General features: G+C 72.2%; 38 protein-coding genes, 1 pseudogene and 1 riboswitch (1 of these 40 only partly in view). Of the genes and pseudogenes, 12 read left to right on the top strand and 27 right to left on the bottom strand.

From position 1 onward, the window contains the following. Nucleotides 1–76 precede the first annotated feature (76 nt). The 3 genes from ACGFNH_RS22590 to ACGFNH_RS22580 all read left to right on the top strand — a co-directional run bounded on the left by ACGFNH_RS22590 (nucleotide 77) and on the right by ACGFNH_RS22580 (nucleotide 2,892). On the top strand, nucleotides 77–685 hold the full coding sequence (locus tag ACGFNH_RS22590) for a dihydrofolate reductase family protein (protein ID WP_393656418.1): 609 nt from the start codon (nucleotides 77–79) through the stop codon (nucleotides 683–685). Nucleotides 686–865: 180 nt separating this feature from the next. After that, nucleotides 866–2,158, top strand: coding sequence for a PspC domain-containing protein (locus tag ACGFNH_RS22585; protein WP_393656416.1), 1,293 nt, complete (start codon nucleotides 866–868; stop codon nucleotides 2,156–2,158). Further along, complete coding sequence (locus ACGFNH_RS22580) at nucleotides 2,158–2,892, top strand: LuxR C-terminal-related transcriptional regulator (RefSeq protein WP_393656414.1); 735 nt, start codon at nucleotides 2,158–2,160, stop codon at nucleotides 2,890–2,892. The genes ACGFNH_RS22585 and ACGFNH_RS22580 overlap by 1 nt, the downstream gene beginning before the upstream one ends. Before the next feature lie 5 nt (nucleotides 2,893–2,897). On the opposite strand, the gene ACGFNH_RS22575 is transcribed toward ACGFNH_RS22580, so the two are convergent. Further along, nucleotides 2,898–3,329 (bottom strand): ATP-binding protein, encoded by a 432-nt coding sequence (locus tag ACGFNH_RS22575; RefSeq protein ID WP_393656413.1) that lies wholly within the window; start codon nucleotides 3,327–3,329, stop codon nucleotides 2,898–2,900. 126 nt (nucleotides 3,330–3,455) lie between these two features. Between ACGFNH_RS22575 and ACGFNH_RS22570 the strand changes: the two genes are divergently transcribed. Both ACGFNH_RS22570 and ACGFNH_RS22565 read left to right on the top strand, forming a co-directional pair. Beyond that, nucleotides 3,456–4,241 (top strand): Scr1 family TA system antitoxin-like transcriptional regulator, encoded by a 786-nt coding sequence (locus tag ACGFNH_RS22570; protein ID WP_393656411.1) that lies wholly within the window; start codon nucleotides 3,456–3,458, stop codon nucleotides 4,239–4,241. Beyond that, nucleotides 4,238–4,489, top strand: a complete 252-nt coding sequence (locus ACGFNH_RS22565; RefSeq protein WP_393656409.1) for a DUF397 domain-containing protein — start codon at nucleotides 4,238–4,240, stop codon at nucleotides 4,487–4,489. Before ACGFNH_RS22570 ends, ACGFNH_RS22565 begins: the two co-directional genes overlap by 4 nt. A gap of 87 nt (nucleotides 4,490–4,576) precedes the next feature. On the opposite strand, the gene ACGFNH_RS22560 is transcribed toward ACGFNH_RS22565, so the two are convergent. After that, nucleotides 4,577–5,431, bottom strand: coding sequence for an IPT/TIG domain-containing protein (locus tag ACGFNH_RS22560; protein WP_393656407.1), 855 nt, complete (start codon nucleotides 5,429–5,431; stop codon nucleotides 4,577–4,579). 425 nt (nucleotides 5,432–5,856) lie between these two features. Further along, the gene (locus ACGFNH_RS22555; protein ID WP_393656406.1) at nucleotides 5,857–6,933 is read right to left on the bottom strand and encodes an NlpC/P60 family protein; all 1,077 of its coding nucleotides are present in this window, start codon (nucleotides 6,931–6,933) and stop codon (nucleotides 5,857–5,859) included. Between the two features lie 273 nt (nucleotides 6,934–7,206). On the opposite strand from ACGFNH_RS22555, the gene ACGFNH_RS22550 reads away from it, so the two are divergent. Further along, a complete protein-coding gene (locus ACGFNH_RS22550) occupies nucleotides 7,207–7,560 on the top strand; it encodes a hypothetical protein (RefSeq protein ID WP_393656404.1) in 354 nt (117 codons plus the stop codon). A 163-nt stretch (nucleotides 7,561–7,723) separates the two neighbouring features. Here the strand turns inward: ACGFNH_RS22550 and ACGFNH_RS22545 are convergent, their stop codons facing one another. Beyond that, a complete protein-coding gene (locus ACGFNH_RS22545) occupies nucleotides 7,724–8,842 on the bottom strand; it encodes an NlpC/P60 family protein (RefSeq protein WP_393656402.1) in 1,119 nt (372 codons plus the stop codon). An 8-nt stretch (nucleotides 8,843–8,850) separates the two neighbouring features. Next, a riboswitch (cyclic di-AMP (ydaO/yuaA leader) is annotated at nucleotides 8,851–9,010 on the bottom strand. 257 nt (nucleotides 9,011–9,267) lie between these two features. Between ACGFNH_RS22545 and pcrA the strand changes: the two genes are divergently transcribed. Both pcrA and ACGFNH_RS22535 read left to right on the top strand, forming a co-directional pair. After that, on the top strand, nucleotides 9,268–11,760 hold the full coding sequence (gene pcrA, locus ACGFNH_RS22540; protein ID WP_393656400.1) for a DNA helicase PcrA: 2,493 nt from the start codon (nucleotides 9,268–9,270) through the stop codon (nucleotides 11,758–11,760). A 483-nt stretch (nucleotides 11,761–12,243) separates the two neighbouring features. Then, on the top strand, nucleotides 12,244–13,110 hold the full coding sequence (locus ACGFNH_RS22535) for a GyrI-like domain-containing protein (RefSeq protein ID WP_393656398.1): 867 nt from the start codon (nucleotides 12,244–12,246) through the stop codon (nucleotides 13,108–13,110). 136 nt (nucleotides 13,111–13,246) lie between these two features. Here ACGFNH_RS22535 and ACGFNH_RS22530 read toward each other — a convergent pair whose 3' ends face one another. The 3 genes from ACGFNH_RS22530 to ACGFNH_RS22520 form a co-directional block, all read right to left on the bottom strand. Next, nucleotides 13,247–14,572, bottom strand: coding sequence for a hypothetical protein (locus tag ACGFNH_RS22530; protein WP_393656397.1), 1,326 nt, complete (start codon nucleotides 14,570–14,572; stop codon nucleotides 13,247–13,249). Nucleotides 14,573–14,924: 352 nt separating this feature from the next. Beyond that, a complete protein-coding gene (locus ACGFNH_RS22525; protein ID WP_393656395.1) occupies nucleotides 14,925–16,706 on the bottom strand; it encodes a peptidoglycan DD-metalloendopeptidase family protein in 1,782 nt (593 codons plus the stop codon). Nucleotides 16,707–17,190: 484 nt separating this feature from the next. Further along, entirely contained in the window at nucleotides 17,191–18,111 is a 921-nt protein-coding gene (locus ACGFNH_RS22520) for an esterase/lipase family protein (protein ID WP_393656393.1), read from the bottom strand. Between the two features lie 247 nt (nucleotides 18,112–18,358). On the opposite strand from ACGFNH_RS22520, the gene ACGFNH_RS22515 reads away from it, so the two are divergent. Beyond that, nucleotides 18,359–18,769 carry a cobalamin B12-binding domain-containing protein gene (locus ACGFNH_RS22515; protein WP_393656391.1) on the top strand — a complete coding sequence of 137 codons (411 nt, stop codon included), beginning with the start codon at nucleotides 18,359–18,361 and terminating at the stop codon, nucleotides 18,767–18,769. Between the two features lie 524 nt (nucleotides 18,770–19,293). Here the strand turns inward: ACGFNH_RS22515 and ACGFNH_RS22510 are convergent. Together ACGFNH_RS22510 and ACGFNH_RS22505 are read right to left on the bottom strand one after the other, a co-directional pair. After that, nucleotides 19,294–21,093: a DUF5691 domain-containing protein gene (locus ACGFNH_RS22510; RefSeq protein WP_393656389.1), complete on the bottom strand. Its 1,800-nt coding sequence runs from the start codon at nucleotides 21,091–21,093 to the stop codon at nucleotides 19,294–19,296. A gap of 222 nt (nucleotides 21,094–21,315) precedes the next feature. Next, on the bottom strand, nucleotides 21,316–22,740 hold the full coding sequence (locus ACGFNH_RS22505; protein WP_393656387.1) for an SWIM zinc finger family protein: 1,425 nt from the start codon (nucleotides 22,738–22,740) through the stop codon (nucleotides 21,316–21,318). 159 nt (nucleotides 22,741–22,899) lie between these two features. Here ACGFNH_RS22505 and ACGFNH_RS22500 point away from each other — a divergent pair, with 159 nt between their 5' ends. The 3 genes from ACGFNH_RS22500 to ACGFNH_RS22490 all read left to right on the top strand — a co-directional run bounded on the left by ACGFNH_RS22500 (nucleotide 22,900) and on the right by ACGFNH_RS22490 (nucleotide 28,294). Further along, a complete protein-coding gene (locus ACGFNH_RS22500) occupies nucleotides 22,900–24,075 on the top strand; it encodes an AAA family ATPase (RefSeq protein ID WP_393656385.1) in 1,176 nt (391 codons plus the stop codon). Nucleotides 24,076–24,467: 392 nt separating this feature from the next. Next, entirely contained in the window at nucleotides 24,468–27,008 is a 2,541-nt protein-coding gene (locus ACGFNH_RS22495; RefSeq protein WP_393656875.1) for a DUF5682 family protein, read from the top strand. Continuing rightward, a complete protein-coding gene (locus ACGFNH_RS22490; protein WP_393656383.1) occupies nucleotides 27,005–28,294 on the top strand; it encodes a VWA domain-containing protein in 1,290 nt (429 codons plus the stop codon). The genes ACGFNH_RS22495 and ACGFNH_RS22490 overlap by 4 nt, the downstream gene beginning before the upstream one ends. 1,530 nt (nucleotides 28,295–29,824) lie before the next feature. On the opposite strand, the gene ACGFNH_RS22485 is transcribed toward ACGFNH_RS22490, so the two are convergent. The 18 genes and pseudogenes from ACGFNH_RS22485 to ACGFNH_RS22400 all read right to left on the bottom strand — a co-directional run. After that, nucleotides 29,825–30,700, bottom strand: a complete 876-nt coding sequence (locus tag ACGFNH_RS22485) for a peptidoglycan-binding protein (RefSeq protein ID WP_393656381.1) — start codon at nucleotides 30,698–30,700, stop codon at nucleotides 29,825–29,827. Between the two features lie 35 nt (nucleotides 30,701–30,735). Beyond that, entirely contained in the window at nucleotides 30,736–32,295 is a 1,560-nt protein-coding gene (locus ACGFNH_RS22480) for a DUF6519 domain-containing protein (protein ID WP_393656379.1), read from the bottom strand. Nucleotides 32,296–32,348: 53 nt separating this feature from the next. Further along, entirely contained in the window at nucleotides 32,349–34,538 is a 2,190-nt protein-coding gene (locus ACGFNH_RS22475; protein ID WP_393656377.1) for a hypothetical protein, read from the bottom strand. Then, nucleotides 34,535–38,329 carry a putative baseplate assembly protein gene (locus tag ACGFNH_RS22470; RefSeq protein ID WP_393656375.1) on the bottom strand — a complete coding sequence of 1,265 codons (3,795 nt, stop codon included), beginning with the start codon at nucleotides 38,327–38,329 and terminating at the stop codon, nucleotides 34,535–34,537. The genes ACGFNH_RS22475 and ACGFNH_RS22470 overlap by 4 nt, the downstream gene beginning before the upstream one ends. Next, a complete protein-coding gene (locus ACGFNH_RS22465) occupies nucleotides 38,326–41,601 on the bottom strand; it encodes a putative baseplate assembly protein (RefSeq protein ID WP_393656373.1) in 3,276 nt (1,091 codons plus the stop codon). The genes ACGFNH_RS22470 and ACGFNH_RS22465 overlap by 4 nt, the downstream gene beginning before the upstream one ends. Beyond that, the gene (locus ACGFNH_RS22460) at nucleotides 41,598–41,981 is read right to left on the bottom strand and encodes a GPW/gp25 family protein (protein ID WP_393656371.1); all 384 of its coding nucleotides are present in this window, start codon (nucleotides 41,979–41,981) and stop codon (nucleotides 41,598–41,600) included. The genes ACGFNH_RS22465 and ACGFNH_RS22460 overlap by 4 nt, the downstream gene beginning before the upstream one ends. Continuing rightward, nucleotides 41,978–42,322 carry a hypothetical protein gene (locus ACGFNH_RS22455; RefSeq protein ID WP_393656369.1) on the bottom strand — a complete coding sequence of 115 codons (345 nt, stop codon included), beginning with the start codon at nucleotides 42,320–42,322 and terminating at the stop codon, nucleotides 41,978–41,980. Before ACGFNH_RS22455 ends, ACGFNH_RS22460 begins: the two co-directional genes overlap by 4 nt. Nucleotides 42,323–42,344: 22 nt before the next feature. Continuing rightward, entirely contained in the window at nucleotides 42,345–42,869 is a 525-nt protein-coding gene (locus ACGFNH_RS22450) for a phage baseplate assembly protein V (RefSeq protein ID WP_393656367.1), read from the bottom strand. Between the two features lie 38 nt (nucleotides 42,870–42,907). Continuing rightward, nucleotides 42,908–44,047, bottom strand: coding sequence for a hypothetical protein (locus ACGFNH_RS22445; protein ID WP_393656365.1), 1,140 nt, complete (start codon nucleotides 44,045–44,047; stop codon nucleotides 42,908–42,910). Further along, nucleotides 44,040–44,396, bottom strand: coding sequence for a hypothetical protein (locus ACGFNH_RS22440; protein ID WP_393656363.1), 357 nt, complete (start codon nucleotides 44,394–44,396; stop codon nucleotides 44,040–44,042). Before ACGFNH_RS22440 ends, ACGFNH_RS22445 begins: the two co-directional genes overlap by 8 nt. A gap of 7 nt (nucleotides 44,397–44,403) precedes the next feature. After that, nucleotides 44,404–45,090 (bottom strand): hypothetical protein, encoded by a 687-nt coding sequence (locus ACGFNH_RS22435; RefSeq protein WP_393656361.1) that lies wholly within the window; start codon nucleotides 45,088–45,090, stop codon nucleotides 44,404–44,406. Continuing rightward, on the bottom strand, nucleotides 45,087–45,872 hold the full coding sequence (locus ACGFNH_RS22430; RefSeq protein WP_393656359.1) for a hypothetical protein: 786 nt from the start codon (nucleotides 45,870–45,872) through the stop codon (nucleotides 45,087–45,089). The genes ACGFNH_RS22435 and ACGFNH_RS22430 overlap by 4 nt, the downstream gene beginning before the upstream one ends. Next, complete coding sequence (locus ACGFNH_RS22425) at nucleotides 45,869–52,588, bottom strand: DUF4157 domain-containing protein (protein WP_393656357.1); 6,720 nt, start codon at nucleotides 52,586–52,588, stop codon at nucleotides 45,869–45,871. The genes ACGFNH_RS22430 and ACGFNH_RS22425 overlap by 4 nt, the downstream gene beginning before the upstream one ends. Beyond that, a complete protein-coding gene (locus ACGFNH_RS22420) occupies nucleotides 52,585–52,920 on the bottom strand; it encodes a hypothetical protein (RefSeq protein WP_393656355.1) in 336 nt (111 codons plus the stop codon). Before ACGFNH_RS22420 ends, ACGFNH_RS22425 begins: the two co-directional genes overlap by 4 nt. Then, nucleotides 52,911–55,019: pseudogene (locus ACGFNH_RS22415) on the bottom strand (ATP-binding protein); the annotation flags it as partial. The gene ACGFNH_RS22420 and the pseudogene ACGFNH_RS22415, both read right to left, overlap by 10 nt. Beyond that, nucleotides 54,980–56,116, bottom strand: a complete 1,137-nt coding sequence (locus ACGFNH_RS22410) for a DUF4255 domain-containing protein (RefSeq protein WP_393656353.1) — start codon at nucleotides 56,114–56,116, stop codon at nucleotides 54,980–54,982. The pseudogene ACGFNH_RS22415 and the gene ACGFNH_RS22410, both read right to left, overlap by 40 nt. Nucleotides 56,117–56,354: 238 nt before the next feature. Next, nucleotides 56,355–57,086, bottom strand: a complete 732-nt coding sequence (locus ACGFNH_RS22405) for a hypothetical protein (protein WP_393656351.1) — start codon at nucleotides 57,084–57,086, stop codon at nucleotides 56,355–56,357. Next, nucleotides 57,079–57,671 carry the 3' portion of a hypothetical protein gene (locus ACGFNH_RS22400; protein WP_393656349.1) on the bottom strand. 163 nt of this gene lie beyond the right edge of the window, so 593 of the gene's 756 nt are visible here — the last part of the coding sequence; its start codon lies off the right edge, out of view — the gene reads right to left on this strand; its stop codon occupies nucleotides 57,079–57,081. The genes ACGFNH_RS22405 and ACGFNH_RS22400 overlap by 8 nt, the downstream gene beginning before the upstream one ends.

Raw genomic sequence — 57,671 nt, 5'->3', positions numbered from 1 at the left:
AGACCGATGAATGTCCGGCCGTCGCGGAGTCTGAACTGGTACGAGGGGGACCGGTTCATTCGAGAGGCAGGACGTCATGACCCGCATCACGCTGACCACTTTTCTGTCCCTGGACGGGGTCATGCAGGGCCCCGGCGGTCCCGAGGAGGACACCAGCGGCGGCTTCGACCAGGGCGGCTGGCTGGTCCCGTACTACGACGAGGACATGGGCGGGTACGTCGACACCTGGTTCCGCCAGGCCGACGGCTTCCTCCTCGGCCGCAGGACGTACGAGATCTTCTCGGGCTACTGGCCGCAGGTGACCGACCCGGACAATGTCGTCGCGACGCAGCTCAACAGTCTTCCCAAGTACGTGGCCTCCACGACTCTGGAGAAAGCGGACTGGAACAACGCGACGGTGATCGGCGACGACGTCCCCGGGAAGATCGCCGAGCTGAAGAAGGAGCCCGGCCGGGAATTGCAGATCCACGGCAGCGGCGCCCTGGCCCGGTCCCTGATGGCACACGACCTGATCGACGAGTACCGGCTCTGGATCTTCCCCGTCGTCCTCGGCGAGGGGCTGCGCCTCTTCGCCGACGGCGCGCGCCCGAGCGCCATGAAGCTCAAGGAGGCGAGGACGACGAGCACCGGCGTGATGGTCCATGTCTACGAACCGGCGGGCAGGCCGACGTACGCCACGTTCTGACCGTACGGCCCGTTCCCAGCAGCACGGCACGGCACGGCACGGCACGGCACCGCACGGCACGGCACCGCACGGCTCGCAGCGCGTGAGCCGGGCCCGTACGACCCGTCCACGGGCGGCCTGGGGGACCGATCAGGGTCGACCCTGATGCCCGCCGTGGTCCGCCCGTGTGACGATCGGGGCATGACCGCCGCTGCCCGCGCCGGAGGCCCCTTCGCCCCGGCGCCCGACGCCCCCGAGGAACCGGCCCCGCGCAAGCTCTACCGCAGCGCGGACGGCCGGATGGTGGGCGGCGTGGCGCGCGGTCTGGCGGGCCACCTCGGCCTGCCGGTCTCGTGGGTCCGGATCGTCTTCCTGGCGCTGCTGCTGCTCGACGGGCTGGGGGCGCTGCTGTACGCGGGGTTCTGGTTCGCCGTACCGCTGGGCGTCGGCGGCGTCCAGGCCCGGCCCGCCGAGACGGCGGGCCCCGACGGCCGCCGACGGATCTTCGCCAGGAAGCCGGACAAGGGGCAGATCTTCGCCCTGCTGGCCCTCCTCGCCGGTATGGCGATCTTCGTCGACAGCATCCAGCTCGGCCGGGCGGCCAACGCCTACATCTGGCCGGTCCTGCTGATCGCCGCCGGTGTCGCGCTCGTCTGGCGCCAGGCCGACAACGCCCGCCGCGGGCGCTGGATGGCGGTCGGCCGCAGCAAGCGGGTCCAGGCCGTGGCCCGCAGCGCGGCCGGGGTGGTGCTGGTCTGCCTCGGCGTCACCGGGTTCATCGTGCTCCGCGGCTCGGCTCACCAGCTCGGCACCGTGCTGACCGCCGCGCTCGCCGTGCTGGTCGGCGTCATCCTCCTCGCGGGCCCCTACCTGGTACGGATGACGCAGGACCTCTCCGAGGAGCGGCTGATGCGCATCCGGGCCCAGGAGCGTGCCGAGGTCGCCGCCCACGTCCACGACTCCGTCCTGCACACGCTCACCCTGATCCAGCGCAACGCCGAGGACCCGAAGGAGGTCGCGCGGCTGGCCCGCGCCCAGGAGCGCGAGCTGCGCGCCTGGCTCTACAAGCCGGAGGGCACGGGCAAGGACGAGGACGCCGAACCGGAGACGTTGGCGGAAGCCGTGCGGCGGACGGCCGCCGAGGTCGAGGACCACCACGGCGTACCGGTCGAGGTCGTCTGCGTCGGTGACTGCCCGCTCGACGAGAAGCTGACGGCCCAGCTCCAGGCGGCGCGCGAGGCGACGGTCAACGCCGCGAAGTACGGTGGCGAGGGCGGGACCGTACAGGTCTACGCCGAGGTCGAAGGGCGTACGGTCTTCGTGTCCGTACGGGACCGGGGCCCCGGCTTCGACCTGGACGCCGTCCCGGAGGACCGGATGGGCGTCCGCGAATCGATCATCGGCAGAATGCAGCGCAACGGCGGGACCGCGCGCCTGCGTTCGGCGCCGGACGGGGGCACGGTAGTGGAGCTGGAAATGGAGAGGGCTTCGTGATGACGGAAGAGGCAGAGAGCCGGAACCGGAGCGAGGCCGAGGCCGAGGCCGGAGCCACTGGCGACGCGACCGGCCGCCGCGTACGGGTCGTGCTGGTCGACGACCACCGGATGTTCCGGACGGGCGTCCAGGCCGAGATCGGCCGCACGGACGAAACGGGTGTGGAGGTCGTCGGCGAGGCCGCGGACGTCGATCAGGCCGTCACCGTCATCACCGCGACCCGGCCGGAAGTCGTCCTCCTGGACGTCCACCTGCCGGGCGGCGGAGGCGTGGAGGTCCTGCGCCGCAGCGCCGCGATGATGGGCGACCCGGAGCAGCCGGTGCGCTTCCTCGCGCTCTCGGTCTCCGACGCCGCCGAGGACGTCATCGGCGTCATCCGCGGCGGCGCACGCGGCTACGTCACCAAGACCATCACCGGCACCGACCTGGTGAACGCGATCTTCCGCGTCGCGGACGGCGACGCGGTCTTCTCGCCGCGCCTGGCGGGCTTCGTCCTCGACGCCTTCGCCTCGACGGACGCCCCGCCGGTCGACGAGGACCTGGACCGCCTCACCCAGCGCGAGCGCGAGGTGCTCCGCCTGATCGCGCGGGGCTACGCGTACAAGGAGATCGCCAAGCAGCTCTTCATCTCGGTGAAGACGGTCGAGTCGCATGTCTCGGCGGTCCTGCGCAAGCTCCAGCTCAGCAACCGCCACGAGCTGACGCGCTGGGCGACGGCCCGCCGGCTGGTCTGACGCCCTCATCCCACCGGCCCGGCCGGGAGCTTGAGGGCGAACCACACGGTCTTGCCGATGCCGCACGCCCGCGGATGAGCACCCCACTCGTCCGCGAGCGCGGCGACGAGCGCCAGACCGCGCCCGCCCTCGTCCTCGGGCGACGCGGTACGGGGCTTGGGCAGCTCGCCGCTCGCGTCGGAGACCTCGACGCGCAGGACGCCGTCCCGCAGGATGCAGCGCGCCCGCATCTCCCGGCCGGGTGAAACACGGGCGTGCGCACGGGCGTTGGTCATCAGCTCGCTCAGCAGCAGCACGGCCGTCTCGGCCGTGTCGTCCGGGACCTTCCACGAGCGCGCCTGCTCCCGCAACAGCTCCCGGGAGCGGCCCACACTGCGGGAGTGGCGGGGGAGCCGCCATTCAATGTCCTTCGGTGATGGGGGAGTTCCGTCGACCATGGCTCAAACAGTGCTGGTCACCGCGTAGCCTCGGGAGTAACGGCGCGGGTACGGACGGTGGTGTACCCCGCGTGCACCGGGGAGAGGCGGGGTGCGATGACGACTGGGAACTCGTCCCAGCCGCCCATGGCTTGGCGCTACTGCGGCAACCAGCTGAAGCTGTGGCGCACACGAGCGGGCGTGACTCGCGAGGAGTTGGGCCGCGAGGCGGGCTATACGTACGAGGCCGTCAAGTCGATGGAGCAGGGGCGCAGAAAGCCGACGTTGCGCGTGCTTGAGGTTGCGGATCAGATGTGTGCCGCGCAGGGGTTGTTGATTGCTGCGCAGGACTATCTGAAGCCGGACAGATTCCCTTCCTACTCGCAGGACTACATGCGGTACGAGGCCGATGCGATTGCTCTCAGCTGGTACGAGTCTCAGCTCATTCCTGGGCTGCTTCAGACTCCGGTGTACGCACGGGCCCTGATGAATGGCCACTGCCCGCCGCTCGATGACGAGACGATCGAGGAAAGGGTGGCGGCACGACTGGAACGCCAGAGCATGCTGGAGAAACAGACCAAGGGTTTCAACTTCGTCATCGAAGAAACCGCTCTGCGCCGCAGGATCACGGGTGCCGATGCTCACGTGCAGCAAATGAGGTACTTGGTATCCATTGGGGAGCAACGCAATGTGACTCTCCAAGTCATGTCCACTGATCAGGGCTACCACCCAGGGCTCATGGGCCCGTTCGTCGTGCTGGAGACGCCAGAGCACGACCATCTTGCCTATGAAGAGGGACAGTCGATGGGTGCGCTTTATGCCGACCCGGAGAAGGTGAGCGTCATCCGGCGGCGCCATGACATGATCCTGCGGCGGGCCCTCAGCCCTGAGGAGTCGGTGCGATTCATCGGGAACTTGGCGGAGGGGACATGAGATACGGGCTGGCATGGTTCAAGTCCAGCTACAGCAACTCCGAGGGTGGCGCCTGCATTGAGGTTGCCGTCTCCTGGCGGAAGTCCAGTCACAGTGACGCCGAAGGCGGCGCCTGCGTCGAGATGGCAACCTGCCCCGGAACCGTGCACGTTCGGGACTCCAAGGACACCTCCGGCCCCCAGTTGGCCTTCACGCCCGCCGCCTGGGCCGAGTTCGTCGGGTTCGCGGCGCGGCAGCCCGTCCCGTAGACGGGCCCGAATGCACCGGTGCCCCGGCGCGGGCACGGCACGTGGAAGGTGCCGTGACCGGCCGGGGCACTGGCCCGGGTGGGGCTGTCACACGTAGGTGTAGCCGCCGGGGACGGTGGCGCTGCCACCGGGGGTGGTGACCACGACAGCCGCGTTTCCGGCCACACCAGCCGGCGTGATGCCGATCAGCGTCGTTCCTGACGGGTGGACGAAGAGGACGGTGGCCGCGTTGCCGCCGACCGTGACGCTCGCACCGGTCAGGTTGGAGCCGCTGATGACGAAGGTCGTGCCGCCCGCGGTGCTCCCGGTGGCCGGGGTGATGGAGGCGGCGACGGGCGCGACCGGCGCGGTGTAGGTGAAGCCGCCGGGCACCGAGGTCGTACCGCCCGGACCCGTGACGACGACGGGCTGGTTGCCCGCCGTGCCGGCCGGGGAGATGCCGGTCAGCACCGTGCCGGAGCCGTTGACGACCACACCGGTGGCCGGGTTGCCGCCGATGGTGACGGACGCCCCGGTCAGGTTGGTACCCAGAATGGTGAACGGGGTGCCACCCGCGGCGGGCCCGGAGGCCGGGAGGATGGCCGCCGCGACCGGAGGCAGCGGGGTGATCGTCGTGTAGACGAACGGGAACGGGTTGCTGCTGCCGCTCGGGGTGACGACCACAACGGGGGCCAGTCCCGGAGTCACGCCCGCGGGCACGACCGCAGTGAGCAGGAAGCCGGGGATGATCGAGGTGACCCCGGTCGCCGGGACACCGCCGACGGTGACCGAAGTGGGGCTGTTCAGATTGAAGCCGACGAGGAAGATGATCTCCCCCGCGCCACCCTGGGCCGGTGCGACGGCCAGGAGGGTGGGCCCGAGGACGGGGAACCCCGGAAACGGCGGAAGCGGCGGAAGGGGCGGGAAGGGGAATGCGAGTTGGTTCTGTGCCGATGACTGCATGGCGAATTGCCTCCAACTGGCGGGGCTCAAACGGCAATTGGCCGCGCGCCCCGCATCCGAGAGTGGGTCGTGCTTTTCACGCTAAGCAGGACCCCGCGTCAATGGGAGGCGTGAATTCACTCCGACGAGGCATTCGGTAAACAGTGCGACTATACGAAGACGAGCTGCTGAGGAAAGGCGTCCCACCCGCGTACGCCGTGCCGCTCCCCAAGTCCGGTGCAGGTATCCCTGATACCAACCGGGCCTTATCGCCGGAAAGTTGAGGCCAAGGGCTGAATTGCGGGTCAATTGTGTCGGCCGATTCCCGTCAGCTTCCCGTCGGCGCGACTGCCGGAGCCGCCGCACCAGGATGTGGGACCGCCTGTCCCCGGAGGCGGTCGCCGCATCACGAGCCTGCGGGCCCCTGCGCCGAGCCGGTCGACCGCCTACGCCGGGCGCGTGGCGCCCGAGAACGGCATCTGGTCGATCGGGGCGATGCGCACCGGGGCGCCCGGGCGGGGGGCGTGGATCATCTGGCCGCCACCGATGTAGAGGCCGACGTGGCTGACGCCCGAGTAGAAGAACACCAGGTCGCCGGGCGCGAGTTGGTTGCGTGTGACGCGCTGTCCGGAGTTGATCTGGGTGTAGGTGGTGCGGGGGAGGGAGACCCCGGCGGCTCTCCAGGCGGCCTGGGTGAGTCCCGAGCAGTCGAAGCCGCCGGGACCTGTGGCGCCCCAGACATAGGGCTTGCCGAGCGCGCTCTGCGCGAAGGCGACCGCCTGGGCGGCGCGGGCGTTCGGCGCGCGGACCGGGCCGCGGGAGACGGCGCGGCCGGCGCGGCCGGCCGTGGCGGCGCCGGCCGCGGAGTGCCCGTCCTGGTCGAGGATCTCCGCGCGCTGCGCTGCCGTCAGCCGGTCCAGCAGCCGCTCCGCCGCGCGGAGTTTGCCGTGTGCGGTCCGCTTGTGGCCGAGCAACGTGGCCTGCTGGTCCTTCAGTTCGCCCAGTTTTCCGGCGGCCTCGCTCCGTACCTGCTCGATGGCGCGGATCTGGTGCCGGATGCCGGAGACGGCCGTCGCCTGGCGGCTGCCGGCCCGCTCGACGGCGGCGGCGCGGTCCAGGTAGTCGCCGGGGGAGGAGGAGAGGGCGAGCTGGAGTGCCGGGTCGATGCCGCCGGAACGGTACTGGGAGGTGGCGATCGAGCCGAGTGCGTTGCGCGAAGCACTCAGCTTCTCGGTGCGGCGGGCCGCCTCGTCGCGGAGGCGCTCCAGGGACCGCTGCGCGGCGAGGGTCTGCTCCTTCGCGCCGTTGTACTTCTCGGTGGCGACCTCGGCTTCGTGGTGCAGCCGGTCGACCTTCTCCTTCACCTGGGCCGGGGTGGGGGCCGGGTCCGCGTGGGCGGCTCCTTCGAGGGCGGTGGCGCCCGCCGCGCCCGCGAGGGCGAACGTCGCGGCCGTACGGACGGCGGTGCTGCCCGTGAGCGAGCCGATGAACGATCGCTGCCTGGGCTTCCTGTGCGAGGCCACGGCGGCCGTCACTTCCTTCCCCTGGTCTCCGGTGGCCTTGCGGAGGGGCCCGTTCCGGGGTGCCGTACGGGCACCTAGGGGGAGGACGGTAATCCGCTTCGTCCCCGCCATGAGCCGGGATGACCGGGACTGAAACGTTTCGGTACGGCACTGATCGTACGGACCGGGTGATTTCCGCACGCTCTGGCCGTTCGCGCTACTCGCATGACCGAAGCGGCAATTGAGGCCCACCTGAGTGGAAGCGGCTGCTATGGGCCCGGCTAGGCTCCGCGCATGGACATAGCCATCAATGTCTTTGTCGGCCTGCACATCATCGGTATCGCCGCCCTGCTCGGCGGCTTCCTGAACCAGATGAAGGCGATGGGCGAAGGGACCGCGCGCTTCACCCCGGGCATGCTGCACGGCGCGCTGACCATGCTCGTCACCGGCGTCGCGCTCGTGGGGCTGAATCAGGCCGACGACCAGACGGTCAACAACGTCAAGATCGGCGTGAAGCTCGCCGTCCTCGTCGTCATCCTCGGCCTGGTCTATGTGAAGCGGGACGAGGAGAAGGTCGAGAAGGGAGCCTTCGGCGCCGTCGGCCTGCTCACCCTGGCCAACATCTTCATCGCCGTTCTCTGGACCTGACGGCTTCCGGGCGGGCGCGCTCATCTCTCGCGGACACCGCGCAGCCCCCCGGCCGCGCGGTGCCTGACGTACGGGCACGGACCGCCCCCACCGAAGGGGGGCGGTCCGTGCCCGGCCCCGACCGGCGCCCGGCGAGGGGCGCCCGTCAGGGAGAACACTGCGGCTACGCGGGCCGGACGCTGCCGTAGATCGGCATGTACGTGATGGCCTCGGTGCGGACGTTCGCACCCGGCTTCGGCGCGTGGATCATCTTCCCGCCGCCGATGTAGATGCCCACGTGGCTGATGTCGTCGTAGAAGAAGACGAGGTCGCCCGGCTTGAGGTCCTCGGTGGCCACGCGCTTGCCGACCTTCACCTGGTCCCAGGTGGTGCGCGGCAGCGAGACCCCGGCGGCCTTCCAGGCACCCAGGGTCAGCCCCGAGCAGTCGAAGGAGTTCGGGCCCGTCGCCCCCCACACGTACGGCTTGCCGATCTGGGCACGCGCGAAGGCGAGCGCCTTCTCGGCCTTGGCCGCGTAGGAGCCGGAGCCCTCGGTCCGGCCGGAGCCCTGGTCGGCCTCCTCCTGGCGCTGCTTCTCGGCCTGCTGCCGGGCCAGTTCCTCCGCCTCGCGCTCGGCCTCGGCCTTCTTCCTGCGCTCGATCGCCGCCAGCCGGGCCTTCTCCTCGGCCGTCAGCTTCGACAGCAGCTCACGCGCGCCCGACAGCTTGCGCTGTACCGACTCCTTGGTCGTACGGAGCTGCTGCTGCGACTCGGACAGGCCCGCCAGGCTCTCGGTGGCCTCGGCGCGCTTCTTCGACGCGGCCCGCTGCTGGGTCTCGAAGTCCTCGACCGCCTGCTTCTGCCGCCCGGTCATCCGGGACATCAGATGGTCCTGGTCGAAGTAGCTCTGCGGGTCGTCGGCGAGCATCATCGTGGCGGTGGAGGCCATGCCGCCGTTGCGGTACTGGGTGGCGGCATAGCTTCCGAGCAGCCGCCGCGCCTCGTTCAGCTTCTCCGTGCGCTTGGCGACGTCGTCGAGCAGCCGGTCCACTTTGGAACGCTCCTCATCGGTGCGCTCCTTGGCCTGGTTGTACTTCTGCGTGGCGCTGCCGGCCTGCCGGTAGAGCTCGTCCACCTTCTTCTGGACTTCTTCGATGCCCTGCTTCGGCTCGCCCGGAGCGGCCTGCGCACTCTGCGACAGCAGGCTGACCGATGCGAGGGCCGCGGTCGTCAGCCCGACGGTCGCCCGGCCCGAGCCGGGTGACGTGAGGCCACGTGTCCGCGGTTTGCGGTGCGACGCCAAGGCGCGCGTCTCCTTCCGTGGACCGCTTACCGGGTTAGCTGTCGGGTTCGGGCGATCGGAAGGCTGCCCTACGGCTCCGCACGGACGGGCTGCATATGCACGTGCGGGGGCCGATTCACCCCGGTGGGACGTGTGGGTCCCCGGTTCCGGATGCCGTCGGGACGTCGTTCGGACACCCGCCGGGCAGAGCCGGATTCAGCGGAGGCTGCCCGTGCCGACGCGGTCGTCGACGGGGGGTGCGAGCCGCCTGAGCGAGCACGGTAGCCAACGTGTGGGGTACCTGTGAAGGCTGATGTTCGATATGCCCGAAACCTTTTCGTGACCAATCCGGGGCGCGATCGTTCGGAACCGGATCGGGGGCTCGTCCGTCCGAGGACCGGGAACCGGCGTGGGCTGTCAGTCGGGCGGCCTAGACTCGGGGAGCGATGAGCAGCCTCTTTGACGACAACTTTCTGGCGGGCTTCCAGCACCCGGGCCCGGGTCCCTCCGCCCATGCGGGGCGCACCGGTGAGGAGCACCCGCCTCCGCCGCCCGAGGAGGGCGGTGGCGAGGACATCCCTGCCGGTCTCTTCGGCGGGAACTTCGACGCCTCCGCGGACGAGGACGCCCGCGACCGGTACTACCGCAACGGCGCGCACCGCCCCGCCGTGGACACCGCCGCGCTGCTCCAGGGGCTGAACGAGGAGCAGCGCTCCGCCGTCGTCCACAGCGGCTCCCCGCTGCTCATCGTCGCCGGGGCCGGCTCGGGCAAGACCCGGGTGCTCACCCACCGCATCGCCTATCTGCTGGGCGCCCGGCAGGTGCACCCCGGCCAGATCCTCGCGATCACCTTCACCAACAAGGCCGCGGGCGAGATGAAGGAGCGCGTCGAGGAACTCGTCGGCCCGCGCGCCAAGGCGATGTGGGTGTCCACCTTCCACAGCGCCTGCGTCCGCATCCTGCGCCGCGAGAGCAAGAAGCTCGGCTTCACCTCCAGCTTCTCGATCTACGACGCGGCCGACTCCAAGCGCCTGATGTCCCTGGTCTGCCGCGACCTCGACCTCGACCCGAAGCGCTATCCGCCGAAGTCCTTCAGCGCGAAGATCTCCAACCTCAAGAACGAGCTGATCGACGAGGAGGACTTCGCGGGCCAGGCGTCCGACGCATTTGAGAAGACCCTCGCCGAGGCGTACACGCTCTACCAGTCGCGGCTGCGCGAGGCCAACGCGCTGGACTTCGACGACATCATCATGACCACCGTCCATCTGCTCCAGGCGTTCCCGGACGTCGCCGAGCACTACCGGCGGCGCTTCCGCCATGTGCTGGTGGACGAGTACCAGGACACCAACCACGCGCAGTACATGCTGGTGCGCGAACTCGTGGGCACCGAGGACACCGCGCCCGAGGACGGCGTGGGAGAACTGTGCGTCGTCGGTGACGCCGACCAGTCGATCTACGCCTTCCGCGGCGCCACGATCCGCAACATCCTCCAGTTCGAGGAGGACTACCCCGACGCGACGACGATCCTGCTGGAGCAGAACTACCGCTCCACGCAGACGATCCTGTCCGCCGCGAACGCGGTCATCGAGCGCAACGCCGACCGCCGCCCCAAGAACCTGTGGACCGAGGCCGGAGCCGGCTCGGCGATCACCGGCTACGTCGCCGACACCGAGCATGACGAGGCGCAGTTCGTCGCCGACGAGATAGACCGTCTGACGGACGAGGGCAAGGCCAGGGCGGGCGACGTCGCCGTCTTCTACCGCACCAACGCGCAGTCCCGTGTCTTCGAGGAGATCTTCATCCGGGTCGGCCTGCCGTACAAGGTCGTCGGCGGCGTCCGCTTCTACGAGCGCCGGGAGGTCCGCGACGTCCTCGCCTATCTGCGGGTGCTCGCCAACCCCGAGGACACCGTGCCGCTGCGCCGGATCCTCAACGTCCCCAAGCGCGGCATCGGCGACCGCGCGGAGGCGATGATCGAGGCGCTCGCGCTGCGCGAGAAGGTCTCCTTCGCCCAGGCGCTGCGCCGGGTGGACGAGGCCTACGGCATGGCCGCGCGCTCGGCCAACGCCGTCAAGCGGTTCAACACCCTGATGGAAGAGCTGCGGACGATCACCGAGTCCGGCGCCGGCCCGGCGACGATCCTCGAGGCCGTTCTGGAGCGCACGGGCTATCTGGCGGAACTCCAGGCGTCCACCGACCCGCAGGACGAGACGCGGATCGAGAACCTCCAGGAACTCGCCGCCGTGGCGCTGGAGTTCGAGCAGGACCGCACCGAGGAGACCCCGGGCACCCTCGCCGAGTTCCTCGAACGGGTCGCCCTGGTCGCCGACTCCGACCAGATCCCCGACGAGGACGAGGGCGAGGAGGGCACCGGCGTCATCACGCTGATGACCCTGCACACCGCCAAGGGCCTGGAATTCCCGGTCGTCTTCCTGACGGGCATGGAGGACGGCGTCTTCCCGCACATGCGCGCGCTCGGCGACACCAAGGAGCTGGAGGAGGAGCGGCGCCTCGCGTACGTCGGCATCACACGCGCCCGCGAGCGGCTGTATCTGACGCGCTCGACGCTGCGCAGCGCATGGGGCCAGCCGTCGTTCAACCCGCCTTCCCGCTTCCTGGAGGAGATCCCCCCGACGTATGTGGAGTGGCGTCGTACGGGCGGCTCGACACCGTCGGCCTCGGCGGCGGCCGGGGTGGGCGGCGCGCTGTCGAGCTCCTCGCGCTCCCGGCCCGGGCCGAGCGGCTTCGCCACGCGCAGGGCGACGGACCGGCCGGTGATCGCGCTGTCGGTCGGCGACCGCGTCACGCACGACCAGTTCGGACTGGGGACGGTGATGTCGGTGGTGGGCAGCGGACATGACGCCAAGGCGACGATCGACTTCGGGGACGAGAAGCCGAAGGTTCTGCTGCTGCGGTATGCGCCGGTGGAGAAGCTCTGAGAAGGCGTGATCCGGCCGCCGGCGTGGTGGGCCGCCCGGTCCGTACACGGTGCGGACCGGGCGGCGGCACCCCGTCGCCGGGCCGGCCTCGCGTTGTCAACAGCCGCCCGGTAGGTGCTGCGACTTCGGGGGCGGGGGATGTGGGGCGCGGGCTGCGGGCTGCGGGCTGCGGGCTGTGGGCTGTGGGTCGGCTCGCGGCAGCCGGGCATTCTCGTCACGCACGGCACCCTCGACACACGAGAGCGGGATCCGGTGCAACTCCCGCCCTGAACGGTGCGGTTGGGGTCCCGGGCCCTGCCACGGTGAACCGTCCCGGCGTTCCGCAACGCGCCTCGACCCGGTTCCCCCGGGATGCGTCGGAGGGGAGTGCGGCACGACTCGCCACCGGTGATCAGCCCTACCCGACCGCAACGGGCACAGGATGTCGGGCCCGGCACCGTGGTCCCTTCCTAATGTGATGGATCGGAAGGGAAGGAGGCAGGAGTGCTGGAGCGGCTGAATCAGGCCATGGACCACATCGAGTCGCATCTCGATCAGCGGATCGCGGTGTCCGAGCTGGCGCGGATCGCGGTGACGTCGGAGTACCACTTCCGGCGGATGTTCTCCGCGCTGGCGGGGATCCCGCTGTCGGAGTACATCCGTCGCCGGCGGCTGACCGTCGCGGGTGCCGAAGTGCTCGCCGGGGAGCGGACGTTGCTGGAGATCGCGGTGCGCTACGGCTACACCTCCGGTGAGGGGTTCGCGCGCGCGTTCCGCGCGGTGCACGGACTGGGTCCCGGCGAGGCCAGACGGACCGGCGCGGCTCTGCATTCCCAGCCACGGATGTCCTTCCGCCTCATCGTCGAAGGGAGCAGCAGCATGCGGTACCGGGTCGTGGACAAGGAGCAGTTCCGCGTGGTCGGCAAGAAGGCTCGTGTCCCGCTCGTCCACGAGGGGATGAACCCGGCGATCGCCGACTTCATCCGGAGCATCGATCAGGAGACGACAGGGCGTATCGCCGCACTGTCCGACCAGGAGCCGGAGGGGATCGTCTCCGTGAGCGACGATCTCGACCCGAGCCGGGCGGAGGGAACCGAACTCGACTACTACCACGGTGTGGTGACACGGTCCGCCGTGCCCGAGGATCTGGACGCGCTCACGGTGCCGGCGGGCACCTGGGCCGTCTTCGAGAGCTCCGGACCGTTCCCGCAGGCGTTGCAGTACCTGTGGCGGGATGTGTTCACACAGTGGTTCCCGTCGAATCCGTACCAGAGCCGGCCGGGGCCCGAGATCCTGCGCACCCGGCTGTCGGCGGACGGAGCCCAGGCGGATGCGGAGCTCTGGATCCCTGTGGAGCGCACAGCGGTCTGAGCGGGTGGAGTGGCGGTGTCCCGTACCCAGGACACCGCCACGCCGAAGCTGCCGGTCAGGACAGCGGAAGCGCCTGCGCCCGCGCTGACGTGCCACTCGCCAACGATCTGTGGGAGCGCACCCGTTGTCCCGTGGGTCAGGAGGCGGGCTTCAGATCGCCGATGACGCCGATCCTGAAGCCGAGCCAGGGATACGTGGCGTTGTAGAAGAAGTTGTCCTGAGGCTGCAGGCCGACCGCCGAGAGCCACATCTGATAGGCGGGCGCGTTGGCGGTCCCGCCGTGCAGCCGCCGCCAGACCCGCGCGGAGTTTCCGCCGGTCGGAGGCGGCGTGACGGTATCCGTCCACTCGACCGCGTTACCGCCCTGGTCGAGCGTGCCCCACGGCGAGACGGTCCTGGCCTGCCCGACCGTGCTCACGTTGCCCTGGTAGAGCTTGGCGTAGGCGACGGGGTCCACGCCGATCGGATTGACGGTCGTGCAGGCGACGGGCCCCGCCTGTGCCGGGCACCAGCTCGGTGCCGGCTGCCCGTCCGCGAGGTAGGTGGCCAGGGGCTGGGTCGCCGCGTTGGTGACATCGCCGGTGGTGGGGTTCAGCACCGACGGGCTGGGGGCGGTGGCGTCGCCGTCGCCGAAGACGCCCGCGTTGGTCGGGTACTTCCAATAGGAGTACGTGCCACCGCCGTTGGGGTCGAAGTAGGCGGACTTGATCCATTCGTTCTGGCTCGGCAGGACGAAACCGGAGTTCCGGGTCCGCGAGGGCGCCCGCCGCGCCATGTCGTACATCCCGCGCTCCGTCCGCGGGGACAGTTCCACCTCGTAGCGGACGTAGTCGAACTGGCCGTCGGAGTCCGCCCGTTCGGAGATCAGTCGGCCGTTGACCAGGGAGTTGACGAACCGCGCCGACCTGAGGAAGTTGGCGAACGCATACGGCTTGTCCGCCCACTCCGGATACCCCACGGCGTAGTGGCTTCCTGCGGCGGCGGAGGAGGAGAAGGTGATCTGGCCGTACTTGGGCCATGCCGAGGAGCTCTCCTCCTCGTCGTAGAGGTCGTGGGGGTCACTGCCGGTGGGATCGGCGGTGTTCAGGAATGCCACCCATTGCTCGACGGTGACTTCGAGCTGTCCGATCTCGTACGGATAGCTGACACCGCCGACCATCAGACACCCTTCCGAGTCCGAAGGAGCGTCCGCACACGACCGGTAGACGGCGTCCGTGAACGGGACGACGGCCACCGCCGGATTTCCGGGCGAGCCCACCTTGGCCGTCGTCACCGTGATGACCGACCCCTTGCCGGATGATGACGGATTGCCGGACCCGGGGAGCGACGGCTCGGCCGCGGCGGAACCGGCGACCGCGGACGGGGCCAGCAATGCGGCCGCCGCACAGACCGTCAGGGTCGCCCCGCTGATACGGCGTCGGCTGCTGCCGCGCCTGCGGCCGGACACGATGTGGGTGCGCATTGCCGGGCATCCCTTCCGCCATGACCACTCGCCCAGTGGCCGACAGGCAGCCGAGCGGCCCGACGATCACGGGCGCCGGGTGAGAACACGCTAGCCGTGCTGTTTACGCTCCGCATCCGCTGGACCGCGGAACGTGCTGACGCGGAGGAAGGGGAGGGGGAGGGTGCGCGCCTCGATGGGGCGAGCCCGGACGGACTGCGTCGGCGGGGTGGACTGTGCCGGACTGTGTCGGGCGGGGCCGGACGGTGCCGATGGGCCGGACTGTGTCGGCGGGGCCGGAAGGTGCCTTCGGGGCCGAAGGCCGGGAGGGCGGAGGGGCTGACGGCCCGTGGAGCCAGGGGCCCCGGGTGAATCAGGAGGGATCGAGGCCGTGGCTGCGGAGCCAGGGCAGCGGGTCGACGGCCGAGCCGCCGCCGGGGTGCACCTCGAAGTGCAGGTGTGGGCCCGTGGAGTTGCCCGAGTTGCCGGAGTAGGCGATCACGGTGCCCGCCTTCACCGTGCCGGACCGGATCTTGGTGCTGCTGAGGTGGCAGTACCAGGTCTCGGTGCCGTCGGGGGCGGTGACTATGGCCATGTTGCCGTAGGACATGTCCCACTGGGTGCGCACGGTGCCGTCGGTGGCGGCCATGACAGGGGTGCCGTAACTGACCGGGAAGTCGATGCCGGTGTGCACGGACATCCAGTTGATGCCCGCCTGGCCGTAGAACGCGCTGAGGCCGTCCTGCTCGACGGGGAGCGCGAACTTCGGCCGGAGCGCCTCCTTGCGCGCCGCCTCCGCCTCCTTGCGCTTCTTCTCCTCCAGCTGGCGCTGCTTGAGGTCGAGACGCTCCTGGGTGCGGCTGGCACGGTCGGCGAAGTCGTCGGCGTCCGCGGTGAGCGTCGCGAGCTGGCTGTCGAGCTTGCTGTTCGCCGCCGCCGGCTTCACGGACGACGGGTCCGGTGCGGCCTGCGTGCTCTTCGCCTCGTCGCTGCCGCCGCTGACGGAGGCCGCGGCGATCCCGGCGACACCCATCACGGCCACGGACGGTACGGCGACGGTGAGCATCGCGGAACGGCGGGCGGGCGTGCGGCGGCGGCCACGGGCGGCGGCGCTGCGGCGCTGGACCGGAACGGTGGCGACACCGTGCCCGCCCTGGATGCCGGCGGAACCGTGCCCGGCGTCGGGTGCGTCCCCGGAGTCGGCCGCGGAGCCGGTGTCCGCCGACGCGTCGCCGAAGTCGGCGTCCGCGTGGCCGGTTTCGGGTGACTCGTAGCCCTGCTCGTCCAACGCCTCGAAGACTGCGGTCCGTTCGGCCTCGGTGTCCTGCGGAGCGTCGTACGCCTCCTGGCCGACGTAGCCGGACTGGGCGTAGGGATCCTCGACGGCCGGGGCGAAGGCGGAGGTGTCCCAGGTGCCGGTGTGGGCGGTGGTGTCCCACTGGGTCGCGTCGTACTGGCCGGTGTCCTGCGGGCCTGTGTCCTGCGGGAAGTCCGGCTGGGTGAACTCCTGCGCACCGAAGTCCTGGCCGCTGAAGTCCTGCCCGCTGAAGTCCTGGCCGGGATTCTGCCCGCCGAAGTCGTACGAGCCCGTCGCCCAAGCGGTGGCGTCCTGACCCTGACCGGCGGTGTGGGCCTGACCGGCCGGACCCTGCTCGGCGGCGTGGAAGGCGTCGGCGTTCGCGTCGAGGGACTCGACGGGCGCGGGGCCGCTCTGGTGCGGAATGGCGCCGCCCCATGCGGAAGTGTCGTAACTGCCGGTCTCGTGCGAGGTGCCCGGATAGGTTCCGTACGCGTCGTAACCGTCGTAACTGCCCATCGGTACGCCCCATTGCGAGGTGTCGTACTGGCCCGAGTCGTAGGAACTCGTGTCGTACGTGCCCGTGGTGGAGTACGTGCCGGTGCCGGTGCCGGTGCCGGTGCCGGTGCCGGTGCCGGTGCCTGTGCCTGTGCCGTATGAGCCGGGCAGCGCGCCGAAGAGCGGATCGCTGTCGTCGTAGGCGGCGGTCAGGCTGTCGAAGGTGCCGGTGGAATAGCCGTCGTACCCGGCATAGCCGTTGAGGGCTCCTTGCTGGTCGTACGGGGCGTAATGCCCGTACGAGGCGTCGGGAGCATGAGCGGTCCGGGCGGAGCTGCCCGACGGGTGACGGTCGTTCACCACCAACTTCTCTTTCGCCTCGACAGCAGGAGCTGGGGGTCTGGGGACTCCCCCAGGGCGGTGCAAGTGCGGCGACTGTACCCGGCGGTATGCGGCGCCGACAATCTTCGGCAGGTTTCCGGCCCTCAAGGAACGGGCATTTGGCCGCCTTTCGGCGTCTGCGTACCGGAGCTTGGCCGGGCGTTCGAATATCGTTCGACGTCGATTCCCGGGGCGCGAGGTCTCGGCGCGGTGGAACCGGAGGCGCGGTGACGGTCGCGGAGCAACCGTCTTGTCCGGCCTGTCCGTTGCGTACCTCGCCGCTGTTCCATCCGGCTGCTGTGCGCCATGGGCGGGGAGCGGGGTTCACGGCGGGCGGAGAGCGGTGGGCCGGGCCCGCGGCGGCGGTGCGCGGTGTTCCACGGGCCGGGTCTGCGACGGCAGTACGTGGTGTGCGGCGGGCGCCGGGTCCGCGGCGGGCGGTGCGCGGTGTGCGGCAGGGTGGTCAGGCGACGGAGGCCGCCTCCGAGGCGCCGCCGGCCGAACCCGCCGCGTCCAGGGCCTCGCGGATGCCCGCCGCGACAGCGCCGTGCACCGGCAGCGCGAGATGTCCGATGCCACTGACTTGTACGTTCTGCGCGATGAGGTCCGGGTGGTGGACCTGTGCCGTCTCCAGCGGGGCCATCAGCTGGTCCAGATCGCTCCAGAAGCTGACGAAGTGCGTGGTGCATCCCTCGGCGGGCTCGGCCAGTTCCTGGATCACATCGGAGTCCGGGCGCATCTGGCGGACGATGGGGTGCGCGGACAGCAGCGGCACGGCCCGCGTGCCGGAGTGCGGCGTACCGAGTGTGACCAGGGAGCGGACGCGGACGTCCCCACCGAGGCGCTGGACGTAGTAGCGCGCGATCAGCCCGCCGAGGCTGTGTCCGACCACATCCACCTTGGAGTGGCCGGTCCGCTCGCAGACCTCCTCGATGTGCTTGCCGAGCAGGGAGGCCGCTGCGCGGATGTCGCAACTCAACGGCGAATAGTTGAGCGCTTCAACATGATCCCAGCCGTGCTGGCGCAGGGAGCGGCGCAGCAGGACGAAGACGGAGCGGTTGTCGATGAAGCCGTGCAGGAGCAGCACGGGCACGCGGGAGGCGCGCGGGGTGCCGTCGGTGGGCAGACGGGGCGTTTCGGCCGCCTCGGTCGCGGTTGCCGCACCGGGTGCAGCGGCCGCACCGGCCTCTGAGGGCCCCGTCCCGGGCGAGCCGGTGAGCTCGGCCGGCTGCGTGGGTGCGGGCACAGTGGGCGGGCTCTCCTGGATCACGCCCGTGGGGTAGAGCACCGCGTGCCCGGCGAGGATCGCCAGGTCAAGAGCCGTGGCCTTGATGAACGCGACCGAAGGGCGGAGAAGACTCGGAAGAAAGGGCAAGGCCCTCATGACCGACCTCCCGACCGGCACGTGAGGAGGACGGTGGCTCCGTCCCCCGTGTGCCCTCACGGAGAGCCCGATTGTGTGGGAGAGGCCGGTGCGGCTCGCCCCCGGCCTTTGGGCGGCTCTCCTGTAAAACGTGTCCCTGGTGTGATTTCCCCCTCGGCCGCCTCCGCAAAACTGCCCCGTGAGGGATGCTGGGGATAACGTTCGTTCACGCATGCGTGTGGTGACCCTGAGGTACATGGAGGCTGGGATGGGTGTGTCGGGTCCGATCCGCGTGGTTGTGGCCAAGCCGGGGCTCGACGGTCACGACCGTGGCGCCAAGGTCATCGCGCGGGCCCTGCGCGACGCGGGCATGGAAGTGATCTACACCGGTCTGCACCAGACCCCCGAGCAGATCGTCGACACGGCGATCCAGGAGGACGCGGACGCGATCGGCCTGTCCATCCTGTCCGGGGCGCACAACACGCTCTTCGCGAAGGTCCTGGAGCTGCTGAAGGAGCGCGAGGCGGACGACATCAAGGTCTTCGGCGGCGGCATCATCCCCGAGGACGACATCGCTCCGCTCAAGACACTCGGGGTCGCGGAGATCTTCACCCCCGGCACCACCACCACCGATGTCGTGGCCTGGGTCCGTGCCAACGTGCGAGAGCTCGCCGTGTAGCGCATCCTGGAATGCCGAGCCGTTCCCGGCGCTGCCGGAGCACGGCGGCCATGGCGCTTTCAGCGTGCTGGGTGCGTGCAAGCGCCGACCCGTCCGACTGTGCGGGCCTCGCGAAGCGCACATGATGCGTGAGCGTGGTGAGCGTGCCGGTGACGGCTCGCGGGCCACAGTGGTGGCCGTGGGTCGCGGTCATGGCTGGTGGCCGGTGGCGGGCCCGAGGGCCGCGGGGGACCGAGGGATCTCGGAGCCCGCCTCCCCAGCGGAGCGAGCCTCCTCGACGGAGAGCCAGCCTCCTCCCCGGCGGAGCGAGCCTCCTCGACGGAGAGCCAGCCTCCTCGACGGAGACCAGCCTCGCCGGTGGGGCCCGTTTCCTAGGCCGAGCCCCGTCTCTCCGGTAGAGCCCCGTCTCTTCGGTGGGCCCCGTCTCCTCGACGGAGCCCACTCTCCGGTGGAGCCCGGCGGCCCGATGGAATCGACGGGCTTCCCGTGGAGGGAGCCGACGCCTTCCCGTACGGCTTTCCCGATCACTCCTCGTCCGCGGAGCCGTCCGCTTGCCCGGGCCGTTCCGTGTTCTGGGAGCTCTCCGCTTTCCCGGAGCCTTCCGCGTTTCCGAAGTCCTCGGTGTTCGTCCGGGACGTTCCTGCGTCCCCGGAGCTTTCCGCGCCCGCCGCGGCATCGCCCTCGAGCTCCCGGTGCATGGCGGCGCGGAGCCGCAGGGTGCCGACGAGCCGCTGGAACGCCTCGGACCAGTAGCCGCCCGCACCAGGGGAGGCGCCCTCCGTCTCGTCCGGTGTCGCCGTCAGCAACTCCAGGCGGTCGGCCTGATCCGGGTCCAGGCAGCGCTCGGCGAGGCCCATCACGCCGCTGAAACTCCAGGGGTAACTGCCCGCGTCCCGGGCGATGTCGAGCGCGTCCACCACCGCCCCGCCGAGCGGCGCGGCCCACGGCACCGCGCACACGCCGAGGAGCTGGAAGGCCTCCGAGAGGCCGTGCGCCGCGATGAACTCGGCGACCCAGGCGGCCCGTTCGCCCCGGTCGAGTGCGGCGAGCAACTTGGCCCGTTCGCCGAGGGAGGCAGCGGCGGCGGTCGGCCCGGTGGTCGCGCCGGGCGCGCCCAGCAGCGCCCGCGACCACCCCCGGTCGCGCTGTCGCACCGCCGCGCGGCACCACGCGGCGTGCAGGTCGGCCTGCCAGTCCTCGGTGACTGGCAGCGCCACGATCTCCGCGGGGGTGAGGCCGCCGAGTCTCTCCTGCCAGCAGGACAGCGGTGCGGCCTCCAGGAGCTGACCGAGCCACCAGGCACGCTCGCCGCACCCCGTCGGTGGCTTCGGCGTGACACCGTCCCGCTGCATCCCGGCGTCGCAGGCGCGCGGTGGGTCGACCGCGACCCGAGCGGTGCGACCGCCACGGTCCAGGGCGACGCAGGCGGCGGCCCGTTCGGCCATGCGCACGGAGAGGGCGGACCCCGGCAGCGCCGAGAGCAGCTCGGCGGCTGTCGCCCGTACGTTGCGACTGCGGTCCGCCAGGGCCTGTTCGAGGAACGGCTCGTCGTCGGCGGAGAGCCCGGTGCGCAGCGAGTCGACGAACATCAGCCGGTCCTCGGCCCGTTCGCGCGCCCAGGTCGAGCCGAGGAGCGCGAGAGCGGCGGCAGGGTCGCGGCGGCGTAGCGCCGTCAGAAGGGCCACCCGTTCGGCGAACAGGCCCTCGTCCCAGATCTGTTGGATGTGCGGCACGCTGCCGTCGGATCCTTGGTCGTCGGACCCGGACCCGGACCCGGACCCTGGTCCCGGTACCGAGCCCGTCGTGGTCCCGCGGAGCGCGAACTTCCAGTCCGGGTTGAGCCGCGCCAGCCACAGGGCGCGGGGCCCGCCGAGGACGAGCGCCTCCTGACGCAGATCGGTACGGGACCTGGCGGCGTCGAGGAGCGCGGGCAGAAGCGCGTCCGGGGATCGATAGCCGCGCCGGTTCGCGGCGTTGAGCCACTGGGGGAGCAGCTCGGTGAGGTCGGGTGCGGTGCCGCGACGGCCTCCGCCGCTGCGGGATCCGGCGGTGCGGTCGGCCAGGAGCGAGGCGAGACGGCGACGGGCCGCGGCCGGCAGCGGCGGCCTCACGTCCTCCGGTGCCGGTGCGGGCCGTGTGCCCGCGGCGGCGGGCCGGAGGCCTGCCCGCCGCCGCACGGTGCTGAGCGCGGCACTGTCGAGCAACGCGGCCGCGGGCTCCCGCCCGGGCCGCGCCACGGCCGGGCTGCGTCGCTCCGTCCCCAGCAGCGCGGCACTGACGAGCGCCTCCCAGGAGGGGGCGGGGTGTTCGGTAAGCGTGGTCATGGGTCCCCCCGGGTTCGGTCTGTGTTCCGTCTGTCACGGGTGTCCGGTGCAGGCGCGGATGGCGAGGCTTCGTCCGTCCTTCCTGCGGGCCGCCACCCCGGCGCCGTCAGGGCGGGCGTCAGGGCGGGCGTCAGGGCGGCGTCACCCCTGCCGTCAGGTGTCGGTCGTGCACAGGAACCGTCTCCTCAAGCGGCAGTTCGGCCCCGGTGGCCCGCGAGGCCGTCACAGCGGGACCGCTTCCGGCACGTCGGCGGGCCACGCCGTCAGAGGCGTGAATCCGCGGTGTCCGCATTCGCCGAAGACGGTCAGCGGGGCGCCGCCCGAGAGGGCGGCGAGTTTCCACAGGCCCGTACGGTTCAGACAGCGGGCGTCGACCGGGAGGGCCTCGTCACCGGCCGCGTCGGCGAGCTGCCAGCCATGGGCCGCGGGTATCGGTACGACGTCCGACAGCAGCACCGGCCACGCGTCCAGCCAGGGGTCGTCCCGGACCGCGTCCCCGTAGGCCGTGAGGGCCGCGCCGACCGTGGCGCCCGGGGGCGGGCCGCCCGGCGCCGGTTGCGCCGGAGGGGCGAACTGTGCGCCCACGGCGGCGCGCAGAGGCCGGGCGCCCGGATAGAAGGCGAGGTCGGCGTCCAGCGCGAGCCCGGTGGGCAGGGCGAGTTCGGGGGCGCGTCCGGCCGCGCCGTACGAGAGCAGCAGGGCCGCTCGTCCCGACTCCTGTCCGCGGAGCCAGATCCGGCGCGTGGTCAGCGGGCCGTCCTCGCTGTCCCGCATCCCCAGCACCAGCCACCGGTCCCGCAGCACTCCGCCCCCGGCGGCCGGCAGGTCGGCCTTGTCCGTCGTCAGACCGACGCGCGAGCGGACGGTCGCCGCGAGAGGCTCGGGCAGCCGGGAGATCCCGAGGTAGCCCTCGTTCAGCAGGTGCAGCAGGGCGCACTCCTCCAGCAGCCGCCCGGGCCAGCCGTCGCCCGAGGCGGGGACGGCCCCCAACTCCCGTACGCGCGTCGCGAGTCCCGGTGCCTGGGCGTCCACCATGCGGGCCGATGTCTCGTCCCAGGCCGCATAGCCGGTGCGGTCGGCCCCCGCCAGTCCGCCGCGCAGCAGATCCGCCAGCCGCTGCTCCAGCTCGGACGCGCCCGCCGCGATCCGCTGCGCTCGGCGCTCCGCCCGCCGCGCCGCCGCTTCGGGGTCGGAACTCCGGCTGCTGTCGGCCCCCTTGGGCGCGGAATCGGCCTGGCGGGCGGCGCGCTCCCTCCGGCCTTCGAGCCATGTGGCCGCCCACTCCGGCGGCTGCTCGCCGTCCGGCACGGCCGAAGGGCCTTCGGACCACAGCAGCAGAAGCCCCAGCGCGTGCTTGCACGGGAACTTGCGGCTCGGGCAACTGCACTTGTACGCGGGCAGGGTCGCGGAGGACGGAGCGGCCTCCGCCTCATCGCCGCTCCCGCCGCGGACGGTGTGGATCGCCACCACCGTCCGGTACGGCTTCTTCCCGCTGCCCTTGCACAGCCCCCACACGGAGCCGTCCCCCGCCCCCGCGTCGGACCACGGCCCGAGCACGCCGAGCTTGCTTCCCGCGCTGCGTGAGGCGGAGTCAGGAGCCAGTGCCAGCACCTGGTCCGCCGTCCAGCGCTCCCCCATTCCAGTCATGGCCCGAAGCTACGACCCACCACTGACAAACACCCCTGACCTGCGGATCGTTGGGCCGGACCGGCCTGCTCCACCGCGGCGGTGACGCGTTGTCAGTGGCGTGGTGCACGGTTGATGGAACGTCATGCGCCAAGCGCAGCCATGCGAAGAGGGGGAGCCGTGACCGCGACTGTCACCGCCACGGAAACGAGCACCGGACCGACCGCCGGGACGAGCACCGGACCGAGCGCCGGCACGACCGGATCCACCACCGGCGGCCCGGCGCTCCGGCCGCACGCCGAGGACGCCTTCGCCGACGAGCTGAGGGCGCTCGCCGCCGCCGACGACCGCCCGCGCCCGGCCCGTTGGCTGCTGTCGCCGTGGGCCGTCTCGACCTATCTCCTCGGCGGCACGCTGCCGGACGGCACCGTGATCACACCCAAGTACGTCGGCCCGCGCCGCATCGTCGAGGTCGCCGTGACCACCCTGGCCACCGACCGCGCACTGCTCCTGCTCGGCGTCCCCGGCACGGCCAAGACCTGGGTGTCCGAGCATCTGGCCGCGGCCGTGAGCGGCGACTCGACGCTCCTCGTCCAAGGGACGGCGGGGACACCGGAAGAGGCCCTCCGCTACGGCTGGAACTACGCCGAGTTGCTGGCCAACGGCCCCAGCCGGGACGCACTCGTGCCCAGCCCCCTCATGCGGGCGATGGCGGAGGGTATGACCGCCCGCGTCGAGGAGCTGACCCGTATCCCGGCGGACGTTCAGGACTCGCTCATCACGGTGCTGTCGGAGAAGACCCTGCCGATCCCGGAGCTGGGCCAGGAGGTCCAGGCGGTGCGCGGGTTCAACGTCATCGCCACCGCCAACGACCGCGACCGCGGCGTCAACGAGCTGTCCAGCGCGCTGCGCCGCCGGTTCAACACGGTGGTGCTCCCGCTGCCCGCCACGCCCGAGGCGGAGCTGGAGATCGTCTCCCGCCGCGTCGACCAGATCGGCCGGTCCCTGGACCTTCCGGCCGCACCGGACGGAGCCGACGAGATCCGGCGCGTCGTCACGGTGTTCCGCGAGCTCCGCGACGGGGTGACCGCCGACGGCCGTACGAAGCTCAAGTCGCCCTCCGGCACGCTCTCGACCGCCGAGGCGATCTCCGTCGTCACGGGCGGCCTCGCACTGGCGGCACACTTCGGCGACGGCGTGCTCCGCGCGGGCGACGTGGCGGCGGGCATCCTGGGAGCCGTCGTCCGCGACCCGGCCGCCGATCGCGTCATCTGGCAGGAGTACCTGGAGACGGTCGCGCGCGAGCGCGAGGGCTGGAAGGACTTCTACCGCGCCTGCCGTGAGGTGTCGGAGTGACGGCCCGTACGGACGCGGTTGCGCGGACGGCGGCGGGCGCCCCGACGGGCGCCGCCGAACCCGCGGGTGATGGTGCGGCGACCCTTCCGTCCACGGGGGCGGCCGGGACGCCCCCGGCGCCGTCCGCGCCGCGGCTCACCGCGGTGGGGGCGGCGGACAGGGCTGTGGGCGCGCGCCCAGGCGCCGCTGGGGCCGCCGGTGCCGGGGTGAGGTCCGGGGCGCACGGGGGTGCGGACGGCGGCGGGCGCACCGTTCCGCCGACAGGAGGGAGCCCGAGTTCCGTGGCGGACAGTGCCGTTGAGCGATCGGACGAGCGCGATCCGGCCGCGGGGCGGGAATCCGGACCGGCGCCCGCCCGCAGCGCGGCAGCAGCGCGGGATTCCCGGGAGCCGCTGCTGCTGGGGGTGCGGCATCACGGACCCGGGTCCGCCCGGGCCGTGCGGGACGCCCTGGACCGGCACCGGCCGCGGGCCGTCCTCATCGAGGGCCCGCCCGAGGCGGACGCCCTCGTCGGGCTCGCCGCGGACCCTGACATGCGGCCGCCCGTCGCGCTGCTCGCGCACGTGACCGACAACCCGGCGCGCTCCGCGTTCTGGCCGCTCGCCGAGTTCTCGCCCGAGTGGGTGGCGATCCGCTGGGCTCTCGCCCATGGCGCACCGGTCCGCTTCATCGACCTCCCCGCGGCGCACACCCTCGCGATGAACGGCGACGGCGTGGGCTCCGGCCCCGACGACACCGGGCAGGAGGCAGGGGCCGAGGGCGACGGCGAGGACGCAGGCGGGGCCGAACCCGACACCGACGCCGCGCGGTTGCGCATCGATCCCCTCGGCGTACTCGCCGAGACCGCCGGATACGACGACCCCGAGCGCTGGTGGGAGGACGTCGTCGAGCACCGGGTGTCCCGTCGCACCCCGGCCGCGGACACCGGCCCCACGGGGAGTGCCGGCGTGTCACCGACGTCCGGGGAGGCGAAGGGTGTTGCCGGCACGGACGGAGACGGGAGCGCCGCCGTCTCCGGCGGGGACGGAGGTGCTGAGCAGGCCGGAGGGGCCGGCTCTTTGGCCGCCTTCCGGGCGCTCGCCGACGCCATGGGTGCCCTGCGAGGGGCCTACGGGGACGGCGGCCACGCGCGCGATGCCGTCCGTGAGGCCCATATGCGGCTGCGGATCCGGGAAGCGCGCCGCGAGTTCGGGGACGACTTCGCCGTCGTGTGCGGCGCCTGGCACGTACCCGCCCTGACCCGCCGCACCACCATGACCGCCGACCGGCAGCTCCTCAGGGGGCTGCCGAAGGTCAAGGCCGAGATGACCTGGGTCCCTTGGACCCACCGCAGACTGTCCAAGCACACGGGCTACGGCGCGGGCATCACCTCACCGGGCTGGTACGGGCATCTCTTCCAGGCCCCCGACCGCCCCGTCGAGCGCTGGATGACCAAGGTCGCGGGCTTCCTCAGGGACGAGGGCCGCTCCGTGTCGTCCGCGCACGTCATCGAGGCCGTACGGCTCGCCGGAGCCCTCGCCGCCATGCGCGGCCGCCCGCTCGCCGGTCTCGGCGAGACGACCGATGCGATCCTCGCGGTGATGTGCGAGGGATCGGATGTGCCGCTCGCGCTCGTCCGGGACCGGCTGATCGTCGGCGACGCACTCGGCGAGGTACCGGACGCGGCGCCCGCCGTCCCCCTGCAGCGCGATCTCACGCGTACACAGCGCTCGTTGCGGCTCAAGCCCGAGGCGGCGGAGCGTGAACTCGAACTCGACCTGCGCAAGGACACCGACGCCGGCCGCAGCCGTCTGCTCCACCGGCTGCGCATGCTGGGCATCGGATGGGGCGAGCCGGTCCGCTCGCGCGGCGCGCTCGGCACCTTCCGGGAGAGCTGGCGGCTGCGCTGGGAACCGGAGTTGTCGGTGCGGGTGGCCGAAGCCGGGGTATGGGGCACGACGGTGTCCGCCGCGGCCACGGCCAAGGCCGGGTCGGACGCGACCACGGCCGGATCGCTCGCCGACGTCACCGGGCTCGCCGAGCGCTGTCTGCTCGCCGGGCTGCCGGAGGCCCTCCCGGTCGTCATGCGCGTACTCGCCGACCGGGCCGCCCTCGACGCGGACGTCGGCCATCTCGCCCACGCCCTGCCCGCGTTGGTCCGCTCGGTGCGATACGGCGATGTGCGCGGCACGGACGGAGCGGCCCTGACCGAGGTGGCCACGGGCCTGGCCGAACGCATCTTCGTCGGCCTCCCGCCGGCCTGCGCCGGGCTCGACGCGGACGGCGCAGCCGAGATGCGCGGACATCTCGACTCCGTCCACACCGCGGTCGGCCTCCTGGCGGAGTCGGCCGGCCGGCCCGCCGGTGGCACGGACGGAGGCGGCTCCCCCGAACCCGCACTGCGGCAGCGGTGGGCCGCCGTGCTGCGCGGCCTCTCCGCCCGGGACGGTGTGGCCGGGGTGATACGGGGCCGGGCAGCGCGGCTGCTGCTGGACGACGGACGCCTCGGGGAGGGAGAGGCGGCGCGCCTCATGAGCCTCGCGCTGTCGCAGGGCACGGCCCCCGCCCAGGCTGCGGCGTGGATCGAGGGGTTCGTCGGCGGGGGAGCGGGCAGCGGCATGCTGCTGGTCCACGACGAGCGCCTGCTGGGGCTCGTCGACGCATGGCTCACCGGGGTCCCGGCCGACGCGTTCACGGACGTACTGCCGCTGCTGCGCCGGACGTTCGCCGCCTACGAGCCGGGCGTACGGCGCACGCTCGGTGAACTCGTCCGCCGCGGCCCCGCCCCGCCGGGAGCGGCGGGCTCCGGAACCGCGGGCGGACCCGGCGCGGAGGACTGGACCGTGCCGGGCTTCGGCCCCGGCCTCGACGCCGACCGCGCCGACGCCGTACTGCCGACGCTGCGGCTGCTGCTGGGACTGGACGACAACGACCTTGCGGGGGTGCCCGGATGAGCCACGACACAACGCCTGTTCAGCGACCGCCCGCCGGCGGGGACGGGTCACACGGCGCCGCTGCGGGCACCCTGTCCGCTCCGGCGCCGGGCCCGGCCGGCGGCCCGGGCACGTCCGGAGTGCCCGACGCCGCCGGGGAACGGTCGCGACGGTGGCGGCTGGTGCTCGGCGGCGGGGAGGCCGAAGGCGGCCTGTGCACGCTCGGTGGGCGGGACGCGGCGATGGACCGGACCCTGGACGCCCTCTACGGCCGCAGCGGACGCAAGCCGGGGACCGGCCGGGACAGCGGCAACCGGTCGGCGGGCCTCGGGGGTTCCGCGCCCCAAGTGGCGCGCTGGCTGGGGGACATCCGCACCTACTTCCCGTCCTCCGTCGTCCAGGTCATGCAGCGCGACGCCATCGACCGGCTCGGTCTGTCCTCCCTGCTCCTGGAACCGGAGATGCTGGAGGCCGTCGAGGCGGACGTCCATCTCGTCGGCACGCTGCTGTCCCTCAACAAGGCCATGCCCGAGGCCACCAAGGAGACGGCCCGCGCCGTCGTCCGCAAGGTGGTCGAGGACCTGGAGAAGCGGCTGGCGACCCGGACCCGGGCAACGCTCACCGGCGCGCTCGACCGGTCCGCCCGGACCAGCCGCCCCCGTCACCGGGACATCGCCTGGGACCGCACCATCCGGGCCAACCTCAAGAACTACCTCCCCGAGCACCGCACCGTCGTCCCCGAGCGGCTCATCGGCTACGGCCGGGCCGCGCAGGGCGTGAAGAAGGACGTGGTGCTCTGCATCGACCAGTCCGGTTCGATGGCCGCCTCCGTCGTCTACGCCTCGGTGTTCGGCGCGGTGCTGGCCTCGATGCGGTCCATCGCCACCCGCCTCGTCGTCTTCGACACCGCTGTCGTCGACCTCACCGATCAGCTCGACGACCCGGTGGACGTGCTGTTCGGCACCCAGCTGGGGGGCGGTACCGACATCAACCGGGCGCTGGCGTACTGCCAGTCGCAGATCACCCGGCCCGCGGACACCGTCGTCGTGCTCATCAGTGACCTCTACGAGGGCGGCATACGCGACGAGATGCTGAAGCGGGTCGCGGCGATGAAGGCGTCCGGCGTGCAGTTCGTGACGCTGCTCGCGCTGTCGGACGAGGGCGCGCCCGCGTACGACCGGGAGCACGCGGCGGCGCTCGGGGCTCTCGGCGCGCCCGCATTCGCCTGCAGGCCCGATCTCTTCCCGGAGGTGATGGCCGCGGCGATCGAGAAGCGGCCGCTTCCCGTGCCGGACACGGGCAGTTGAGCGCTGCTCCCGTCCCCTCCCCGTCCCTGCCCCTGTCCGGATCGGGGGCCGGGGGTGGGGCGGGCCCCCGTACGACGTCGAATCCTGCCGCGGCGCGCAACTCCTCCGCACCGCCGGAGCGCGCACGGCACCTCATGAGATCTGACGGTGCGGGCCTGGGCGTTCTGCCGGACGGGGGCGCGGGGTTGCCGCTGTGTGTCGGCCCGGTGGGTGGTTTTGAGCATGTGGGCGGGGCGGGGGTTGGCTGGGCTGGGTGTCCGGGGCACGGTTGTTGTGGGTTGCGCGTCGGACCTGCGCTGTGTCCCGTGTTCTCGGTGTGTCGTTGTGAGAATGCTTGATGTGAGGCACGCATTTTTGCGGAGGGTGCTGTCGGCGAACTCATCCGCTGCGGCCCGGCCCGCACGGTGGGGGTGCCGGAATTGATGGCGGGCAGGCGCGGGGTTGTCCGGTGCGGTGGGTGTCGGACGCGCGCGCGGAGGGGGCCTGGGGTAGTCGCTACGTGGCGGCCCGGTGGGTGGGTTTTGAGCATCGGGGGCGGGGCGGGGGTTGGCCGGGCTGGGTGCCCGGGGCACGGTTGTTGTGGGGGCGCGCGTCGCACCGGTGGCATGTCCCGCATTGTCGGGGGATGTTGTTTTCGGAGTGCTTGATCTGAGGCAAGCGTTTGTGCGCAGGGTGCCGAGGGGGATGGTCTGAGCCGTTCCGGCTTGCTCCGGCCTTGGCCGGTCACCGGCCTTCGCTCCGGTGCGGGCCTGTACCCGGTCCCGGTGGGCGCCGATGCTCGGCTTTGCGCCGTAGGCGCGAGACGAAACCCTCTGCCCGTTGGACGGCCCTGGCCCCGTCCGGCCGCCGTGCTTCGCGGTGCGTCAACTCGGCCGAGGCGAGGCACGCTTGGACGTTCGTCGTGGCACGCACCGCCCGCAGCACTGGCACCGCCCCGAAGCCCTCGCGCCCCCATGGCGCCGGACCTCGTCGCGTCGCATCGTGCCGCCTCGCGCCGAGCCGTCCCGCATGGCGCCGGACCTCGTCGTGCCGCCTCGCGCCGAGCCGTCCCGCATGGCGCCGGACCTCGTCGCGTCGCATCGTGCCGCCTCGCGCCGAGGCGCCTCGCACGGCGCCGCGCCGAGCTGCCCCCCACGGCGCCGTGTCGCGCCGAGCTGCCCCCCCATGGCGCCAGACCGCATGGCGCCGGACCGCCTGGTGTCACCTCGTGCCGTGCCGTGCCGCGCCGTGCCTTGCCGTGCCGTGCCGCGCCGTGCCGCCTCGCGCCGTGCCGTGCCGCCTCGCGCCGTGTCACCTCGCGCCGTGCCGCGCCGTGTCACCTCGCGCCGCGCCGCGCCGCCCCACGTCTCCCGCGCCGGGGCGTCAGGCCACTCTCCGCGTTGCGGCGAGCCGCCGCACGGTGTGTCCGGCGCCGCGCCGGGGTGCCGGCACCTGCACCGCGCGGCGTCGAGATGCCGCGCGGTGCACCCGGCGCCGCGGCGCCGTTCCGGGCTCCGGAACGCCGCGGCGCCGTTCCGGGCTCCGGCTCCGCTACACGTTCGGGACCTTTAGCTTGTCCCAGCTCGTCTTGCCCGGGATGCCGTCGGCGTCCCCGCCGGAGTAGCCGAGTTTGCGCTGCCAGGCCGCGTAGGACTTCTTGTCCGCGTCCGTCCACTCGGGGCCCGGCCCGACCTCGTAGCGGCCGCAGCCCTCGGCGACCAGCCGCTTGCCCATCGCCGTGATGATCTTGCTGCTGCGGCCCGCGCGGAAGAACGAGGCGCCGGGGAAGGGCTCGTACTTCGGCGGCTTCGGCGGGTCCGTCGGGCCCTCCGGGTCGCGGCCGAGCCGCTTCGCGATGCGGTCGCGCATGGAGCGCATCGTGAAGCCCCGCGGGTCCTGCTTGCCCGGCTGCCACTCCAGGTGGCCGATCACGGACTTGTGCGTCCAGCCGTGTGCCCGGCAGAGGGCGGCCGAAGCCTTCTCTATCGCCAGCTTCTGCTTCTCGGGCCACGGGTCCTTGCCGTCGCCGAGATTGATGCACTCGAAGCCGTAGAAGTGACGGTTGCCGTCCGTGTCCGCCTCGTTGTCGGGGGGCAGATCGGACTCGTTGATGACGGCGCGCAGCACATCGCCGTCGCCGAGCCCGGCATGGTTGGCGCGGCCGTTGCCGACCAGCCACACCTCGCCCTCCTTGTCGATGACACCCATGCACAGGGGACCCGGCAGCGCCGAGTGCCCGTCGTAGCAGAGGTCGACGGAGTTGCTTGTGCCCTTGGTGACGGTGTGGTGGATCATCACGCCGTTCACCGGTCCCCAGGGACCCTTGTGATTGCGGTTGTGTGTACGCCAGTTGCGGAATTCGTGGACCACCAGTCCCTCGTCGCGCAGGACTTTGACGATTCGGGACGCGCTCAGGGGCGTGGCCATCGTGGTGTCTCCTTCGGTATCGGTTCAGTTGAGGACTACTGCTGTTGACCCGCCTCCTCCTCCGCGTCCGCTCCCGCCGCCTCGCGTGCTTCCGTCTCCGCTGCTGCCGCGGCTTCCGCCGCCAGCACTTCGTCCTTCGCCGCCGGGACAGGAGCGGCCAACGACCCGAAGGACTGCCGCAGGTCGGGTTCCGTCCTCTCGCCCAGCACCCACGCCAGAGGCGCGTAGTGGGCCTGGACCCCGAGCGGGGCCTGCAGCAGCGGCTTCCGGGCCGCGTTCACCGGCCATTCCACGGCGCCGGTTGCGGTGCGCGCGGGGATCAGCCAGTAGTCCCCTGTCTTATAGGTACCCTCCGCAGCGAAATAGACCTCGACACCGTCCTCGAGAGGAAGCCAACGGCCCTCCTCGACGACGAGTGCGCCGTGCTTCAGCCCGGTCGCTGCGCCCCCCTTGCCGCGCCGCGCCCCCTCCCGGTGGTCCCAGCGGCGCAGGTACGGGTGCAGCTCCGGCCGCCGTCCGACACCCGGCTCCGGCTCGCCGGACAGCCTCACCCGCCGCCCCGGCAGGTCGAGTTCCTCGACCCGCAGCAGCGGCAGTGCTTCCCCGCGGCTGCTGTAGGCGGTGTCCACGAACTCGACGCGGTCGCCCACGTTCAGGTCGAGCTTGTCGTCGCTGCCCAGCGATGCCAGCTCCACCCAGGTGCCGTCCAGGGCGTCGACGGGGAACACCACCGAGCCGTTCTCCCGCGACCACTTGAACGTCGCGTCCTTGGCTGCACCGCCGTCGTGCACCTCGACGCGGTAGAGCTGGTTCTCCGGCCCCCGGTAGCGGGCGTCCGGGCTGACCAGGCACGGGTCCTCGTCCGCGTGGTCGGGACGCTCGCTGCGCGCGGCCAGGTGCGAGCCGGGCCGCTCCTGCTCCGCCGCCCATCGCGCGAACGCCTCGCGGACCGAGTCCTTCCGGCCGTCGCTGTCCTCCAGGTCCAGCTTGGAGCCCTCCAGCGCCAGCACCTGCCAGACGACCTTCGTACGGGCCGCCGTGTCCGGGAGCGCCGAGCCGAGCGCCACCTCGCGCAGCGCCGGGTCCTCGGCGGCGGTCACCAGCCGTTCCCACGCCTTCAGATAGACCAGGAACGGGAATCCGGACGGCAGCCGGTCACCGGGGCGCTCCGGGTCGCGGAACCCGTCGGGCTGGTCCCAGTACGTCCACTTCGCGGGCGGCTCCGGCGCGGCGGCGATGCCGTCCGCGCCCCCCTCGCCTCCGTCGTCGTCCCCGCCTGCCTCGTCCTCGACCGCGGTGCCGGGCTGCGGCCGGGTCGCGTCGAGAAGGATGCCGTCGACGTAGTAGCGGCCGCCGCCGATGGACAGGTCGTCCAACTCGCTCTTCCCGCCGAGGAATTCGACGGCGAAGCCCAGCGATCCGGCCGGGCCGCCGTGCTGCCCGATGAGGTCCCGGGCGATCGTACGGGCCTGGTGCAGCTGGATGGCCGCCTGCTCGTTGGCGTCGGCGTCGAGCTGGACGCGGCCCTGCTGGGCCACCACCGCCGAGTAGTTCCGCTCCGGCCGGAAGGTGGAGCGGGAGAGATCTGCGTGCATGGAAAGGGGTCCCCCTCGAATGGTTCGGATCCGCGGTGTACGAAGGCTCAAAGTCAGGTGACGGGGATGATCCCGGCGTCGGTGCCGGCCGGCGCGTACTCCGCCAGCCGGGCCCGCAGGCTGTCCTCGCGCTGCGGCTGGTACAGGTCGTGGAAGGCGCCCATCTCCGCCCCGTCCTCCGCCCCGCGCCGGATCTCCTCGGCGACCCCGGCGGCCAACTGGGCATAGCCGGGGGTCCCGTAGCGCTCGCTGCTGAACAACGGCCGTACGAGTCGGGCCCGTCCGGGGCCACCAAGGTCCGGCTGGCAGCGGTGGCGGCGCGGGGTGCGGGAGCCCGGGGGCACGTAACTGAAGCGCAGGCAGCCCACACCCCGGCGGGCCACGTTCATCCGCCCGGTGACGATGCTGTTCTCGGCGATCTCCACGGCATGGGTGTGGACTTCGCCGATGACGGTGGTGCGGTGCGCGTGCAGGACGGCGTGGGCGTGGCGGCAGTCGGGTGCCGACAGGGCCTCCCGGCCGTGTCCGGTGGCGTCCAGCACGCTGTCGGAGAGGTGGAGGTGCAGCGGGTCGGTGTGCACCTCGTCGCCGATCACCTCGATCGTGCCGAGGATCGAGCGCTCGATGCTGACGCAGGCGGTGGTGCGGTCCAGGACGAGACTCGGCTCCTCGGGGGAGTGCGGTTCACTCGCCCTGCCTTCGGTGGGGGAACCCCCAGGCTCCAGCGACCAGCCGGGGACGAGCGTGCAGTGGCGCAGCACCAGTGTCCCGACGGGCCCCGAGACATGGATTCCGCGCCCCGTGACCAGCAGCCCGTCCAGCACGATCCGCGGCGCGTCACCGGGACCGCAGTCCTCCTGCGCGCGGATATTGAGGGCGTCGGGCCGGTTGCTGTACCAGTCGAGCAGCCGGATCACCGGTCGCGTGCCCTCGGCGGCGCGCAGCTCCAGCCGGTCGCCGGGTTCGAGGTCGAAGTCCAGCTGCTCCTGGTAGGCGCCGCTGTGCGTGATCTCGATGATGCCGTCGGGCCCGCAGCGGCCGGCCCGGCGGTCGTTGCGCCACTGCGCGTACGCGTCCATGATCCGCCGGTACGTCTGGCGCGGCCCCACCCGGTAGACCTCGTCGGCCGGAGGGGTCACGCGGTCCCGGTCGTACTCGCCGCCGCCCAGGTCGTCGGCGAACGCGTAGTGGTAGGTGACCCAGACGCCCTGGCGCGGCGCCGAGCGCGATCCGAACGCGATCCGCCCGAGCACCGGGTCGACCGCCACCTGCCCGCGCTTCGGCCGGTAGCGCCAGTGCGACAGGTCGGCCACCACGATGTCCGACAGCGGCACCGGCTCGTCCTGCCCGTCCCGCCAGATCGTGAAGCTCTTGCCCGGCCCGTAGTAGTCCGCGAGCCGGTCGGCGAGCTGCCGGCGGCTGATGTACGCGGGGACGTTGTCGATCGTGGCGATGTGGGTGGCCGACGGCTCCGGTTCCGGCCGGGTCACCAGTGGGGAGTCGTTGCCGAGGATCGAGAACGTGTAGAGGTTGCGGGCCCGGTCGATGCAGTAGGCGGGCGCGCCCGTCACGGGGTACGGCTTCAGCCGCCACACGAACAGGCCGACCCCTGCCGGGGAGTGGCCCCCCTGACGGCGCGACGAACCGGCCCGCCGCACGTTCACCGACTGCGCCACCGTCCCGAACGGACCGCCCGCCAGGTCCAGCGCCGAGCCGTCCCGCAGGTCCACCAGCCGGCCGCGCCCCCGCCGCCGGTCGTCGGCGGCCTCCGTGCCCGAGCCGTACAGCTTCACCGGCTGGTGGTGCGCGACCAGCCGGGAGAACTCCACGGCGCGCGCCGGCCATCCGGCGACCGACTCCGACAGCTCCTCCAGCAGCGCGAGGGTGCCCTTGCGGCGCCGGTTGGCGACGGTGGCCGCGACGTCCCGGCGCGGCGCCAGCGCCTCGGCCAGCCGCCGCCGCGAACCGGCCGCATCGCCACCGTCCTTGAGGCCGGTGGCGAGCACCCGCTCGTAGCCCGGCAGCGGGCGGTGGCCGACCAGATCGCCGAGGTAGGGCAGCACCCACTCGGCGGCGGTCTCCACGAACCAGTCGTCGTAACTCTGCTCCACCCCGGTGCGCACCAGATCGACCTGCTCGGCGATCACGGCCAGCAGCGCGCGTAGAGGCTCGCCCTGTTCGGAGTCCCGCAGCCGGTGCCACTGGGGGAGCAGCTCCGCGAGCCCGTCCGGCTCCCTGCTCATTGCTTGACCTCCGTCAGAATCAGGGTGTCCGCGACCCGGGGCGAGAACAGGGCGAGCTGCGCCGGCCTGATGCCGCGGAAGACGAACACCGAACGGCCCTTGATGAGCCGCTGGGTGTCGGTGATGTCGGGGTTGAGGCGCAGGAGTTCCGCGAGCGGGACGCCGTGCCGGGCGGCGATGGACGACAGCGTCTCGCCGCCGTCGTCGGTGACCCGGTACAGCTCCTCGTCGTAACGGGCCTGCCGGGCCGGCACCGTGGACTGCGGCGTCCCGGTCATCCGCCCGGCCAGGCCGGCGAGCGCGTCCGGGGTGATGCTCGCGGGAACGCCCGTGAAGGCGTCGGCGTCCACATAGTCCACGCCCGGTACGGAGTGGGCGACGGCGAGCACCTCGCTGAGATGCGCGCTCCGGCCCAACTCCCGCCCCGGATAGCCCAGATGGTGCAGAAGGGCGCGCCGCAGCCGCGGCTCGACCAGCGCGAAGGAGTGGTCGGGGGCCACCTTCACCCGCGCCACCAGGACGAGCAGCACCAGCTCCCGTACGTCCACGCGCACCGGAAGCCGGGCGTCTCCGTACTCGGCGAGTGCGGAGCGCAGGGTGCGCAGCACCTCCGAGTCCTCGGCGACCGGGACGTCGTCCGCCCCGGCGACCGTCACGTGCAGCGTCTGCCGCCGCCCGTCGAAGAGTTGCCGCGCCGAGGCCCGGCCGATGCCGGCCCGGGAGCGCGCGAAGTCCTCGTAGTCCCGGACCGAGACGAGCCGGTCCAGGGCCGAGACGGCCAGGGGGATGCCGCGGCGGGTCAGGCCCGGACCGTCCGGGTCGGCCCCGCCCGTCGCGGGCAGCGGGTTGGTGACCGCGGTGACGCCGAGGGGCCGGGTGATGGCCTGGGTGATGCGGCCCGCCGCGACGTTGGCGGCCCGTCCGGTGCCGAAGCGGTAGCGGGCCCGTACGTTCTCGTGGCCCGTCGGCAGCCGGGCGCCGCTCCGCCCGTCGCCGAACGTGACGGTCGCCCGGCCGTCTCCGGACGTCCCCAGGACGTAGACGCGGTCCCGGGGGCCGCGCCCCGCGAGGCTGTCCACCCGGTGCCACCGCAGCCCGTCGACCCGGATCTCCAGCGTCGGGGTCGCGCCGAGCGGATTGTCGTGGTCGTCGGGGAGCCAGGTGAGGGGCGACTGCCAGAGCGTGAACGTCTGGTGGGTCCTGGACGTGTCGCCGCTGCCGATCGGCTCGTCGCGGCTCTCGCCGTGCGTGGCGGAGACGACGTTGCCCTGGATCCGCACCGTCGCGCGCCGATAGCGGTGGACGAGGTCGGCGGTGAGGGTGAGCCGGGTGTGGAGGTGGTCGCCGGGCAGGTCCGGGTCGGCCGTCTGCTCGACGGCCGCGATCACCGCGGGTTCGGTGCCGCGCACCCCGGTGACGCCGGGGATGTCGGTGCGCTCGCCGGAGACGACGAGGAGCCGGCCGGGCCGCAACCCGTCGTACAGCTCGGCGAGTTCGATCTCGTTGCCGTGCACGTCCTCGCCCAGCGGCTCGTCGGCCGGGCGCAGCGATTCGCCGCGCGCGTGCACGACCGCGTCCCGGATGTGGGAGAGCAGTACGTCGTGCTCGTCGAGCCACGGGTCGGCCAGCGTCAGCTCGGTGCCGCGCCCGGTGATGCCGTAACTGGTGTACGCGGCGGTGCGCACCGCCGTCACCCGCGTGGTGACGAAGGCGAGCTTCTTGTCGCCCGGGATGCCGTCCGCACCGCCCGCGCCCTTGCGCGGTCGCTCGATCGCCACCCAGCTCCCGGCCGTGATCCCCTCGTGCACGGTGTCCAGCGCCAGGATGCGGCGGTTGGGCGGCGCGGGCACGGTGGCGAGCCCGATCTCGACAGCGGCGGGTTCGCTCCCGGCCGCGTACCGCACCGAGACCTCGAACTCGCCGTGCGTGCCCTGCTTCTGCTCGCCCGGCGCCAGCCGCCACGTGAGCGGCGAGCCGCCCCCGTCGTCGACGGCCACATGGACCCGGCCGTCCTCGGCGGGGCGGGAGACGAACAGCGTGCGCTCCGGGAGTTCCGCCAGCAGACGGGCGGTGACCCCCGGCTCCTGCGAGTCGGTGGGGCGTCGGCCCAGCCAGCTCAGGTCGTGGTCCGGTCCGCTGCGCGTGGACATCTGCACCCGGCCCGGACCGAGGTCGAACATCGCGTCGGAGGGCAGATTCTCCGTGCGCTGCTCGGAGTTGCCGGACTCGATGTGCTGGAACTCCGCCTTCAACGGGACCCGGCCCGCCGTGTCGAAGACCACCCGCATCGATGTCAGCGCCCCACCGGTCAGCGGCCAGTCGGCCGTACGGATGACGCGCCCGCGGTCGTCCTGCACCGGCTTGAGCGGGGCGGTCGAGCCGAACGGCGCGGCGGTGACGCGCATCGCCTGCACCGAGCTCAGCGCCGTCGGCGGCGCGGGGACGGCCTGACGCAGCGCCGGGTACAGCGTGCTCTCCAAGCCCGGGTCGAGCGCGGACAGGAGCTGGGCGGTGAGGTCGGAGTCCGGCGCGAAGAGCCGTGCGTCCGCGCCGGACGGACGAGCGAGGGGCGGCCTCGGGGCGGTCGGCCGCAGATGCGGTAGCAGGGCACCGAGGGTGCGCGCCGCCGCGGTCCGCGGATCGGGCCGCCTGCCCGGTGCGGACCGCTCCATCGGGTCCGGTGCCCCCTCGGAGCCGTCGAGTTCGGCCGCCCGCTCCTGGAGGTCCACCAGGACGGCGTTGAGCTGCTCGAACCAGTCGCCGACCTCCTCGTACGGGGCCGAGAGCGCTTGGGCCTCCCACAGGCGCTGGACCGGGTCGTCCAGCCGGCGGGCGAACTTCGACGGGGTGTCGAGGAGTTCGAGGTCCGCGCGGAGCTGTGCCAGCACCTGCTCGTCGAAGTCGTCGATCAGCTCACTGGCCGGCGGCCGCGGGTTGGGGCTGTCCGGCCCCACCGTGATCCACTGCTCCAGCTCCTCCACCAGCTCCCGCAGCGACGGCAGGGCCGACAGCGGAAGACCCACCGCCGTCACGTCGTCGTCGCGGTCGATCCGCACCCGGGTCACCGGCAGCAGCAGCCTCTCCGAGCCTCCGGCCGGGGGTGCCCCCGGCGAGGAGTCCGCCGTGGCGTCATCGCCGAAGACGAACAGCAGCTTGTCGCCGGTCCGCAGGGAGTTGGAGGTGCCGGCGAAGAACAGCTCGGGCCGCTCGCGCAGATCCTCCGGTGTCAGCGGCATCGGGCGGCGGCGCCGCACCGCGAGGTCGTTCCAGTCCCAGCGGGCGAGCAGGTCCTCGTCGGTCTCATAGGTCTGCGCGTCCTGATCGGAGGCGGCCGGCACGCTGTGACTGCGGGCGCCGCGCGGGATCAGCACGGGCGTCCTGGTCTCCGACCGGGGGTCGCGGTCCAGCGTGTACGCCAGCAGCGTGTCCGCGGACACGCCGGGGCGCGGCCGGTGCCCGGTCAGCCGCCCGAGGAGGGCGAGCGAGCGGTGCTCGTTCGCGGTCCGCAGATAGCCCTCGTCGGCGATCCGCTCGGAGTGGAACGTCAGCAGGTCGCCGAGGACCGCCCAGGCGTCCAGCAGCCCGATGGCCGGGTCGTCCGGCGTACGGACCGTCAGCCCGCGCAGCGCCGGATAGGCGGGCGAGGCGAGCCGGTCGAGCATGGCCGCGAGGAAGGACCCGTACGTGCCCACGCGGTAGTCCAGGGCGGTACGGCCGGGCGGGTTGTACAGCGCGGGCGGGGCCGTGCGCTCGTCGTGCCCGCCGCATCCGCATCCGCAGGCGCCGCTCATCGGACACCTCCGAACGTGAGCCGGAGCCGCCCGTTCCCGGGCTGCCGGGGGTCGTTGTCGCAGCGTGCGATCTCCAGCGGGCCGAGCCGCAGCACACCTGCCTCCATCTCTCCGTGGTCGTCCTGGAACAGCCGGCGCAGCCGGGTCACGTGCACACTCCGTACGCCCTGTACGGCCGCCGCCACCGCCACCAGGCGGCTCAGGCGCACCGGTTCGCCGAAGGTCAGCGCATCGGGATGGAAGAACCCGAGCCGGCCGGCGGGCAGCGCGCGGCTGCCCAGCACCCGGTACAGCTCGGCCATGATCTGCCCCTGCTGATGGCCGGGTTCGGCGCACACCTCCAGCGCGATGTCGAGCGGCACGGTCCGCGCGGGCCCCACGACCAGGTCGTGCCCGATACGGCGGTAGCCCTCCAGCGCATACGCGACGGCGTCGAGGAGGTCGGGCGGCGGATCGCCCGTCCCGTACGCGTCGATCGCCACGTGCGCCTCCTGCACGCTGCCGGTCCAGCGGATCTCGGCCGCCGCCCGCTGCACGCCGGGCAGCGCGGCGGCCAGCACCGCGTAGTCCTCGGCGGTCACGGCGCGCAGCCGGGTGCGGGCAGGTTCGAGCGGGGCGAGCTGGCGGACCTGCTCGACCGGCTCGGGCGCCGTGCCGCCCACGGCGGGCAGCGGATTGCGCACGCCCGCGACGGGCATCGGGTCGCCGCCGTCCACCGCCTCCTCGTCCCGGCACAGGACGAGGTGGTTGATGGCCTCCGCGCCGACATTGCCCGCCGGGCCGCCGCCGAGGCGGTAGCGGACCTCCAGCGTCGCGCCGGACCGCGGCCGGGCGCCGTAGCGGTTGTCGCCGAAGCGCAGCGCGAGCCGGCCGTCGTCCTCCAGCTCACCCGTGAAGTGCCGGTCCCGCGCGCCGCTGTCGAGCAGATCCCGCCGCGGCTCCCACACCGCGTCACCGTCGGCCAGGCGTACGGCGGGCAGCGCGGCCCGCGGGTCCTGGACGAGCGCGGCCGCCGGCCCGTGCAGCACGGTCTCCTGCGGGTGCAGGCCCTCCGCGTACGCCGGTCCCCAGGTGTGGGCGATCTCCCAGGCGGTACGCCCGTCGAGCACCGCGCCCGCGCGGGCGCGGGCCGCCAGCACCGTCAGACGACGCCGCTTGGGGCTGAGCAACCGCTCGCTGCGGTGCAGCAGTTCGCGCAGCGCCCGGACCGGATGCCGGCGCAGCTCGAACCGCTCCAGCACCTTCAGCCCGAACAGCACGGTCAGTTCGGCGATCTCTTCCCCCGCCAGTCCGTCGTGGTCGCGGGCGCTGCGCCACAACTCGACCAGCCGTTCCCGCACCCGCTCCGGGACGGCGGCGAGCCGGTCGGCCTGTCCGGCCGAGAGGTGACGCGGCTCGGGGAAGGGCACGGCCTGGACGACGGGGGAGCCGTGCAGCACGGGGCGGAACCGCGGTGCGATGCCGGGGCGGATGCCCTGGGCGAGCAGTGTCTGCAGCGCTGAGGCCTGGGCGTACGCGGTGCCCGGGACGACCCGTCCGTCCTCGGTCCCCCGTCCGGGCCGGCGGCCCGCCAGCTCCAGGGCGAGACCGGCGCGCCGAGTGGCCTCCTCGCCGACGACGGAGAACAGCTCGCGGATGTCGTCCGGCCGCAGCAGGCGGCCGCAACGGGTCTTCTCCAGCAGGGAGTCGATCAGCTCCGCCGGTGCGTTCCCGCGGGCCCGGTCCGGGCAGCCGGACGCGTCCGGCCCGCAGGGCGCGGGCACAGGCGGGTCGGCCGGGACGGTGATCCGCTCGGGCAGGGCGCCGCAGAAGGCCGTTGACCGGCCGTGGTCGACGAGCGCCACATTGCCGCGGGCCACGCTCACGTCCTCGACCGGTGCGCAGTCCGTACCGCCGAGGGTGGACAGGCATACGGGGAAGGCGAGGGCGTCCTCGCGGGACCAGGTGACCTCCAGCACGGGCCGGCCGGACAGCCGGTCCACGGCCGGGGTGACGGAGGTGAGGCGCACCGCCTGGCGGTGGGCGGGGTCGGCGTCGCCGGGGGTGCCCGAGCGGGGGCCCAGGACCTCCTCGAAGAGCAGCAGATCGCCGGGCCGCAGGTCCAACTGCCGCTCGCGGCACGGCTCGCCGGTGCCTTGGGGCGTACCCGCTGGGGCCCCCGGCACGTCCTCGGCGCGGTCCGCCCATGTGTCGCGCAGGGTCGCGGACGTGGCGCCCTTCGGCAGTGAGCACACCTCGTCGCCCCACGTCCAGAAACGGATCGCGTTGTGCGCGGGCAGCAGGCGCAGCGGCTCCTGAGCGACCGGCTCGAAGACCTCCACCGAGCCGCGCTCGTCCAGCACGCTCAGATCGCCGTCGTCGATCACGGTGCCCGGCTCGGGGGCGTCGTGCGGCCCCAGCGTCCGGACGTCGACGGCGGCGAAGCGGTACGCACCCGGCAGCAGCGTCAGCGGCTCGACCGCCTCCAGCGCCACGAACGCCCGCGCGTTGCAGCCGTCGTGCATCGGATAGTCGATGAGCCGGACATGGCGGCGTACGGACACCCGGCGGCGCGCCGTGTCCAGATACGCCTCGGTGGCCACCGCGTCCTGCTGGTAGCTGATCCGGTCCGCGGTGTACGCGAGGATTTCGGCCAGCGTCACCCCGAGGTCGGGGGCGTGCCGCTCCGTCCAGTCGGGCGTCGTCAGCGCCATCCGGTCCAGCACGAGCTGCCGCAGCGTGTCGTAGTCCCGCGCGGTGTAGTCGATGACCGGCGCGGGACGGAACGTCGGCGGGCAGTCCGGCTGTTCGTCCGCGCAGTCGAACGGCGTCGGGCAGTCGCTCCCGAAGCGGAATTCCGCGTAGTAGTAGCGCTGGTCGAACCCGTGGAAGGGTTCCGTCCCCGGCCGCCCGTACGGGTCGGTGGCGACGATCGACAGCCGGTAGGGGCCGAGGTCCCCGGTGCGGTCGAGGGTGACGAGGAGCCGGTCGTCCAGCTCCGGGTCCTCCTCCCGCTCGACGCACACCTCGACGGCCTCGATGCCGGTGGCGGCACTCCCCCTGGCATCGCCGGGGGCACTCCCACTCGGTCGAGGACCGGGGGAGCGGCGGCCGCCGTCGATCCGCACGTTCTCCGGGCACAGCCCGTGCGGGGCCTTGCCGATGAAGGTGACGGTCAGCGTCAGCCCGTCGTCGCCCACCTCCACCGCGTCCACACCGCCGAGCCGGGCCGCACGCACCTTCGCGCGCCTGCCGTTCGTACGGCACACCAGTTCGCTGCTCACGCCGCTCATGCCGCGCCCCTCCCTTCGAACACGTCGTCGCGCCGGTTCGCGGTGGAACGCACCACGTACCGCAGATGGACGCGGACCACGTTCTCCTCGCTGACCACGTCGAGCGACTCGACCTCGATCAGCTCGCCCAGCCAGCGCTGCAGCGAGGCATGGACGGACAGTTCCAGCGCGGAGGCCAGCTCCGGGCTGTTCGGGGTGAAGACCAGATCGAGCAGGCCGCAGCCGAAGTCGGGGCGCATCACGCGCTCGCCGGGGCTGGTGAACAGCAACTGCTCGATCAGATCCCGTACATGCTCCTCGTACGGAGCGTGCGCAGTCCGGCCCAGGCGGTCGGCCCGGAACGGGAAAGCGATGTCGGTACGGACCGGACGTGTCCTCATCGGCAGACGACCCCCTGCTCGGCGGTGGTGACGAGCGGCCTGCCCTGCGGCACCAGGCCGGCGCTGAAGCACATGGCGTGCGTGGTGTGCAGGAGGACGGGCGCCCCGTCGACGGTCACCCCGCCGGCGGCCGGACTCCAGCGGATGGCGGTGCAGGGCTGCGGCACCCGGTCGACGGTGTGCCGGCAACCGGAGACCGTGAAGACATCGGAGCCGGTGTGCACCGGCAGCCCGTCGACGGACACGGCGGACGACGCGGAGCCGGCAGCCGATGCCCGGCCGCCGTGCGGGCAGTGGAGCGCGGCTGCGGCGCTGACGAGATTCCCGGAGGTTCCGGACAAGAGAGTCTCCCCGTTGGTCTGACTACTGCTTCTTGGGCACGATCAACCGGCCCTCGTTGATGTTCACTTGATCGCCGATCAGCTCGACCGACGCGCCCTGACCGTTGTTGATGGTCACGCCCCGCTCGTCGATCTGTACGTACGCTCCGCCCGGGGCCTTGAGCAGAATCCCCTTGCCGCCGGGCACGTCCGACATCACGAGCTTGTGCCGGCCCGGTGTCTCGACCACGACGGGCTGCGACGCGGGCACTTCCTCGCGCACGTCCAGCGGCAGCTCCTGGGCATCGCCGTACCAGCACCCCGTCCACACGGGGAAGCTCGGGTCGCCCTGCTCGAACTCCACCCACACACCGGCCCCGGGCTCGGGGACGGTGTACTGGCCCGCCCGGCCGCCGGTGAAGGGGAAGCAGGGCAGGGCCCAGGTGGACGGGGTGTCGCCCAGCACATCGGGTACCTGGGCCGTGACCCGGCCGATCCTCAGCGGATCCCGGTTGTCGACCACCCGTCCCCGGAACTTGCCGAGGTAGCGGTTGTTCGGTGCCGCCATACGAAGGTGCTCCTGGTCTCTTCCTGGGTCGTGGGGCTCTACGGACGGACGGTGTCGCTGCGGGCGACCAGTCCCTCGCGCGAGATGGTGAAGTTCTGCTGGTACGAGCCGCGCCGCAACTGGTGCGTCACGCTCTTCACGTAGTAGTCGCCGTCGTACGTCACTCCTGCGCCGCGCACCCCGACCAGCTCGCGCGGCCGCAGCACATAGCCGTGGCGGTTCACATCGAGCTGCCCGGAACCGGAGATCGCGTCGGCCGACGTCGCGGCGCGCGCCAGGATCTCGGCCTGCGCCTGCTCCTGGTCCTTCTTGGCGGTGCCGGAGAGCGTCCTGCGCTTCAGGGCCGGGCTGGCGCGCCGGCCCAGCGGCGGCCGGAGAGGGCCGATGTCCGGCTGGGGCATCAGCACCGCGTCGCGGGTACGCGGATCCTGCCAGCGGGCCTGCGGCTCCTCCCGGGCCGTGCCGTCGTAGGAGAACGTCAGCTGATCGACCGTGGAGTTGGTGTCCATGTTGACGTTCAGGGCGTGCTGGCGCTGCCCGATCCGCTGCTCGGGGCCCCAGAAGGCGGTGGACCGCCCGGGGCGCGGGCCGGGATCGAGATAGAAGGTGTAACCGTTCGCGCGGGCCAGCTCGTCGAGGTACTGCAGATCCGTACCGGTCTGGTAGTCGACGCGGAGCTGCTCGCGCGGCGGCTGCTGGATCTGCTCCCGGATGATCCGGGCGTCGATCCCGTAGTCCGCGTACTTCCGCAGGATCCGTTCGACGCGCTGGGAGGGTGCCAGATTGGGATACCGGTCGGTGCGCTCCTCCAGATCCATGAGGAGTGTCAGATCCTCACCGGTGACGGTGAGGGTGGTCTGCCCCGGTTGATTGCTGGCCCCGACCTCCTGACGGACGATCAGCCCGTCGAGGATCACGGTCGGCGTTCCCTTGATCGAAGTGACCACGACGACCCGGGTCTTCGGGTCGAAGAAACCCTCGGGCAGCAGCCGCTGCGTGATCATCCCCTTCTTCGTCAGGTCGAACGCCATCTGGAAGCCGGAGCGTTCGCCTGCGGTGCTGGTGATCTGCGCGGACAGCAACGCCTCGGTCACCTCGGCCGGGACGGGGCGCGTCAGCTTGGGACCCATGTGCAGCGTGAGGTGGACGGGGCCGCTTCCGATCGGCTCGTCAGCCATGGAAGCCGCCCGGCAGAGGAATGCCGATCTCCCGGCCCGGCTCGTCCGTCAACTCATCCGGGTCGAGAACGGGGTTGGCGTCGGCGATCCGCCACCACTGGGCGGGATCGCCGAAGTAGCGCTGCCCGAGGTGGTCGCGGCGCTCACCGCTGCTGACGGTGTGCGACACGGTGTCCTCCTCCGCCGCCACCTGGTCGAGCGGCGGCAGTAACCGGCGCTTGGTGTAACGGACTTCGGTGCCATCGGGCTCGGTGTGCACCCCGATCTCGGCATCGTGGTAGCGGCTGGTACGGGGATAGGGATGCGCACCGGGAATGGCATCCAGCGCGCTCTCGTACGGCTCGACCATGGCTCTGCTACGCCCTCCCCATTCCGATGTCGGCACCGGTCAGCCCCAGCGCCCCGAGCCGCCCCGCGGCGGCCATTCCGGCCAGCCGCTCCTTCTGCGCGAGATGTGCGAGATACAGCTCGGCTCCGCGGTGCCCGGCCGGCAGGTCGCTCACCGTCAGCACCTTCATGCCGATGCTGAGCGAGGCCCGTATCGGATTGAGATTGACGTCGAACGCCGACTCGTTGACCGAGAGCTCGGTCAGCCGTACGGGCATGACGCGCTTGCTGCCCCAGGTGAAGAGAGTCAGCGGCGTCTCGATGGGACTGATCTCGATGGTGCCCTTCTTGGACAGTCGCGTGGCTTCGCGCAGCTGGGCGGTGGTCGGCTGCACGAGCATTTCGAGCGTGGCCAGTTGGGGATGAATCCCGTCGGGCGCGGCCACCTCGAACTGATCGGTGGCGTCGATCTCCGCGGTGAACTTCCACGTCTCCTGCGCGGGCCCCTTGAGCCGCAACGCCTCGTTCCTGTCCCCGCCTCCGCTCCCGCCCCCGCCGGAATCACCCTGCCCTCCGGCGGCTTGGGGCGCGATGGAGCGCTCAAGGGTGTCGGGATTGAACTGCAGCACGATGATGCGCTGGGGGGTTCCGCGCTCGGGGTCGACGATGACGATGCCGGAGCGGATGGGTTTGGGTATGTCGGCGTAACGGGTCATGCGTCACCGCTCCCTTGTTCTCGGGCCGGATCTTCGTCGGCGCGCAGAGCTTCGAGGACGAATTCGGCCGGTGGAGGTGCGTCCTCGGACCAGGACGCGACGACGTCCTCGACGACTGCGCGATGGGTGGACAGGTGATGCGTGGCCAGAATGAGGGCCGCGTGCATCTGCAGGCCGATGTCATCGGTCGCGAGGACGCGTGTGACGACTTCGGCGGCCTGCGGGGAGGTGGCGTCGTTGAACGCTCTCAGGGCGTCCAGCCGTTCGTCGGTCGACTTGGACGGGTCGAAGATGATGTCGCCGAGCACGTCCACCAGATGCTGATTCAGATCGGTCGAGCGGCTCAGGACCGTGCTTGCCGCCATCGTGGCGGCCACTTCCACGCTGACCGTGGGCGCCCGTTCCAGAGCCGTGGCGATGAGGTCCGCGTCCTCGGGACCCGCCAGGTTGAGCATGACGACGAGGGCGCTCGCGTGATCTGCGCCGTCCTTCTCGGCTCCTGTCTCGCTGCTCGGGGAGGGCGGATCCGCCAGAATGACCCGTGCGCGGTCCAGCACCTCCGCGGCATGGGCGGAGTACGGGTTGCCGCCCCCGAACCGACTCGTGGACTCGGCGTATGCGTAGTGGTCCAAGGCGATTCCCACGCCGGCGACCTCGCTGCTTCGGAGCAGTGTCAGGAAGGCGTTCTCGTCCGGTTGCCCCGGCGTGAGTGCGGCGCGAGCGCTTTCCAGGTCGGGGTCGCCCAATGTGCATCCCGACCAGTGGTACGTGTGAAAGGTCATGGGGTCGTCACCACCACTCGGCCTTCGGCGGTGAGTTGCACCACTCGACGGCCGTCAGCGCTCACGAACTTGACGATGGCGGCGCCTGGAATGTCACCCCAGATGAGTACTTCCTGGGTGCGTACGGCGTCCTGGAGCGCTTGCTCCATTTTCTCACCCCTGGGGTTGCTCAGGTTGTAACTGTCCTGAGTCTTCCTGGCCGACGCGTCGAAGATGTTCTTCGGTGCGATCTGGAACAGGTCGATGGTGACGCGTCCGAACTGCCCGCCGAGCTTCTCCGAGCGGTTCGCGTTGGTGATCTCGCTCGCGTTCTTCTTCGTCGTCGAGATGAAGGGCGATTCGGCGCCGCCCACATGCATGCGCAGGTCGGGCACCGCGTTGCCCTTCTCCTTTTTCGGTTTGATTCCCCGCCCCTTGGGCTCCGGTCCGCGCTTCAGATCGGCTTCATTGATGTTCCGCTCGACCTTCCGGGGGACGAAGACCCCGTCCCGGGCCCTGACGTACTCTCTCCCGCGACTGTCCACGTACAGTGTCTGCTCGCCGTTCTTCTCGACTTCCCAGTACTTCTTTCCCTTGTGGAATTCTGCGATGGCCCAACGGGGGTTCTTCTCCCGGTTCCGCTCCAGGGAGAGGGTGATGTGATCGGGCTGGGACTCGATGTGATCGGGAATCTTGGCCGGGTCCCAAGCGAGCTTGCCGTCGTCGCTCTTCGCGGCGGCTTGCTTCCCCTTTCCTCCCTTGCCTGCTTTCACGCCCCGTTGGCCCTGCTTCCCCTTGCCTCCCTTTCCTTGCTGACCACCTTCCAGGATTTCCTTGCCGACGTCTTCGCAGATGGCCTTGGCAATGGCGAAGTCCGTGATCTGCTTGCCCTGAAGTTTCTCCGCGATGCGTTGGCGGATGCGATGTGCCACCGCGTCCTCCGAGCCGATGGCGAAGAGGTCGAAGTGCGCTTCGGTGACCTCTTCCTGCGGGTTGAGAGCCGCGATGAGGCTGAAGTCGTCGCCACCGACAGGAGCCAGGCTGGTGAGGCGGTGCCACGCCCGCATGCCGCGCAGAACCGAGTTGAACACCGGTTCCGGCAGCCCTCGTCGCAACAGGCCGACGATCTGCGGGCGGATTCGGGCAACGATCTTGCGGAGCCGGTCGTCCTTCGACTCCTTGGAGTCCTCGTCCTTCTTGCGCTGGTCCCTCTTGTTCTGCTTCTCCTTGGCCGGGTCCCTGTGCTTCGGCTTCCTCGGGTCCCTGTCCCCGTCCTTGCCCTTCGGCTTCTTGCCGTCCTCGTCCTTGCCCTTGGGCTTGCGCGGCTTGTCGCCGTCCTTGTCGGACTTCGGCCTGCCCGGGGCGTCCTTGTCGTCCTTGCCCTTGGGCCTGTTCGGGTCTTTGTCGTCGGACTTCGGCTTCGTGGAGTCCTTGTCGTCCTTCGGCCTGGACGGCCCGTCGTCCTTCGGCTTCGGCCCGGACGCCGGGTCGTCCTTCGGCTTCGGCCTGGGTTCCGGCTTCGGCTCGGGCTTCGCCGCCGGGGTCGGGCGGGTGTCCGGCTTCTCGTCGTCCTTGTCGGACTTCGGCTTGCCGTTCTTGTCCTTGCTCGTCGGGGCGGGCCCGCGGGCGTCGCCGGGTCCGTCCTTCGGCCGGCCCGGTCCCGCGGGGTCCTTGCCGGGGCCCGGCCGCGTGCCGGGCCGCGTGCCGGGCCGCGTGCCCGGTTTGGCGGGGTCCGGCTTCGCACCGGGCTTGGGCCGCGCGGCACTTGGGCGGGTGCCGGACCCGCCCGGCGTGCCCGCCGGCTTCGGCGCCGGCTCGTCCTTCTTCTTGCCGCCCCTGTCGTCCGAGCCGTCCGCGCCCGCTCCCTTGCCGCCGCCCGGCTTGTCGTCCTTCCCCTTGCCGCCGAGCTTCGCGGCGACGCCCTTGAGGCGTCGGCCGACTTTGGCGACGTACTTGCCGATGCCGCTCAGCAGCGCCTCGTACAGCAGCTCCAGCAGCGCGACCACACCTGCCGCGACCGCCTTGGCGAACAGGACGCCCGCGCCGCCGCGGCGTACGGCCTTCAGCCAGTCCAGCACCATGCCCAGCGCGCGGAGGATCTCGCTCAGTGCGCCCCAGGCCGTGCGGATGGCGTCGATGACCGCCATGACCCAGCCCGCTCCCGGGATCAGCTTGGCGACGATCTTGGTCATGACCAGTTCGCCGATGATCAGCGGGAGTTGGGGAACGACGGCGTCCCAGGCCTCCTTGATGATGTCCGCCAGCTTGATGCCACCGCGGATCAGCTTGTCCAGGACGGCCTTCGGGACGCCGATGATCTCCTGGATCTTGTCCTGGAACCACTGCTTGACGGCTGAGGAGACCTCGCGGAACAGGTGGTTCTTCGCGCCGTCCACGGCCGAGTTCTTGGCGCCGCTCAGCCAGCCGCCCGGGTCGGAGAGGAAGTCGACCGCGATGAGCATCCACTCGCCGAGTGCGCTCAGCAGCTTGGACGCGAAGTCCAGGACGGCCTTCACCGCGGCGACGACCGCCTTGACCGCGGCCTGGAGGGCCTTCTTGAGGATGTCCAGGATGCTGCTCAGCAGCTTGCCGATGGCATTCAGCAGATCGGTGATGATCTGCTTCAGCATGGTCGCGAGCTTGTTGACGAAGGCGATCGCGGCCGCGATCAGGGACGTGATGAACTTCCGGATGCGGTCGGCCATTTCCACGATGGCCCGCACCATGGCCTTCGCGAACTCGATGAGATCATCGATGAGGTTCTTGATCGCGTCGACGATGAACGTGCGGGCCTCGTTGATCCAGCGTTCGACCGTCTCCTTGAAGTTCTTGATGAACCCGATGACCGCGTCACGCGCCGCCCTGATGATGCCGACGATCGCGTTCTTGATCTCGATGACCTTCTCTTTGATCCAGTCGAAGGCCTTGGTGATCCAGTTGCCGGACTCGTTGACGCTGTTGTCGCGCTTTTTCTCCGCGTCCCGTTGGGCCTTGGTGTTCTCGTCCCGGATCTTCTTGTCGCCGTCGTCCTTTTCCTTGGTGGCGTCCTTGTCGGTCTTCTCTTCCTTGTCCTTGACGTCCTTGCGGACCTTCTCGTGCCGCTCGGTCTTCTTCGTACCGAGGGACTTCAGCTCCTCGTCCTGCTCCTTGCGCCAGTCGGCCCGCTGGGCGGTGACCTCGGTCATCGCCTTCTCGCGTTCGCCGGTCTGGCTCGTGGTGTTGGTGGCGATCTCCGTGTCGACCTGCTGCTTGTGCTTCGCCTGCGAGTCGCGGAAGTCCCGGTCCTTGGCCTGCCGGCCTTCCGACATCGTCTTGCGGCCTTCGCCGAACGCGGCCTGGAACTGCGGCCCGCGCTCGTGCTCCGCGACCTCCGAGGCGGCCTCGGGAGGCACCGCTCCCGTCGCCGTACCGCCCCCCGTACCGCCGTCCTTGCCGCCCTGACCGCCGGGGACCTTCGCCTTCATCTGCTCCTTGGGAGCATTCGGGTAGACCTGGTCCTCGCCCATCGGCCGGGCTGCGTCGTCCCGGCCCGTCGTGACGGTCTCCTGGCCCTTGGCATCGACGGCGGAGCCCTGCTCGCCTGCTGTCTGCTCGGCGGCGCCCTGCATCTCCACGCCCGGCGCATTGCCCGCCTGGGCCTGCTCGAGAGCCTCGTCCTTGGTCGGCAGCCCGGCGAACTTGGCGGCGAGTTCCTGGGCGTCCACCTCGAAGCCGACCCAGCTCAGGACCTTCCCGATGCCGAAGCCCAGGGCCATCTTGAACGTGTCCCAGCCGCCCGGCTCCTCGGCCTTCTCGGCCTCGATCTGCCCCTCGGGTTTCCTTTCGCCCGTGACCTCGGCCTTCTCCCCCTCGGGCGCCTCGGACTTCTGGGCCGGGTCCTGGGAGTACTGGCCCGGGGCGTCGGCCTTCGGCTTGCCCTGGAGCGTCTGCGGCGCACCCGCCGGGCGCTGCATCGAGGGAGGCGCGGCGGCGAGCGCCTTGTGTTCGTCCTCGGCGGTGCGGTCCACCGAGCCGCCCACGCCTGTCATGGCCTCAAGTGCCCGGTGCGGCTTGAGCTTTGACGCCGTGGAGAGGCCCGCCTCGGGGGACACGTTGGAGAGGTTCGGAGCGGGTGCGGAGTCCTTCTTCCCCTTGCCCGGTGCGGCAGCCCTGCCTCCGCCCCCTCCACCGCCACCTCCGCCTGAACCCCTGGCAGCGGGAGCCGACTTCCGCGCCGAGGCCTCGGGCGCGGGGGCGGCCTTCGAGGCGGGCGCGGCGGCGGCCCGGGGGGCGGGTGCCTGCGCCGGTTCCGGCGCGGCCGGTGCGGACTGCTGCGGCGCGGGGGCTTCCGTACGGGAATCGCTCCGCGCCGGGGACTCGCCGGAGGCCGCGTCCGGGCCGCTCCCCGCCGTGTCGCCAGATGTCCGGCTCTGCGCCCCGCCCGCCGCGTTGCTGCTCGCGCCGCCGGGGGTATCCGCGTTGGACCCGCCGGAGACATGGGTGTCCCGTGCGGGCGAGGGCGCCCGGGAATCCGCCGTCGGCTGACTCCCGCCCGCCGGGGACGCATCCGCGTTCTTCTGCTCCTTGGCCGCGGGCTCCTGCGTCGCGGCTCCGCCGCCCGCAGCCTGCTGGGACGCCTTCTCCTGTGCCCCACCCGACTTGTCGCCCCCGGCCGAGGTGCCCTTCTCCTCCTTGGCGGCGCCCTCCCTGGCTGCGCCTCCGTCGGCTTCGCCGCCGCCCTCCGCCTTGCCCGGAGCCTGCTGCACCGTCGTCTGGGCCCTGACGGGCCCGGCCTTGGGGTCGTCGCCGCTCTTCGGGTCCCTCGACGTCGTACCCGGTCCCGGCCTGGTCTCGGCGGCACGTTCCAGGGCGAGGGCGGCGGGGAGTCCGCTGCCCGGCCCGCCGTCCTCCGCCTCGGCCGACGCCTCCGTATCGGCGGTTGTCCCGGCCGTGTCCTCCTCAGGTCCGGCCTCCGCCGCCGCGTCCTCGGCGTCCTCCGCGTCCCGTTCGGCCTGTACCTTGTCGGCCTTGGTCACCGGGGGAGCGGGGAACGAGGGGGCCGAAGCGGTTGAGGACGAGGACGGGGCGAGCGTGTCCGCCGTCGGCACGGCGGACACGTCGAGGTCCTCCTCGGGGAGGTAGTCCTCGGGCTGGAGCTTGACGTCCCAGGCGCTCTTCTCCTCGCCCCCGGCCTCGACTTCGGACGCACTGCCCGATGCGAACGGGTCCTCGTCGCCCTTCTCCTCCGGACCGTCGAGATCCTGGTCGCGTACGCCGTCGAGCCTGCTGACCGCGCCCGGCAGCTGCGTCTCCTGACCGGAGGCGGTCGGTGAACCCGTGGGCTTCTCCGCCCCGCGCTTGTCCTCCTGCTTCAGCTGCTGGCCCGCCACGAGCGGATCGGCCGCGCCGGGACGGTTCTTGGCGGCGGATTCCTCCTTGCTCGCGGCCGGTGCGCCCTGCTGGTCCTTTCCTTCCGCTCCCTCCTGGGAGCCCGCGGCCTTTTTCTCCCCGCCTTGCTGCCCGCTGCCGGACTTCCCGCCCTCGGACTTGCCGCCGGAGGACGTGCTCTGCCCTGCGGACGGGCCGCCGGACGAGGAGGACGCCTGCTGCTGAGGCGCTGCGGACGGGGCCGCCGACTGCTGTCCTTCCGGGGCCGAACTCCCGCTGCCGGTCTCCGTATCGGGCCCCGGCTCTTGCCCCTGCGTACCGCCCGGCTTCTGCTCGTGCGTGCCGCCCTGAGGCGCGCTTCCACCCTGCGGGGTGGTGCCGTGCTCCGGCGTTCCGCCGTTCTGCGGGGTACTGCCCGTGGCGCCCTGCGGGCCCGCGTCCTGCTTCTCCGGACCCGGCGCGGACGCGGGCCTGGTCTCCTCCGCCCGCCGTTCCTCCGCCGACCGCTGCTCGGTCTCCCGCTCGCGCAGCACCTCTTCGGCCTGGTCCGCCTCGACGAACGGCGCGTCGAGGGAACTCTGCTCCAGGTCCTCGGCGGCCCCGGCCTCGTCGGCGAGGTCGAGAACCCGCTCGTGCTCCGTGCTGAGCAGCCGGGACTCCAGACGTTCCAGCACCGCGTCCTGCAACGCGTCGGACAGCCGCCCCAGTTGCATGCGCGTGCGCTTCGACCGGTCCTCCGGGTCGCCGCGCAGCGAGCGCACCACCGAATTCGCCAGCCGGTCCACCAGCGTGGCCGGGTCGAGCTGTTCCATCCGGTTCCGGTCCGCGTGCACCGTGGTGTAGCGGAGCCAACCAGGGGTGGCCCGGCCCTCCTTGATCTCACCGGCCTGCTCCGCGGCCGCCTCGCCCGCGGCCACGTCCTGCGCCGCCGACTCCGCCTCCCGCTCGATCGCCTGCTGCGGCAGGCTCACCGCGCCCAGGTCGCGGCCCGCGCGCAGGGCGCCGAGGCCGTGCGGGTTCTGGACGGTGTGCAGCACCTCGTGGGCCAGCAGCCGCCTGCCGTCCGCCGTGCCCGGGCGGTACGCGCCCTCACGGAAGAAGATGTCCGGGCCGACGGCGACGGCGTCCGCGCCGAGCATGTCCGTCAGCGCGCCCGCGTCCCGGTCCGTGTGCAGCCGCACCCGCCCCAGGTCGTGGCCGAGCTGCTCCTCCAACTCGCGCCGTACGCTCACGTCCAGCGGCTGTCCCGCCCCGCTGACGATGTCCTTGGGTTCGGGCGTACGGGCCTTGGCCGCGCGCTCCTTGCGCTTGCGCCGCTTGTCGGACCGGCTCGACGCGGCGTCCTGGGAAGGGACGTGGGAGCTGCTCATCGTGCCTCCCCCCGCCCCGCGAGCCCCGCGTGCACCGAGCGGGCCAGGGCCTGGCCCAGCCGCCGCGCCGACGCGTTCGCGGGGAGGGCCGGGAGGCCGGACAGCAGGTCCAGTTCGCGGTCGGTGCCGTCGGCGGCGATCGGTACGCCCCGCTCTCGTACGAGCCGGGCCAGCTCCGCCCGGAACTCCTCCGAGACGCGGTCGGTGTCGATCCGCTCGAAGCCGTCGAGCACCAGCTCGCCGATGTCCACGCGTACGGTGTGCGGTTGCTCCGCCCGTCCGGTGTCCGGCGTTCCTGGCCGTCCGGCGCGCTGTTCCCCGTTCAGACCCATCCGTGGACCTCCGAGGGCGTCAAGGAGCGTTCCAGCTTCAGGTATTCGGTGCGGGCCGCGGCCAGCATGTGGCGCATCTGCAGCCGGTCGCCCTCGTCCGCGGCGAGGAAGGCGCCCGCCAGCGCGATGTTGCGGATGGAGCCGCCGGCCACGGTCAGCCGGGCCAGCAGCCGTGGGTCGATGTCCTTCATGGGCGCCTTCTCGGGCAGCACCCGGCGCCAGATCTCGGCCCGCTCGGACTCGCCGGGGAAGGGGAAGTCGGCGACGAAGCGGATACGGCGCATGAACGCCGAGTCCAGGGCCTTCTTCATGTTGGTGGTGAGGATGGCCAGGCCCCGGTACGCCTCCATCCGCATCAGCAGGTAGCTGACCTCGAGGTTGGCGTACCGGTCGTGGCTGTCCTTGACTTCGCTGCGCTTGCCGAAGAGGGCGTCCGCCTCGTCGAACAGCAGCAGCGCGCCGCCGCGTTCGGCCGCGTCGAAGACCTTGCGCAGGTTCTTCTCGGTCTCGCCGATGTACTTGCTGACCACCTGCGACAGGTCGATGACGAAGAGGTCCAGCCCCAGCTCGCGCGCCATCACCTCGGCGGCGAGCGTCTTGCCGGTGCCGGAGCCTCCCGCGAAGAGCGCGGTGACGCCGAGGCCGCGGCGCAGAGTCCCGGCGAAGCCCCACTCCTCATGGACGGTGGCCCGCTGCCGTACATGGGCGACGACCTCGCGCAGGATGCGCAACTGCCGCTCCGGCAGCACCAGATCGCCCCAGCCGGCCTCCGGCTCGATGCGCCGCCCGAGCTCGTCCAGGCCGATCCGGGCCTCGGCAAGGCCGGCGCGCCAGGCCAGGCCCGCCGCGTCGGCCTCGGCCTCGCCCTCCGCGGGCAGATCGCGGCGTACGGCGGTGGCGGCCGAGCGGATGATGTGCGGCGGGAGCTGGAACTGCGCCACGAGGTGCCCCAAGTCCCCCCGCGACACCCCCGGTACGTCCGCGAAAGCCTCCGCCCACAGCCCGAGTTGCTCCTCGGTGCCGAGTGCGGGCACGGTCACGCGCTCGCCGCGAGGCTGCTCGGACTGGCGGGGGTCGGTGCCCGCGACGACGAGCGGCACGGCCGCGGAGGCGAGGAACGCGTCGGTGGCGGCGGCCTGTTCGCGGTCGAGTTCGCCGCTCTCCAGCAGCAGCGCCGCGGGGAGCAGGATCGCCTCGCGTTGCCAGAGGCGGGCCAGACGGTCCCGTTCGGCGGGGTCCGTCGGCACGTCCTGGGCGGACATCGCGTAGAGACCGAGCCCGGCCCGGTGGGCGGCCGCCGCGGCGATGTCGGTGCGGGTGCGCAGATCCCCGCCCACCAGCTCGACCCGGAGCGGCGCGTCCCGCGCGGCCTCCGCCCAGCCCGCCGCCACCTGGTCCGCGGCGCGGTCGTACGAGGCGGGCAGGCCGTCCGGTACGGGGGTACGGCGCAGCAGCCCGTGCAGACGGACGTCGAGGTAGGGCGAACCGAGCAGGAAGTGCAGGATCCGTTCGTCGAGCCGCAGGCGGGTGGCGGTCAGCCGCGTCTCGTCGTCCAGCTCGACCAGGCGCCAGCGGCGCAGGGGGCCGACGGGGGTGAGCGCGCTCCAGTGGGGCTCGGCGAGCGCGGCGAGCGCGAGCGAGAACGTCGGGTACGCGCGGTCGGGATCGCCGCTCGCCGCGGCGCAGCGGGAGGCGGTGGTGGGGTCCAGCTCGGTGGCGGCGGCGAGGAGGATCACATCGCGCTCGAAGGGGGTGAGTCCGAAGCAGGCGACGAGGGCGTCGAGGGTGGCGGGGCCGGCCGGTTCCGTGGTTCCGGTACCGGCACGGGTGTTGGTGCCGGTTGCGGTACCGGTACCGGCGGTCTCCGCGTCCGGCCCGATACCGGTCTCCGGGCGGGTGCGGGACGCGCGTCGTGCGTGTGCGTCGACACGGGCCAGGACCGACGCCACCGCCGCGGCCGGTGTCCGCGCGTCCGTGCCGGAGTCCGCCCGACGCGGCCCGTTCCCCTTCTGTGCGCCCACGACGCCACCCACCCCCGTCTTCCGCATCCGTCTCCGCCTCAGCCGTTCTCCGCGTCGGCGCCGTTCGTGGCGGACGCGGACGCGCCGCCGCCTCGCCGCGCGGTACCGGGCGCTTTGCGCGTACGGGGCGAACCGGCCCCGGGTGCGGCCTTCTTGGCGGCCGGGTCGGCGCCACGACTCTCGGGCTCGGTCGCCGCCTCGGCATCGGCCCCGGCCGCGTGGGCCGGCCGTGGGGGAGTCCGCCCCGCACCGGTCGCCGCAGCGGAACTTCCCACCCCGCTACGTGACTTGCGCGGGGTCGCGGTCGAGGTCTCGGTCCCGGTCCTGCCCCTGGCGGTGCCGATGCCCTTGCCGGTGGCCCTGCCCGTGGCTTTGCGCGGGGTCGCGGCCCCGCCCGTACGACCGTCCGCCCCGCTCGTGCGACCGTCCGCCCTGTCCTGGCGCTCGCCGTTCGCGGCCTCCGCGGCCTCCGCCGTACGACTGGTCGCGCTCGCTGCACCCGCTGCACCCGCGCCGTCCACTGCAGCCTCCGGCGTACCCGCCGATGGGGGCTGAGGCGCGCCCGGGGCGCCGAACGGTGCGACGCGCACCGCGCGTTCGCGGACCGGCTTCGCCGGAACCGGCTTCTCGCGGCCCTCGATGAAGACCAGCGACGCCTGGTAGGCGACGGACAGCGCGTACGGCGTCTGGTGGAGCATCCCCCAGAGCTTGGAGGTCTCGTCGATGTCCATCTGGATCGGTGTGAAGCGCACCTTCTGGAGCGACTCCGCCAGGTCGCTGCCCGCCAGGTACGGGAGTTCGGCCGCCTGCTCGATCACATCCCCGGGCAGGACCGGGATCTCGTGCAGCGTGCGGACCACGCAGCCGATCAGCCGCTGCCCGACCAGCTCGGTCTCCTCTCCGTACGCGGTGATGAGGAAGTTCAGATCGAGCGCCGCGGCGGGCCGTTTGACGAGCGTGCCGTCCGAGGCACGCGTCGGCAGGTCCGTGTGACGCATCGAGGCGTTCGGAGCGACCTGGTAGAGGAAGACGTTGATGGTCGGGTCGGTGGGCGGCTCGGCCGGTGGCTTGCGGGTCTCGACGGAGACGGCCATGTCGATCTCGGGCTGCAGGTTGTTCCCGATCAGCAGCGCGAGGGCCTGGGTGACCGTCGCGAAAGCCAGTGCGTTGCTCATGAAATCCGCCCCCCGGTACCGCAGTTCGAACCTCCGGCCGGGTGGTACGAGCCACAGGCCCGGTCGTATGCGCTCAGGTCCGCGCCGGTCGCACACCCCCCGCGCCCTGCGCCCTTCGCCGGCCCACCGCCGCTCCTGCCGTAGGTCACGCCCCTGCCGCCCCCGCCGTAGATCCCGCCCCCGCCGTCATTCCCGCTCATCCCGCTCACCCCGTTCTCGACCTTCATGACGTCGGTCCTCAGCCCCTCTTCTCGCCGCGTGACAGGAAGTCCTCCAGGCTCAGCGCGGGTGCGGCCCGCCCCGCGCGGTTCACGCCCGGCGCGGCGGCACGGCCGCCGCCCGACGCGCCCGCCGCACTGACCTCGAGCCGCCCGATCTGTACGTGCACGACCTGCTCCACCGGCCGCGATCCGCGCCGTGCCGCGGCGGTGCGCGCCGCGCCACGAGCCGTCGCCGCGGCGTCCGGCCGTGGTCGCGCCGCCGCTGCCGCGGCCGGAAGTGCGGCGCCCGGGCCCGGGATGGGAGGCGCGGGCGCCGCTGTCGGTGACGCCGCGTCGAGTGCGCCGGGCGTCGCGACCCGCCGTCCCCGGCGGAGTCCGTCCGTGGCAGCGGGCCGGGTGACCGGCCCGGCCTGGGCGGCGGGCCGCGGCAACTGCTTCCGCGGCCCCGCCGGGGCGGGCCGCCGGGTCTCGCCGTGTGGCGCGGCCTCGATCCGTACGACGGTGTGGTGGTCGGTCCTGATCTCCCGCTCGTGCCGGACCGACTCGGCCGCCGCCACGGCCGGCCGTGGCGCAGCGGGAACGAGCGGTGCCGGCTCGTCCGGTCCGGGCGGCTCGGCCCGCAGCGCCTCGACGCGTTCGAAGGGGCCCGCCAGCCGCGGCCGGACGCGCCCGGCGGTGCGTGGCGGGGTCCCCGGCGCCGGGGCGTGCCGCGCCAGCAGCCGCTCGAAGTAGTCGGGCACCTCAGGCATCTGCGCACAGCTCCAGGTAGTAGCGGCGCCGCAGCGGGCTGAGCGCCAGGATCTCCGGCTCGCTCCAGCCGTACGCGGAGGCGAGCAGGTGGACGTCGAGCAGCAGGTCCCGTGCCCAGGCGTCCAGTTCGGTCCACAGGTAGGAGGCGATGTCCAGCTCGGCCGGGGTGGCCTCGCCGCACTCGGGGCAGGCGACGTTGAGCGTCACCTCGGCGGCCGGGTCGGCCTGTTCGGCCGCCTCGGCCAGCCGCCGCTGCACGGCCTCGGGCAGGTCGGCGAGCCGGTCCGCGGAGACCTGCTCCCCGGCCCGTTCCGCCGAGACCGTGCAGCGGGCGACCAACCGGCGCCGGGCGTCCGCCGCGTCGAGCGCGGAGCGGGCGGCCGCCTCGATGTCGGCGACGGTGGGCAGCCGGAACTCGACCACCCAGCCGTCCGCCTCGACCCGCAGCGGGCCGGCGGGCTGCCCCGGCCGCTGCGTCAGCCCGCCCGCGTCGAGCTCGAACTCCATGGCCTCGCCGCAGGCCGCGCACTCCACCAGCACCTGCATCCGGTCGCCGAACAGCGCCCGGCGCAGGGCCAGCAGAT

It is taken from the genome of Streptomyces sp. NPDC048639 (genome assembly GCF_043199075.1).
Lineage (GTDB): Bacteria > Actinomycetota > Actinomycetes > Streptomycetales > Streptomycetaceae > Streptomyces.
This window is presented reverse-complemented; position numbering and strand designations above follow the sequence as displayed.

Coding starts and splice junctions, on each gene's coding strand:
- ACGFNH_RS22590 (WP_393656418.1), top strand. CDS start 77: ATGACCCGCATCACGCTGACCACTTTTCTGTCCCTGGACGGGGTCATG.
- ACGFNH_RS22585 (WP_393656416.1), top strand. CDS start 866: ATGACCGCCGCTGCCCGCGCCGGAGGCCCCTTCGCCCCGGCGCCCGAC.
- ACGFNH_RS22580 (WP_393656414.1), top strand. CDS start 2,158: ATGACGGAAGAGGCAGAGAGCCGGAACCGGAGCGAGGCCGAGGCCGAG.
- ACGFNH_RS22575 (WP_393656413.1), bottom strand. CDS start 3,329: ATGGTCGACGGAACTCCCCCATCACCGAAGGACATTGAATGGCGGCTC.
- ACGFNH_RS22570 (WP_393656411.1), top strand. CDS start 3,456: ATGGCTTGGCGCTACTGCGGCAACCAGCTGAAGCTGTGGCGCACACGA.
- ACGFNH_RS22565 (WP_393656409.1), top strand. CDS start 4,238: ATGAGATACGGGCTGGCATGGTTCAAGTCCAGCTACAGCAACTCCGAG.
- ACGFNH_RS22560 (WP_393656407.1), bottom strand. CDS start 5,431: ATGCAGTCATCGGCACAGAACCAACTCGCATTCCCCTTCCCGCCCCTT.
- ACGFNH_RS22550 (WP_393656404.1), top strand. CDS start 7,207: ATGGACATAGCCATCAATGTCTTTGTCGGCCTGCACATCATCGGTATC.
- pcrA (WP_393656400.1), top strand. CDS start 9,268: ATGAGCAGCCTCTTTGACGACAACTTTCTGGCGGGCTTCCAGCACCCG.
- ACGFNH_RS22530 (WP_393656397.1), bottom strand. CDS start 14,572: ATGCGCACCCACATCGTGTCCGGCCGCAGGCGCGGCAGCAGCCGACGC.
- ACGFNH_RS22520 (WP_393656393.1), bottom strand. CDS start 18,111: ATGAGGGCCTTGCCCTTTCTTCCGAGTCTTCTCCGCCCTTCGGTCGCG.
- ACGFNH_RS22515 (WP_393656391.1), top strand. CDS start 18,359: ATGGGTGTGTCGGGTCCGATCCGCGTGGTTGTGGCCAAGCCGGGGCTC.
- ACGFNH_RS22510 (WP_393656389.1), bottom strand. CDS start 21,093: ATGACCACGCTTACCGAACACCCCGCCCCCTCCTGGGAGGCGCTCGTC.
- ACGFNH_RS22505 (WP_393656387.1), bottom strand. CDS start 22,740: ATGACTGGAATGGGGGAGCGCTGGACGGCGGACCAGGTGCTGGCACTG.
- ACGFNH_RS22490 (WP_393656383.1), top strand. CDS start 27,005: ATGAGCCACGACACAACGCCTGTTCAGCGACCGCCCGCCGGCGGGGAC.
- ACGFNH_RS22485 (WP_393656381.1), bottom strand. CDS start 30,700: ATGGCCACGCCCCTGAGCGCGTCCCGAATCGTCAAAGTCCTGCGCGAC.
- ACGFNH_RS22480 (WP_393656379.1), bottom strand. CDS start 32,295: ATGCACGCAGATCTCTCCCGCTCCACCTTCCGGCCGGAGCGGAACTAC.
- ACGFNH_RS22475 (WP_393656377.1), bottom strand. CDS start 34,538: ATGAGCAGGGAGCCGGACGGGCTCGCGGAGCTGCTCCCCCAGTGGCAC.
- ACGFNH_RS22470 (WP_393656375.1), bottom strand. CDS start 38,329: ATGAGCGGCGCCTGCGGATGCGGATGCGGCGGGCACGACGAGCGCACG.
- ACGFNH_RS22465 (WP_393656373.1), bottom strand. CDS start 41,601: ATGAGCGGCGTGAGCAGCGAACTGGTGTGCCGTACGAACGGCAGGCGC.
- ACGFNH_RS22460 (WP_393656371.1), bottom strand. CDS start 41,981: ATGAGGACACGTCCGGTCCGTACCGACATCGCTTTCCCGTTCCGGGCC.
- ACGFNH_RS22450 (WP_393656367.1), bottom strand. CDS start 42,869: ATGGCGGCACCGAACAACCGCTACCTCGGCAAGTTCCGGGGACGGGTG.
- ACGFNH_RS22445 (WP_393656365.1), bottom strand. CDS start 44,047: ATGGCTGACGAGCCGATCGGAAGCGGCCCCGTCCACCTCACGCTGCAC.
- ACGFNH_RS22440 (WP_393656363.1), bottom strand. CDS start 44,396: ATGGTCGAGCCGTACGAGAGCGCGCTGGATGCCATTCCCGGTGCGCAT.
- ACGFNH_RS22435 (WP_393656361.1), bottom strand. CDS start 45,090: ATGACCCGTTACGCCGACATACCCAAACCCATCCGCTCCGGCATCGTC.
- ACGFNH_RS22430 (WP_393656359.1), bottom strand. CDS start 45,872: ATGACCTTTCACACGTACCACTGGTCGGGATGCACATTGGGCGACCCC.
- ACGFNH_RS22425 (WP_393656357.1), bottom strand. CDS start 52,588: ATGAGCAGCTCCCACGTCCCTTCCCAGGACGCCGCGTCGAGCCGGTCC.
- ACGFNH_RS22420 (WP_393656355.1), bottom strand. CDS start 52,920: ATGGGTCTGAACGGGGAACAGCGCGCCGGACGGCCAGGAACGCCGGAC.
- ACGFNH_RS22410 (WP_393656353.1), bottom strand. CDS start 56,116: ATGAGCAACGCACTGGCTTTCGCGACGGTCACCCAGGCCCTCGCGCTG.
- ACGFNH_RS22405 (WP_393656351.1), bottom strand. CDS start 57,086: ATGCCTGAGGTGCCCGACTACTTCGAGCGGCTGCTGGCGCGGCACGCC.